This window comes from Micromonospora sp. SD12, assembly GCF_052068495.1.
GTDB classification, from domain to species: Bacteria; Actinomycetota; Actinomycetes; order Mycobacteriales; family Micromonosporaceae; genus Micromonospora; species Micromonospora echinofusca.
The window spans coordinates 57,672-114,742 of record NZ_JBQHDF010000015.1; the positions used below are offsets into that span (position 1 = coordinate 57,672).

54 protein-coding genes, 1 pseudogene and 1 riboswitch (2 of these 56 cut by a window edge) are annotated in these 57,071 nt (G+C 74.1%); of the genes and pseudogenes, 50 read left to right on the forward strand and 5 right to left on the reverse strand.

Annotated elements, in window-relative coordinates; genetic code table 11:
- Positions 1–859, forward strand: the 3' portion of a protein-coding gene (locus tag ACTMS2_RS23160) for a glycosyltransferase family 2 protein (RefSeq protein ID WP_441177271.1). Its footprint begins 62 nt before the window's first position; only the last 859 of its 921 coding nucleotides appear in the window; the start codon falls outside the window, past its left edge; its stop codon occupies positions 857–859.
- 62 nt (positions 860–921) lie between these two features.
- Here the strand turns inward: ACTMS2_RS23160 and ACTMS2_RS23165 are convergent, their stop codons facing one another.
- A complete protein-coding gene (locus ACTMS2_RS23165) occupies positions 922–2,178 on the reverse strand; it encodes a cation:proton antiporter (RefSeq protein WP_441177272.1) in 1,257 nt (418 codons plus the stop codon).
- A gap of 158 nt (positions 2,179–2,336) precedes the next feature.
- Here ACTMS2_RS23165 and aroC point away from each other — a divergent pair, with 158 nt between their 5' ends.
- Positions 2,337–3,515, forward strand: a complete 1,179-nt coding sequence (gene aroC / locus ACTMS2_RS23170; RefSeq protein WP_089000974.1) for a chorismate synthase — start codon at positions 2,337–2,339, stop codon at positions 3,513–3,515.
- A gap of 46 nt (positions 3,516–3,561) precedes the next feature.
- Complete coding sequence (locus ACTMS2_RS23175) at positions 3,562–4,065, forward strand: shikimate kinase (protein ID WP_441177273.1); 504 nt, start codon at positions 3,562–3,564, stop codon at positions 4,063–4,065.
- 9 nt (positions 4,066–4,074) lie between these two features.
- On the opposite strand, the gene ACTMS2_RS23180 is transcribed toward ACTMS2_RS23175, so the two are convergent.
- The gene (locus ACTMS2_RS23180) at positions 4,075–4,803 is read right to left on the reverse strand and encodes an alpha/beta fold hydrolase (protein WP_441177274.1); all 729 of its coding nucleotides are present in this window, start codon (positions 4,801–4,803) and stop codon (positions 4,075–4,077) included.
- 80 nt (positions 4,804–4,883) lie between these two features.
- Here ACTMS2_RS23180 and ACTMS2_RS23185 point away from each other — a divergent pair, with 80 nt between their 5' ends.
- The 5 genes from ACTMS2_RS23185 to nusB all read left to right on the forward strand — a co-directional run bounded on the left by ACTMS2_RS23185 (position 4,884) and on the right by nusB (position 9,168).
- The gene (locus ACTMS2_RS23185; protein ID WP_441177275.1) at positions 4,884–5,849 is read left to right on the forward strand and encodes a helix-turn-helix transcriptional regulator; all 966 of its coding nucleotides are present in this window, start codon (positions 4,884–4,886) and stop codon (positions 5,847–5,849) included.
- 106 nt (positions 5,850–5,955) lie between these two features.
- Positions 5,956–7,032 carry a 3-dehydroquinate synthase gene (gene aroB, locus ACTMS2_RS23190; RefSeq protein WP_441177276.1) on the forward strand — a complete coding sequence of 359 codons (1,077 nt, stop codon included), beginning with the start codon at positions 5,956–5,958 and terminating at the stop codon, positions 7,030–7,032.
- On the forward strand, positions 7,029–7,460 hold the full coding sequence (gene aroQ / locus ACTMS2_RS23195; protein ID WP_441177277.1) for a type II 3-dehydroquinate dehydratase: 432 nt from the start codon (positions 7,029–7,031) through the stop codon (positions 7,458–7,460). Before aroB ends, aroQ begins: the two co-directional genes overlap by 4 nt.
- A 716-nt stretch (positions 7,461–8,176) precedes the next feature.
- Entirely contained in the window at positions 8,177–8,734 is a 558-nt protein-coding gene (gene efp / locus ACTMS2_RS23200; RefSeq protein WP_441177278.1) for an elongation factor P, read from the forward strand.
- 23 nt (positions 8,735–8,757) lie between these two features.
- Positions 8,758–9,168: a transcription antitermination factor NusB gene (nusB, locus tag ACTMS2_RS23205; RefSeq protein WP_172896683.1), complete on the forward strand. Its 411-nt coding sequence runs from the start codon at positions 8,758–8,760 to the stop codon at positions 9,166–9,168.
- 132 nt (positions 9,169–9,300) lie between these two features.
- Here nusB and bldD read toward each other — a convergent pair whose 3' ends face one another.
- A complete protein-coding gene (gene bldD / locus ACTMS2_RS23210; protein WP_013285505.1) occupies positions 9,301–9,789 on the reverse strand; it encodes a transcriptional regulator BldD in 489 nt (162 codons plus the stop codon).
- A gap of 284 nt (positions 9,790–10,073) precedes the next feature.
- Between bldD and pyrR the strand changes: the two genes are divergently transcribed.
- From pyrR to ACTMS2_RS23310, 20 genes are all read left to right on the forward strand, one after another.
- Positions 10,074–10,658 carry a bifunctional pyr operon transcriptional regulator/uracil phosphoribosyltransferase PyrR gene (gene pyrR, locus ACTMS2_RS23215; RefSeq protein ID WP_441177279.1) on the forward strand — a complete coding sequence of 195 codons (585 nt, stop codon included), beginning with the start codon at positions 10,074–10,076 and terminating at the stop codon, positions 10,656–10,658.
- Complete coding sequence (locus ACTMS2_RS23220) at positions 10,655–11,581, forward strand: aspartate carbamoyltransferase catalytic subunit (RefSeq protein ID WP_210834604.1); 927 nt, start codon at positions 10,655–10,657, stop codon at positions 11,579–11,581. The genes pyrR and ACTMS2_RS23220 overlap by 4 nt, the downstream gene beginning before the upstream one ends.
- Positions 11,578–12,855, forward strand: coding sequence for a dihydroorotase (locus ACTMS2_RS23225; RefSeq protein ID WP_441177280.1), 1,278 nt, complete (start codon positions 11,578–11,580; stop codon positions 12,853–12,855). The genes ACTMS2_RS23220 and ACTMS2_RS23225 overlap by 4 nt, the downstream gene beginning before the upstream one ends.
- On the forward strand, positions 12,852–14,015 hold the full coding sequence (carA, locus tag ACTMS2_RS23230) for a glutamine-hydrolyzing carbamoyl-phosphate synthase small subunit (protein ID WP_441177281.1): 1,164 nt from the start codon (positions 12,852–12,854) through the stop codon (positions 14,013–14,015). The genes ACTMS2_RS23225 and carA overlap by 4 nt, the downstream gene beginning before the upstream one ends.
- Positions 14,008–17,391: a carbamoyl-phosphate synthase large subunit gene (gene carB, locus ACTMS2_RS23235; RefSeq protein ID WP_441177282.1), complete on the forward strand. Its 3,384-nt coding sequence runs from the start codon at positions 14,008–14,010 to the stop codon at positions 17,389–17,391. Before carA ends, carB begins: the two co-directional genes overlap by 8 nt.
- 97 nt (positions 17,392–17,488) lie before the next feature.
- Entirely contained in the window at positions 17,489–18,508 is a 1,020-nt protein-coding gene (locus ACTMS2_RS23240) for a quinone-dependent dihydroorotate dehydrogenase (protein WP_441177283.1), read from the forward strand.
- Complete coding sequence (locus tag ACTMS2_RS23245; RefSeq protein WP_441177284.1) at positions 18,505–19,779, forward strand: adenosylmethionine--8-amino-7-oxononanoate transaminase; 1,275 nt, start codon at positions 18,505–18,507, stop codon at positions 19,777–19,779. The genes ACTMS2_RS23240 and ACTMS2_RS23245 overlap by 4 nt, the downstream gene beginning before the upstream one ends.
- Before the next feature lie 109 nt (positions 19,780–19,888).
- Positions 19,889–20,728 (forward strand): orotidine-5'-phosphate decarboxylase, encoded by an 840-nt coding sequence (gene pyrF, locus ACTMS2_RS23250; protein ID WP_441177285.1) that lies wholly within the window; start codon positions 19,889–19,891, stop codon positions 20,726–20,728.
- Between the two features lie 175 nt (positions 20,729–20,903).
- Positions 20,904–21,221, forward strand: a complete 318-nt coding sequence (gene mihF / locus ACTMS2_RS23255) for an integration host factor, actinobacterial type (RefSeq protein ID WP_007458370.1) — start codon at positions 20,904–20,906, stop codon at positions 21,219–21,221.
- A 25-nt stretch (positions 21,222–21,246) separates the two neighbouring features.
- Positions 21,247–21,810, forward strand: coding sequence for a guanylate kinase (locus tag ACTMS2_RS23260; protein WP_441177286.1), 564 nt, complete (start codon positions 21,247–21,249; stop codon positions 21,808–21,810).
- A gap of 16 nt (positions 21,811–21,826) precedes the next feature.
- Complete coding sequence (gene rpoZ, locus ACTMS2_RS23265) at positions 21,827–22,090, forward strand: DNA-directed RNA polymerase subunit omega (RefSeq protein ID WP_007075826.1); 264 nt, start codon at positions 21,827–21,829, stop codon at positions 22,088–22,090.
- Between the two features lie 14 nt (positions 22,091–22,104).
- Positions 22,105–23,313 (forward strand): bifunctional phosphopantothenoylcysteine decarboxylase/phosphopantothenate--cysteine ligase CoaBC, encoded by a 1,209-nt coding sequence (gene coaBC / locus ACTMS2_RS23270; RefSeq protein ID WP_101409240.1) that lies wholly within the window; start codon positions 22,105–22,107, stop codon positions 23,311–23,313.
- Between the two features lie 88 nt (positions 23,314–23,401).
- Positions 23,402–24,595 carry a methionine adenosyltransferase gene (metK, locus tag ACTMS2_RS23275; RefSeq protein WP_089000957.1) on the forward strand — a complete coding sequence of 398 codons (1,194 nt, stop codon included), beginning with the start codon at positions 23,402–23,404 and terminating at the stop codon, positions 24,593–24,595.
- Complete coding sequence (locus ACTMS2_RS23280) at positions 24,592–26,625, forward strand: primosomal protein N' (RefSeq protein WP_441177323.1); 2,034 nt, start codon at positions 24,592–24,594, stop codon at positions 26,623–26,625. Before metK ends, ACTMS2_RS23280 begins: the two co-directional genes overlap by 4 nt.
- A gap of 244 nt (positions 26,626–26,869) precedes the next feature.
- Positions 26,870–27,853 (forward strand): AAA family ATPase, encoded by a 984-nt coding sequence (locus tag ACTMS2_RS23285; RefSeq protein WP_101409241.1) that lies wholly within the window; start codon positions 26,870–26,872, stop codon positions 27,851–27,853.
- A 146-nt stretch (positions 27,854–27,999) separates the two neighbouring features.
- Entirely contained in the window at positions 28,000–29,271 is a 1,272-nt protein-coding gene (locus ACTMS2_RS23290) for a cytochrome P450 (RefSeq protein ID WP_441177287.1), read from the forward strand.
- Positions 29,272–29,313: 42 nt separating this feature from the next.
- A complete protein-coding gene (def, locus tag ACTMS2_RS23295) occupies positions 29,314–29,874 on the forward strand; it encodes a peptide deformylase (RefSeq protein WP_441177288.1) in 561 nt (186 codons plus the stop codon).
- Positions 29,875–29,878: 4 nt separating this feature from the next.
- Positions 29,879–30,805 (forward strand): methionyl-tRNA formyltransferase, encoded by a 927-nt coding sequence (fmt, locus tag ACTMS2_RS23300; RefSeq protein WP_441177289.1) that lies wholly within the window; start codon positions 29,879–29,881, stop codon positions 30,803–30,805.
- A complete protein-coding gene (locus tag ACTMS2_RS23305; protein WP_441177290.1) occupies positions 30,802–32,373 on the forward strand; it encodes an RsmB/NOP family class I SAM-dependent RNA methyltransferase in 1,572 nt (523 codons plus the stop codon). The genes fmt and ACTMS2_RS23305 overlap by 4 nt, the downstream gene beginning before the upstream one ends.
- A gap of 134 nt (positions 32,374–32,507) precedes the next feature.
- Positions 32,508–34,247, forward strand: coding sequence for a M28 family peptidase (locus ACTMS2_RS23310; protein WP_441177291.1), 1,740 nt, complete (start codon positions 32,508–32,510; stop codon positions 34,245–34,247).
- Positions 34,248–34,289: 42 nt separating this feature from the next.
- Here ACTMS2_RS23310 and ACTMS2_RS23315 read toward each other — a convergent pair.
- Positions 34,290–35,179, reverse strand: a pseudogene (locus ACTMS2_RS23315) (septum formation family protein).
- 110 nt (positions 35,180–35,289) lie between these two features.
- Positions 35,290–36,177 (reverse strand): septum formation family protein, encoded by an 888-nt coding sequence (locus tag ACTMS2_RS23320; RefSeq protein WP_441177292.1) that lies wholly within the window; start codon positions 36,175–36,177, stop codon positions 35,290–35,292.
- A 248-nt stretch (positions 36,178–36,425) separates the two neighbouring features.
- Between ACTMS2_RS23320 and rpe the strand changes: the two genes are divergently transcribed.
- From rpe to argJ, 22 genes are all read left to right on the forward strand, one after another.
- Positions 36,426–37,106, forward strand: coding sequence for a ribulose-phosphate 3-epimerase (rpe, locus tag ACTMS2_RS23325; protein WP_089000949.1), 681 nt, complete (start codon positions 36,426–36,428; stop codon positions 37,104–37,106).
- A 1-nt stretch (position 37,107) separates the two neighbouring features.
- Positions 37,108–38,064, forward strand: coding sequence for a GGDEF domain-containing response regulator (locus ACTMS2_RS23330; protein ID WP_101409248.1), 957 nt, complete (start codon positions 37,108–37,110; stop codon positions 38,062–38,064).
- An 81-nt stretch (positions 38,065–38,145) separates the two neighbouring features.
- Positions 38,146–38,320: riboswitch (FMN riboswitch) on the forward strand.
- Positions 38,321–38,479: 159 nt separating this feature from the next.
- Positions 38,480–39,541, forward strand: coding sequence for a bifunctional diaminohydroxyphosphoribosylaminopyrimidine deaminase/5-amino-6-(5-phosphoribosylamino)uracil reductase RibD (gene ribD, locus ACTMS2_RS23335; RefSeq protein ID WP_350820704.1), 1,062 nt, complete (start codon positions 38,480–38,482; stop codon positions 39,539–39,541).
- A gap of 1 nt (position 39,542) precedes the next feature.
- A complete protein-coding gene (locus ACTMS2_RS23340; RefSeq protein WP_441177293.1) occupies positions 39,543–40,211 on the forward strand; it encodes a riboflavin synthase in 669 nt (222 codons plus the stop codon).
- Positions 40,211–40,909 (forward strand): nicotinamide riboside transporter PnuC, encoded by a 699-nt coding sequence (gene pnuC / locus ACTMS2_RS23345; RefSeq protein WP_441177294.1) that lies wholly within the window; start codon positions 40,211–40,213, stop codon positions 40,907–40,909. Before ACTMS2_RS23340 ends, pnuC begins: the two co-directional genes overlap by 1 nt.
- On the forward strand, positions 40,906–42,171 hold the full coding sequence (locus tag ACTMS2_RS23350) for a bifunctional 3,4-dihydroxy-2-butanone-4-phosphate synthase/GTP cyclohydrolase II (RefSeq protein ID WP_441177295.1): 1,266 nt from the start codon (positions 40,906–40,908) through the stop codon (positions 42,169–42,171). The genes pnuC and ACTMS2_RS23350 overlap by 4 nt, the downstream gene beginning before the upstream one ends.
- Positions 42,172–42,173: 2 nt before the next feature.
- The gene (gene ribH / locus ACTMS2_RS23355; protein WP_101409252.1) at positions 42,174–42,671 is read left to right on the forward strand and encodes a 6,7-dimethyl-8-ribityllumazine synthase; all 498 of its coding nucleotides are present in this window, start codon (positions 42,174–42,176) and stop codon (positions 42,669–42,671) included.
- A gap of 105 nt (positions 42,672–42,776) precedes the next feature.
- On the forward strand, positions 42,777–43,040 hold the full coding sequence (locus tag ACTMS2_RS23360; RefSeq protein WP_088947482.1) for a phosphoribosyl-ATP diphosphatase: 264 nt from the start codon (positions 42,777–42,779) through the stop codon (positions 43,038–43,040).
- Positions 43,041–43,085: 45 nt separating this feature from the next.
- Positions 43,086–43,931, forward strand: coding sequence for an ATP phosphoribosyltransferase (gene hisG, locus ACTMS2_RS23365; RefSeq protein ID WP_357978079.1), 846 nt, complete (start codon positions 43,086–43,088; stop codon positions 43,929–43,931).
- Positions 43,928–44,968, forward strand: coding sequence for a DMT family transporter (locus ACTMS2_RS23370; protein WP_441177296.1), 1,041 nt, complete (start codon positions 43,928–43,930; stop codon positions 44,966–44,968). Before hisG ends, ACTMS2_RS23370 begins: the two co-directional genes overlap by 4 nt.
- Positions 44,965–45,438, forward strand: a complete 474-nt coding sequence (locus ACTMS2_RS23375; protein ID WP_363902440.1) for a PH domain-containing protein — start codon at positions 44,965–44,967, stop codon at positions 45,436–45,438. Before ACTMS2_RS23370 ends, ACTMS2_RS23375 begins: the two co-directional genes overlap by 4 nt.
- Positions 45,439–45,772: 334 nt before the next feature.
- Complete coding sequence (gene infC, locus ACTMS2_RS23380) at positions 45,773–46,396, forward strand: translation initiation factor IF-3 (protein WP_089000940.1); 624 nt, start codon at positions 45,773–45,775, stop codon at positions 46,394–46,396.
- Between the two features lie 19 nt (positions 46,397–46,415).
- Complete coding sequence (gene rpmI / locus ACTMS2_RS23385) at positions 46,416–46,610, forward strand: 50S ribosomal protein L35 (RefSeq protein ID WP_007458415.1); 195 nt, start codon at positions 46,416–46,418, stop codon at positions 46,608–46,610.
- Positions 46,611–46,642: 32 nt separating this feature from the next.
- On the forward strand, positions 46,643–47,035 hold the full coding sequence (gene rplT / locus ACTMS2_RS23390) for a 50S ribosomal protein L20 (RefSeq protein ID WP_030335718.1): 393 nt from the start codon (positions 46,643–46,645) through the stop codon (positions 47,033–47,035).
- A 32-nt stretch (positions 47,036–47,067) separates the two neighbouring features.
- A complete protein-coding gene (locus ACTMS2_RS23395) occupies positions 47,068–47,907 on the forward strand; it encodes a TrmH family RNA methyltransferase (protein ID WP_441177297.1) in 840 nt (279 codons plus the stop codon).
- 219 nt (positions 47,908–48,126) lie between these two features.
- On the forward strand, positions 48,127–49,206 hold the full coding sequence (pheS, locus tag ACTMS2_RS23400) for a phenylalanine--tRNA ligase subunit alpha (RefSeq protein WP_441177298.1): 1,080 nt from the start codon (positions 48,127–48,129) through the stop codon (positions 49,204–49,206).
- Positions 49,207–49,245: 39 nt separating this feature from the next.
- Positions 49,246–51,792 (forward strand): phenylalanine--tRNA ligase subunit beta, encoded by a 2,547-nt coding sequence (pheT, locus tag ACTMS2_RS23405; protein ID WP_441177299.1) that lies wholly within the window; start codon positions 49,246–49,248, stop codon positions 51,790–51,792.
- 233 nt (positions 51,793–52,025) lie between these two features.
- Complete coding sequence (locus ACTMS2_RS23410) at positions 52,026–53,231, forward strand: nucleotide sugar dehydrogenase (RefSeq protein ID WP_441177300.1); 1,206 nt, start codon at positions 52,026–52,028, stop codon at positions 53,229–53,231.
- Complete coding sequence (locus ACTMS2_RS23415) at positions 53,228–54,022, forward strand: glycosyltransferase family 2 protein (RefSeq protein ID WP_441177301.1); 795 nt, start codon at positions 53,228–53,230, stop codon at positions 54,020–54,022. Before ACTMS2_RS23410 ends, ACTMS2_RS23415 begins: the two co-directional genes overlap by 4 nt.
- Before the next feature lie 8 nt (positions 54,023–54,030).
- A complete protein-coding gene (locus ACTMS2_RS23420) occupies positions 54,031–55,056 on the forward strand; it encodes an NAD-dependent epimerase/dehydratase family protein (RefSeq protein WP_441177302.1) in 1,026 nt (341 codons plus the stop codon).
- A gap of 156 nt (positions 55,057–55,212) precedes the next feature.
- Positions 55,213–56,214, forward strand: coding sequence for an N-acetyl-gamma-glutamyl-phosphate reductase (argC, locus tag ACTMS2_RS23425; RefSeq protein WP_441177303.1), 1,002 nt, complete (start codon positions 55,213–55,215; stop codon positions 56,212–56,214).
- Positions 56,215–56,380: 166 nt separating this feature from the next.
- Positions 56,381–57,071: the 5' portion of a bifunctional glutamate N-acetyltransferase/amino-acid acetyltransferase ArgJ gene (gene argJ / locus ACTMS2_RS23430; protein ID WP_441177304.1), read on the forward strand. Its footprint extends 482 nt past the window's final position; 691 of the gene's 1,173 nt are visible here — the first part of the coding sequence; it begins with the start codon at positions 56,381–56,383; its stop codon lies off the right edge, out of view.

The following is a 57,071-nucleotide window of genomic DNA, read 5'->3' on the forward strand; positions in this document are numbered from 1 at the left end:
GGCCGCCGTGCGCGCCATCCTCGACCAGGACCACCCCGGCACGATCGAGGTGGTGGTGGTCTACGACCAGTCCGAGCCGGACGCCGCACTGGCCGAGCTGTCCCGCCCGGGACGGCTGGTCCGGGTGATCCGCAACGAGCGCGCCCCGGGCCTGGCCGGCGCCCGCAACAGCGGCGTCCTGGCCGCCACCGGCGAGCTCGTCGCGTTCTGCGACGACGACGACGAGTGGCTGCCCGGCAAGCTGAGCGCCCAGGTCGAGGCGCTCGCCGCCCACCCCGACGCGGAGTTCGTCAGCTGCGGCATCCGGGTCAGCTACGACGGGCACACCGTCGACCGGGCGCTGCCGAAGGACTCGGTCACCCTGGCCGACCTGCTGCGCGACCGGATGACGGAGCTGCACCCGTCGACCTTCCTGATCCGCGCCGCCGCGCTGCGCGACGGGTTCGGGCTGGTCGACGAGGAGATCCCGGGCAGCTACGCGGAGGACTACGAGTTCCTGCTGCGGGCCGCCCGCAGCGCGCCGCTGGTCAACCTGCGCACGCCGTACGTGCTGGTGCGCTGGCACAAGCGGTCCTACTTCGCGCAGCGCTGGGACACCATCTCCGAGGCGTTGCAGTGGCTGCTGGAGCGCTACCCCGAGTTCGGCACACAGCCGGCCGGCGAGGCGCGGGTCACCGGGCAGATCGCCTTCGCCCGCGCCGCGTCCGGCGACCGGCGGGGCGCGATGCGCTGGGCCCGGCACACCATCCGGCGCAACCCGCGCGAGCCGAGGGCGTACCTGGCCCTCGCCGTGGCCGGGCGGATGGTCCGCGCCGACGCGGTGCTGCGCACCCTGCACAAGCGCGGCCGGGGAATCTGAGCCCGCCGTCGCCCGAGGGCACTGGCCGGCGCGGACCGGCCAGGCCCTCGGGCGCGGGAGCCCTAACGGCGGGTCGTGTCGGGGCGGCCGGTCACCCGGCGTTCGCGCCGCCGCCCCCGGCGATCGGCCGAAGCCTGTCGCAGCTTTTCGTACCAGGCCGGAGTCGTGGCCGGATCGAAGATCCGGGCGATCACGATGTCGGTGGAGGAGTGCGCCAGGATCGACAGCACGATGGTCAGCGCCACCAGGTGGAAGATCTCGTCACCGGCCGGGATGCCTGCCTGGAGTACCAGCAGGCCGTAGACCACCGAGGCGAAGCCCTTCGGCCCGAACCACATCGCGGCGAACTGCTCGGTGCGGCTCAGCCGGGAGCCGAGGAACGAGACGGCCAGCGCCACCGGACGGGCCACCACGATGGCGAGCACCGCGAACACCCAGCCGGGCCAGGAGATCTCGCCGAGGAACTCGATCGAGATGAGCGCGCCGAAGACCAGCAGCGCGGCCAACTTGAACACCTCGGCGATCAGCTCGCCGAAGTGCTCGAAGCTCTCCCGCTGCCGCTCGCCGAAGGTGGCCACGGTGATGCCGGCGGCGAACGCCGCGAGGAAGAGGTTGGCGTGGGTGACCTGGCCCAGGGCCAGCACCAGCAGGCCGATCGCCACGCCGTTCAGCGGCTCGTACTGGGTGGAGGCCGAGAAGAAGCGGGTCCTCTCCAGACGCAGCGCCAACCACGGCACCCCGACCCCGATGACCACCCCCAGCAGCAGTTCCAGGCCCAGCTCGTCCAGGTGCAGGTCGTCCGAGCCGGCCGCGACGGCCAGGAACAGGATGACGAAGGGCAGCGCCAGGCCGTCGTTGATCCCGGACTCGACGTTGAGCAGGTGCCGCAGCCGGCCGGGCACCCGGTCGTTGCCGACCAGCGCCGAGGCGAACACCGGGTCCGTGGGCGCGAGGACCGCGCCGAGCAGCAGCGACTCCGGCCAGCCCAACCCGACCACGTAGTGCGCCAGCAGCGCGGTGATCAGCAGCGTCAGCGGCAGGCCCCAGCCCAGCGCCCGACCGGGCAGCCGCCACGCCGAGCGCAGGTCCGCCCAGCCCACCCGCATGCCGTCGGTGAAGAGCACGGTGAACAGGGCCAGTTCGGCCAGCGTCGCCACGATCGGCGAGTCGGCGGTGATGTCCAGCACGCCGGTGGTCTCCGGGCCCAGCACGAAACCGGCGACCAGGAAGAGCACGGCGGTGGACAGGATCGTGCGGTGGGCCAGGCTCGAGAGCAGGACCGCCAGCAGCAGGGCGGCGGCGAACGCGAAGAGCAGCACCGGGGCTCCCAGGAATCGGGGTCGACGAAGTCACTGCCGACCAGACTTCCCGGCGCACCGCGCTGATCGTACGGTTTCCCGCCGACCGTGGCGTCCGCAGGGCGGGACACGGCGGGCACCGCACGGCGGCGGCCACCGGGCGTGACAGACTGACCGCTGTGTTGCGCTGGTTGACTGCAGGGGAATCGCACGGTCCCGCCCTCGTCGCGATGCTGGAGGGCGTACCCGCCGGCGTCGAGGTGACCACCGGGGAGATCGCCGGTGAGCTGGCCCGGCGCCGGCTCGGCTACGGCCGGGGTGCGCGGATGTCGTTCGAGCAGGACGAGGTCGAGGTCATCGGCGGGCTCCGACACGGGGTGACCCTCGGCAGCCCTGTCGCGATCCGCGTCGGCAACTCCGAGTGGCCCAAGTGGCGCACGGTCATGGCGGCCGACCCCGTCGACGCGGAGGAGCTCGCCAGCCAGGCCCGCAACGCGCCACTGACCCGCCCCCGTCCGGGCCACGCCGACCTGGCCGGCATGCAGAAGTACGGCCACACCGACGCCCGGCCGATCCTGGAACGGGCCAGCGCGCGGGAGACCGCCGCCCGCGTCGCCGTCGGCACGGTCGCCAAGGCGCTGCTCCGGCAGGCCCTCGGCGTCGAGATCGTCTCGCACGTGGTGGAGCTGGGTCCGGTCGCCGCGAAGCCCGGCCTCCGCCCGGCGCCCGCCGACGCCGAGCGCATCGACGCCGACCCGCTGCGCTGCCTCGACCCGGAGGCCAGCGCCCGGATGGTCGCCGAGGTCGACGCCGCGAAGAAGGCCGCCGACACCCTGGGCGGCGTGGTCGAGGTGCTGGCGTACGGGGTGCCGCCGGGCCTGGGCAGCCACGTGCAGTGGGACCGCAAGCTCGACGCCCGGCTCGCCACCGCGCTGATGTCCATCCAGGCCATCAAGGGCGTGGAGATCGGCGACGGCTGGCAGCAGGCGCGCTCCCGGGGCTCCGAGGCGCACGACGAGATCATCCCCACCGCCACCGGCGTGCGTCGGGTCACCGACCGGGCCGGCGGGCTGGAGGGTGGCATCACCACCGGCGAGCCGCTGCGGGTGAAGGCCGCCATGAAGCCGATCTCGTCGCTCAACCGGGCCCTGGCCACGGTGGACGTCACCACCGGCGAGCCGGCCACGGCGATCAACCAGCGCTCGGACGTCTGCGCCGTGCCCGCCGCCGCCGTCGTCGCCGAGGCGATGGTGGCGCTGGTGCTGGCCGAGGCCGCCACCGAGAAGTTCGGCGGCGACTCGGTCGCCGAGATCCGCCGCAACCTGGCCGGCTACCTCGACGCGCTGGTGATCCGGTGAGCGCGCGACGGCGGGCGGGGCGCGCGGCCGGCCGGCGGTGCCGCTGATGGCGCCGGTCTGCGTACTGGTCGGGGCGCCCGGCTCCGGCAAGACCACCGTCGGGCTGCTGGTGGCGGAGCTGCTCGGCGTGGAGTTCCGCGACACCGACCTGGACATCGTGCGGCTGGCCGGCAAGCCGATCCCCGAGATCTTCATCGACGAGGGCGAGGAGCACTTCCGTACCCTCGAACGGGCGGCGGTGGCGGCGGGCCTGGCCTCGTGCGAGGGCGTGCTCGCCCTCGGCGGCGGCGCGGTCCTCGCCGAGGAGAACCGCGCCGCCCTGGTCGGGCACCCCGTGGTGTACCTCTCCGTCGAGCTGTCCGACGCGGTGAAGCGGGTCGGGCTCGGCGCGGGCCGCCCACTGCTGGCGATCAACCCGCGGGCGACGCTGAAGTACCTGTTGGACCAGCGCCGCCCGCTCTACGCCGAGGTGGCCACCGCCACGGTCGTCACCGACGGGCGGGAACCGGCGGAGATCGCCGCCGAGATCACCGCGCTGCTCAAGCGCTGAGAGCGGCCGTCAGTCGCGGGCGATCCGGTCGAGCACGTCGGCCAGGCCCTTCGGCTCGCTGAGCATCGGCCAGTGGCCGGTGGGCAGCGCGTACAGCCGGCCGCCGGCCAGCCCGGCGAAGAAGGGGTGGCCCCGCGCGATCATGTCCTCGACCACCGCGAGCGGGAAGGTGCTCGCCACCAGGGCCGTCGGCACCGCGCGCCCACCCGTGCGGCGGACCGGGTCGGTGGCGGCGCGCAGCGGGTGGGCGGTGGCCCGCCGCCGCAGCAGCGCGAGCGCGGCGGGATCCAACCCGGCCAGGTTCTGCGGATCCTCCGCCGGGTCGAACGCGGGCGGCGGCAGCAGGTGCCCGTCGCCGATCTCGGCGCGCAGCCGCTCCTGCTCCTCGGGCGGGTTGCTGTCGAACTGCGACATGCCGTCGGGCATCGGCCCGCTCTCCACGTACACCACCCGGGCGATCCGCTCGCCGACGCGGTCCGCCGCCTGGGTCACCGGTAGCCCGCCGCCGGAGTGGCCCACCAGCACGACGTCGTGCAGCTCCTCCACCTCGATCAGCCGGACGATGTCGGTCGTGTGTGTCTCCAGGCCGACCTCCGGGCCGGCGAGGTGGGCGCGCTCGGCCACCCCGGTCAGCGTCACCGGGTGGACCTCGTGTCCCTGCCCGCGCAGCGCCGTGGTCACGTCGCGCCACGCCCAACCGCCCAGCCAGAACCCCGGCACCAGTACGAACGTCGCCATCGCGACCTCCCTCTCTCGTCGTCCGCGACCACCGTACGATCGAATCCGGACGCTTTCCGCCCGCTTTGAAGGAGTGGTCCGTGTCGCATCCCGCCGCCCGGGTGCTCGGCATGCTCGAACTGCTCCAGAGCCACCACCGGCTCACCGGGGCGGAGCTGGCCCGCCGGCTGGGGGTGGACGGGCGCACGGTGCGCCGTTACGCCGCGACCCTGGCCGAGCTGGGCATCCCGGTCGCCGCCGAGCGGGGCCGCCACGGCGGCTACCGGCTGAGTCCCGGCTACAAACTGCCGCCGCTGATGCTCACCGACGACGAGGCCGTCGCCGTGCTGCTCGGCCTGGTCGCCGCCGAGCGGCTCGGGCTGGGCACCGAGGAGCCGGCGACCGCGACCGCGCTGGCCAAGATCCGCAGGGTGCTCCCGCCCACGCTGGGTGACCGCCTCGCGGCGGTGCAGGAGCACCTCGGCTTCACCCTGCGGCGATCGGCGCCGCAGGCCCGGCCGGCGACCGGGACGCTGCTCACCCTCGGCGCCGCCGCCCGGCACCGGCGCCGGGTACGGCTGGAGCACCGTTCCTCCTCCGGCGCGGTCACCCGCCGGGATCTCGACCCGTACGGGCTGGTCTTCCACTCCGGCCGCTGGTACGTCACGGGCCACGACCACCTGCGCGGAGAGGTGCGCACGTTCCGGCTGGACCGGATCGGGGAGGTGCTGCCGGGGGAGCAGACCTTCGCCGTCCCCGACGGCTTCGACCCGGTCGCCCAGGTGACCCGATCGCTGGCCCGCGTCCCGTACGCCCACGACGTCGAGGTGCTGCTGGAGGCCGACCTGGCCGCTGCCCGACGCCGCCTACCGCCCAGCGTGGCCGAACTGAGCGTGACCGACGGCGGCGTGCTGCTGCGCGCCCGCGCGGAGAGCCTGGCCGGGATGGCCCAGCTGCTCGCGGGGCTGGGCTGGCCGTTCACCGTCGTACGCCCCGAGGCCCTGCGCGCCGAGGTCGCCGCGCACGCCCGGAGGCTGGCCGCTTGGGCGGCCCGTACACCCGGGTGATCCCGCCCGAGGGGCGGCCCGCGCGGCCCTGCCCGGCACGCGATCGGGTGGCCACGAAGTGGACAGTTCCCGCCGGCGATCGGGCGGCTGGACTAGGCTGCCGGCGATGGACGAGGTGACCCGGATCCCGGTCGGCGGCGAGCGCCCGTACGACGTGCTGGTGGGACGCGACCTGCTCGAGGCGCTGCCCGGGCTGCTGCCGGACGCGACGCGGGTGGCGGTGCTGCACGCGCACCCGCTGAAGGAACTGGCCGACGCGATCGGCGGGCGGCTGCACGCGGCCGGCGTCACGCCGCTGCTGATCGAGGTGCCGGACGCCGAGGCGGGCAAGCGCATCGACGTCGCGGCGACCTGCTGGGACCGGCTGGGAGAGGCCGGGTTCACCCGTACCGACGCAGTGGTGGGCGTCGGCGGCGGCGCGGTGACCGACCTGGCCGGCTTCGTCGCGGCCTGCTGGCTGCGGGGGGTGCGCTGGGTGCCGGTGGCGACGTCGCTGCTGGGCATGGTCGACGCGGCGGTGGGCGGCAAGACCGGGATCAACACCGCCGCCGGCAAGAACCTGGTGGGAGCGTTCCACCCGCCGGTCGGCGTGCTCGCCGACCTGGCGACGCTGGACAGCCTCCCACCGGCCGACCTGACCGCGGGCCTGGCCGAGGTGGTCAAGTGCGGCTTCATCGCCGACCCGGTGATCCTCGACCTGGTGGAGCGGGACCGGACGGCGGCCACCGACCCGGCGGGCCCGGTGACCCGTGAGCTGATCGAACGGGCGATCCGGGTGAAGTCCGACGTGGTCTCGGGCGACCTGCGCGAGTCGGGCGTACGGGAGGTGCTCAACTACGGCCACACCCTGGCCCACGCCATCGAGAAGGCGGAGGGCTACCGCTGGCGGCACGGCCACGCGGTGTCGGTCGGCCTCGTCTACGCCGGTGAGCTGGCCCGGCTGGCCGGCCGGCTGGACGCTCCCACCGCCGAGCGGCACCGGCGGGTCGTGGCGGCGCTCGGCCTGCCCACCGGCTATCCGGCGGGGGCCTGGCCGGAACTGCTGGCCACGATGCGGGTGGACAAGAAGACCCGGGGCAGCCAGCTGCGCTTCGTGGTGCTGGAGGGGCTGGCCCGGCCCGCGATCCTGGAGGGGCCGGACGACGAGCTGCTGGAGGCGGCCTACCGGCAGGTGGCCGCGTGAAGGTCTACGTGCTGAACGGCCCCAACCTCGGCCGGCTCGGCAGTCGGCAGCCGGACGTCTACGGGGCGACCAGCTACGCGGATCTGGTGACGCTCTGCGAGTCGACCGGGCGGGAACTCGGCCTGGACGTGGCGGTCCGGCAGACCGACGCCGAGCACGAGCTGCTGGGCTGGCTGCACGCCGCCGCCGACGAGGGCGCCGCCGTGGTGCTCAACCCCGCCGCCTGGTCGCACTACTCGTATGCGGTCCGGGACGCCTGCGCCATGCTGCGCGGGCCGCTGGTCGAGGTGCACATCTCCAACATCCACTCCCGCGAGGAGTTCCGGCACCACTCGGTGGTGTCGGCCGTGGCCACCGGGGTGATCTGCGGACTCGGGGTCGACGGCTACCGCCTGGCCCTGCACCACCTGGCCGCCCGCAACGCTTGACGCCCGCCCCCGCCGCCCCGGCCACCCCGTGCGGAGGTGAGTGCTGGGCACGAGCCGCGGGTCTTGCGGGAGCGGCGATTCGCGAACTGCGGCGACTGTGCAACGGCGACCCGGGGCACCGGCCCGCATCGGCGACCCAGGGCGGCGACCCCCATGAGGCGGCGGTCGTCGGACGGCGGCGGTAGGCGCCGCCGCCTTCGCCTCGGCCCGTCTGCCGCCGGGGCGACTGTGCGGCGCGGCTGCCAGTAACACTGAGTCACACCACTCTGCGCTACCCGCTGTAATCGTCCGGACGCCTCACCCGTCCCGCGCTTCAGACGCTTTGCTCTGCATACGGATTCGCACCATCGGATTGACCTGCGGTTTTCCCGTCGTCAGGGAAATCGTCGCCAGCTCGGAATGTCACCGACCGTCAGTGGTGCGTCGGTGGCTGCAGAGCAAAGGGGCGGGGTGGTCATCCGTCACGGGTGCATCCGGCTGCGGAGGGTGACGTTCCGGTGCGCTGTCGCTGCGGGAACCGCGTTGCCGGCCGCACCGGGGAGCGCCGGGACCAGCGCCGGGACGCCTCGCGGGAGGATGGCGGCGTGCGGCGTCCGGTGGGGGTGCCGCGTCCGGCGGGGGAGCGCGGGCGGGGCGCGGGCAGCGCCGGGCAGCGGCGTTCGGCGCAACTAGTAGACTTGCCAGGTCTGTCCGCCAATTGATGATCAAGGCAGGAAATGGCCACCACCAACGACCTGAAGAACGGCCTGGTACTCAACCTCGACGGAGAGCTTTGGGCCGTCGTCGAGTTCCAGCACGTCAAGCCCGGTAAGGGTGGTGCGTTCGTGCGTACCACGCTGAAGAACGTGCTGTCCGGCAAGGTGGTCGACAAGACCTTCAACGCGGGCACCAAGGTCGAGACCGCGACCGTGGACAAGCGCACCATGCAGTACCTCTACGCCGACGGCGAGGACTACGTCTTCATGGATCTGGAGACGTTCGACCAGATCAACGTGCCGGGTGCCACCGTCGGCGACGCGGCGAACTACCTGCTGCCCGAGGCTGAGGCGACCGTGGCCACCCACGAGGGTGTCCCGCTCTACATCGAGCTGCCCACCAGCGTCGTGCTGGAGGTCACCTACACCGAGCCGGGCCTCCAGGGCGACCGGTCGACCGGCGGCAACAAGCCGGCCACCGTCGAGACCGGCGCGACCGTGCAGGTGCCGCTCTTCGTCACCACCGGCGAGAAGATCAAGGTCGACACCCGCGACGGCCGTTACCTCGGCCGCGCCTGATGGCCGAGGGTCCCAAGCAGCAGATGCCGGCGCGCCGCAAGGCGCGCAAGCGGGCGCTGGACGTGCTCTTCGAGGCCGACCTGCGGGACCGCCCGCCGGTCGAGGTGCTCGCCGGCTACATCGAGCGGATCGAGAAGCCCCGACCCGAGCACCTGGGATACGCGGTGAGCCTGGTCGAGGGCGTCGCCGCCCACCTCGACCGGATCGACGAGGTGATCGCGAGCTACGCCGAGGGGTGGACGCTGGACAGGATGCCGGCGGTCGACCGCAACCTCGCCCGGATCGCGGTCTACGAGTTGCTCTACGTCGACGAGATCGACGACGCGGTGGCCATCAGTGAGGCCGTCGAGCTGGCCCGGCAGATGTCGACCGACGACTCGCCGCGCTTCCTCAACGGCATCCTCGGCCGTATCGCCGAGTACGCCACGCGCTGACGCGGCGCACGTCACACGCCGATGTGCGTCACACCCTGTGGGTGACGGCGGCGCGGGTGCGGGTGGGGAACGCGACACGTACGACAGAAAGGGCCCGTGCCGGACGGCACGGGCCCTTTCGCGTGGTCGCGGTCAGCTGGCGAAGAACGCCCGCGGATCGGCCACCAGCACACCGTGCTCGGTGAGCCGCTCGATCAGGCCGGACGGCGAGGCGTCGTAGACGATCGCGAGCGCGCGCAGGTCGTCGGCGCGGATGGAGAGCACGCGGCCGTTGTAGTCGCCGCGCTGCTGCTGGATGGCCCGCGCGTACCGGGCGACGTAGGCCAGGTCCTCGGAGGCCTCGTCGTAGAGCCGCTCCAGGTCGAGGACGATCTTGCTGGTGGGCTCGTGGCGAACCCCGCTGCCGTCGGGCAGCAGCTCCGAGACGGGGACGCGGTAGAAGTCGGCCAGCTCCGCCAGGCGCGACACCGTGACGGCGCGGTCGCCGCGCTCGTAGGAGCCGACCACCACCGCCTTCCACCGCCCGTTCGACTTCTCCTCCACACCCTGCAGGGAGAGGCCCTGCTGCTGGCGGATGGAGCGCAGGCGGGCGCCCAGAGACTTGGCGTATTCAGAGGGCATTAAACACTCCCAGTGCTGCTCGGGGTTCTCCCAGCGATCGCTACGGAGCGTGACGGTACGGGGATTGGCACAACTGGTCAAGTGGTCGTGACCTTACCGTTGGGATCACCGGGGGAGTTGTCCCCATTTCGCCGGGCTGACCAGGGGGTCAGTGGCCGGCGGCGCTCAGTGCGGTGACCACTGGTAACGTGGCGGGAAGCCCCGGTCCGGGCCGCTCGCGTCCCGGTACCGGCATCCGACGTCCTTTAACGACCCGTCCCGTGAGGCGGGGAAGGAGGTCCGCCGTGGCCTACCCACCGGCTGCCCAGTCGCCGCCGCCGCGACAACCCTCGGTGAAGGTGATCCTCGCCAGCGCCGACGTGCAGCGCGTGGTCGACCGCATCGCCCACCAGATCCTGGAGAAGACCCAGGGCGCCGAGAACACGGTGCTGCTGGGCATCCCCACCCGGGGCGCCCCGCTCGCGAAGCGGCTCGCCGCCCGGATCAGCACCTTCGAGGACGTCACCGTCCCGGTCGGCGTGCTCGACATCACCCTCTACCGCGACGACCTGCGCCGGCACGCCACCCGCGCGGTCGGGCCGACCCAGGTGCCGCCCGGCGGCATCGACGGCAAACGGGTCGTCCTCGTCGACGACGTGCTCTTCTCCGGCCGCACGGTGCGGGCCGCGCTCGACGCGCTCAACGACGTCGGGCGTCCGGCGTCCGTCCAGCTCGCGGTCCTGGTCGACCGCGGCCACCGCGAGCTGCCCATCCGCGCCGACTACGTCGGCAAGAACATCCCGACGTCCCTCGCGGAGAGCGTGAAGGTCACCCTCGCGGAGACCGACGGCACCGACGAGGTCAAGTTGTACGGGGGGACCCTCCAGTGATCCGGCACCTGCTCTCCGGCGCCGACCTGGACGCCGCCACCGCCACCGAGATCCTGGACACGGCCGCCGAGATGGCCACCGTCGCCGGCCGGGAGGTCAAGAAGCTCCCCGCGCTGCGCGGACGCACCGTGGTCAACCTCTTCTACGAGGACTCCACCCGGACCCGGATCTCGTTCGAGGCGGCGGCGAAGCGGCTCAGCGCCGACGTGATCAACTTTTCGGCCAAGGGGTCCAGCGTGACCAAGGGCGAGAGCCTGAAGGACACCGCGCTGACGCTTCAGGCGATGGGGGCCGACGCGGTGGTCGTCCGGCACCCCGCCTCGGGCGCCCCGCACCGGCTGGCCGACTGGGTCGACGGCTCGGTGGTCAACGCCGGCGACGGCACCCACGAGCACCCTACCCAGGCGCTGCTCGACGCGTACACGATGCGCTCCCGGCTGGGGCGGCTGGCCGGCCTGTCGGTCGCGGTGGTCGGGGACGTCCTGCACAGCCGGGTGGCCCGCTCCAACGTCCTACTGCTGTCCACGCTCGGCGCGAAGGTGACCCTGGTCGGGCCGCCGACGCTGATCCCCGTGCACATCGCGCAGGCCCTCGCGCCCGGCACCGACGTCTCCTACGACCTCGACGCGGTGCTGCCGCAGTCGGACGTGGTGATGATGCTCCGGGTGCAGCGCGAGCGGATGAACGACTCCTACTTCCCGTCCGCCCGCGAGTACGCCCGCCGCTACGGCCTGGACGGCCCGCGGATGCGCCGGCTGCCCGAGCACGCGATCGTCATGCACCCCGGCCCGATGAACCGGGGGATGGAGATCACGCCCGAGGTGGCCGACTCGCCCCGCTCCACCATCGTCGAACAGGTCGCCAACGGGGTCTCCGTGCGGATGGCCGTCCTCTACCTGCTGCTCGGGGGGAACAACCGGTGAGCTCGTACCTGATCTCCAACGTCAGCGTCGTCGGCGCCGCGCCGACCGACGTGCTGATCCGCGACGGCGTCGTCGCGGCCGTCGGCCCCGGGCTGACCGCCCCGGAGGCGACCGTCGTCGACGGCACCGGGCTGGTCGCCCTGCCCGGCCTGGTCGACCTGCACACCCACCTGCGCGAGCCCGGCCGGGAGGACGCCGAGACCGTCGAGTCGGGCTCCCGGGCGGCGGCGCTCGGCGGCTACACCGCGGTCTGCGCGATGGCCAACACCTCGCCGGTGGCCGACACCGCCGGCGTGGTCGAGCAGGTCTGGCGGCTGGGCCGGGAGGCCGGGCTGGTGGACGTGCAGCCGATCGGCGCGGTCACCGTCGGCCTGGCCGGCGAGCACCTGGCCGAGCTGGGCGCGATGGCCGACTCGGCGGCCCGGGTGCGGATCTTCTCCGACGACGGGCACTGCGTGGCCGACCCGAGGCTGATGCGCCGGGCGCTGGAGTACGTGAAGGCGTTCGACGGGATCATCGCCCAGCACGCCGAGGAGCCCCGGCTCACCGAGGGCGCGCAGATGCACGAGGGCGAGGTCTCGACCCGCCTCGGCCTGACCGGCTGGCCGGCGGTCGCCGAGGAGGCGATCATCGCCCGGGACGTGCTGCTCGCCGAGCACGTCGGCAGCCGCCTGCACGTGTGCCACGTCTCCACCGCCGGCAGCGTCGAGGTGCTGCGCCAGGCCAAGGCGCGGGGCATCCGGGTCACCGCGGAGGTCACCCCGCACCACCTGCTGCTGACCGACGAGCGTGCCGGGACCTACGACCCGGTCTACAAGGTCAACCCGCCGCTGCGCACCGCGACCGACATCGCCGCGCTGCGGGCGGCCCTGGTCGACGGCGTGATCGACGTCGTCGCCACCGACCACGCCCCGCACGCCGTGGAGGACAAGGAGTGCGAGTGGGCGTACGCCCGGCCGGGCATGCTCGGCCTGGAGACGGCGCTGTCGATCGCCCTCGACGTGCTCGGCCCGCAGTGGGACCTGATCGCCGAGCGGATGTCGCGCGCCCCGGCCCGCATCGCCGGGCTGGCGGAGCACGGCCTCGACCCGGCGCCCGGCGTGCCGGCGAACCTCACCCTGGTCGACCCGGCCGCCCGCCGCACCATCGAGCCGGCGGAGCTGGTTAGCCGTAGTCGCAACACCCCGTACGCCCGCATGACGCTGCCGGGTCGCATCGTGGCGACCTTCCTGCGCGGCGAGCCGACGGTCCTGGACGGAAAGGCTGTTCTATGACGAAGCGGAGGCCCGCGATCCTCGTGCTGGAGGACGGGCGCACGTTCCACGGTGAGGCGTACGGCAGCGTCGGGGAGACCTTCGGCGAGGCGGTCTTCAACACCGGCATGACCGGCTACCAGGAGACGCTGACCGACCCGTCCTACCACCGTCAGGTGGTGGTGCAGACCGCCCCGCACATCGGCAACACCGGCGTCAACGACGAGGACGACGAGTCGGGCCGGATCTGGGTCGCCGGCTACGTGGTCCGCGACCCGGCCCGCGTCGGCTCGAACTGGCGGGCCACCGGCGGGCTGGAGGAGCGGCTGTCCGCCGAGGGCGTCGTCGGCGTCAGCGGCGTGGACACCCGGGCGCTGACCCGGCACCTGCGTGAGCGCGGCGCGATGCGGGTCGGCATCTCCAGCGTCGAGACCGACCCCCGGGCGTTGCTGGCCCGGGTGCGGCAGGCCCCCGAGATGGTCGGCGCGGACCTGTCCGCCGAGGTCACCACGGCGCAGCCGTACGTGGTGGCGGCCGAGGGCGAGCACCGCTTCACGGTCGCCGCGCTGGACCTGGGCATCAAGCGCAACGTCCCGCGCCGGCTCGCCGCCCGCGGGGTCACCACCCACGTGCTCCCGGCCGGCTCCACCATCGACGACCTGCTCGCCACCGGCGCGGACGCGGTCTTCCTCTCGCCCGGGCCGGGCGACCCGGCCACCGCCGACGGGCCGGTGGCCCTGGCGCGGGAGGTGCTGCGCCGCGAGGTGCCGCTGTTCGGCATCTGCTTCGGCAGCCAGATCCTCGGCCGGGCGCTGGGCTTCGGCACCTACAAGCTCGGCTACGGCCACCGGGGGATCAACCAGCCGGTGCTCGACCGGGTCACCGGCAAGGTCGAGGTGACCAGCCACAACCACGGCTTCGCGGTCGAGGTCCCCGGCGCGCGCCACGGCGCGGTCGTACCCGATGCGGTGATCGAGACCGAGTTCGGCGGCGTCCAGGTCAGTCACGTCTGCCTCAATGACAACGTGGTCGAGGGGCTGCGGGCGAAGGACGTGCCCGCCTTCACCGTCCAGTACCACCCGGAGGCGGCGGCCGGTCCGCACGACGCGGACTACCTCTTCGACCGCTTCGCCGAGCTCATCGAGGGCCGGACCCACAGCGAGGGGCGCACACATGCCTAAGCGGACCGATCTGAAGCACATCCTGGTCATCGGCTCCGGGCCGATCGTGATCGGGCAGGCCTGCGAGTTCGACTACTCCGGCACCCAGGCCTGCCGGGTGCTGCGCAGCGAGGGGATCCGGGTCAGCCTGGTCAACTCGAACCCGGCGACGATCATGACGGACCCCGAGTTCGCCGACGCCACGTACGTCGAGCCGATCACCCCGGAGTTCGTCGAGCTGGTGATCGCCAAGGAGCGCCCCGACGCGATCCTGCCCACCCTCGGCGGGCAGACCGCGCTGAACACCGCCGTCGCCCTGCACGAGGCGGGCGTGCTGGAGAAGTACGGCGTGGAGCTGATCGGCGCCAACATCGAGGCGATCAACCGCGGCGAGGACCGGCAGCTGTTCAAGGACATCGTCGCCAAGGCCGGCGTACGCCTGGGCATCGACGACCCGGCGGGCCTGGTGCCCCGTTCCCGGGTCTGCCACTCGATGGCGGAGGTCGAGTCGACGGTCGCCGAGCTGGGCCTGCCGGTGGTGATCCGGCCGTCGTTCACCATGGGCGGCCTCGGCTCCGGCATGGCGCACACCCCGGAGGACCTGGCCCGCATCGCCGGCGACGGGCTGGCCGCCAGCCCCGTGCACGAGGTGCTCATCGAGGAGAGCGTGCTCGGCTGGAAGGAGTACGAGCTCGAACTCATGCGCGACCGGCACGACAACGTCGTGGTGGTCTGCTCGATCGAGAACGTCGACCCGATGGGCGTGCACACCGGCGACAGCGTCACCGTCGCCCCGGCCATGACGCTGACCGACCGCGAGTACCAGCGGCTGCGCGACCTGGGCATCGCGGTGCTGCGCGAGGTCGGGGTGGACACCGGCGGCTGCAACATCCAGTTCGCCGTCAACCCGGCCGACGGCCGGATCGTGGTGATCGAGATGAACCCCCGGGTGTCGCGGTCGTCGGCGCTGGCCTCGAAGGCCACCGGCTTCCCGATCGCGAAGATCGCCGCGAAGCTGGCCATCGGCTACACCCTCGACGAGATCCCCAACGACATCACCCTGAAGACCCCGGCGGCGTTCGAGCCGACCCTGGACTACGTGGTGGTGAAGATCCCCCGGTTCGCGTTCGAGAAGTTCCCGGGTGCCGACCCGGAGCTGACCACCACGATGAAGTCCGTCGGCGAGGCGATGAGCCTGGGCCGCAACTTCAGCGAGGCGCTGAACAAGGCGATGCGCTCGCTGGAGACGAAGGCGGGCGGGTTCTGGACGCTGCCCGACCCGGCCGGCGCGACGAAGGAGAACACCCTCGACGCGCTGCGGATGCCGCACGACGGACGGCTCTACACCGTCGAGCGGGCGCTGCGTCTCGGCGCCTCGATCGCCGAGGTGACCGCCGCGTCGGGCGGGATCGACCCCTGGTTCCTGGACCAGATCGCCGCCCTCGTCGAGCTGCGCGCCGAGATCGTGGACGCCCCGGTGCTCGACGCCGAGCTGCTGCGCCGGGCCAAGCGGGCCGGGGTGTCGGACCGGCAGCTGGCCGCGCTGCGCCCGGAGCTGGCCGCCGAGGACGGCGTACGGACGCTGCGGCACCGCCTCGACGTCCGCCCGGTCTACAAGACGGTGGACACCTGCGCCGCCGAGTTCGAGGCGACCACGCCCTACCACTACTCGACGTACGACCAGGAGACGGAGGTCGTCCCGTCGGCCCGGCCGAAGGTGATCATCCTGGGCTCGGGGCCGAACCGGATCGGCCAGGGCATCGAGTTCGACTACTCCTGCGTGCACGCGGTACAGGCGCTGCGCAGCGCGCCGCTCGGTGGGGCGGGCGGGGCCGGCTACGAGACGGTGATGGTCAACTGCAACCCGGAGACCGTCTCCACCGACTACGACACCGCCGACCGGCTCTACTTCGAGCCGCTCACCTTCGAGGACGTGCTGGAGGTCTGGCACGCCGAGGACTCCTCCGGCCGGGCGGCCGGCGGGCCGGGCGTGGTCGGGGTGATCGTGCAGCTCGGCGGGCAGACGCCGCTGGGCCTGGCGCAGCGGCTGAAGGACGCGGGCGTGCCGGTCGTCGGCACCTCCCCGGAGTCGATCCACCTGGCCGAGGAGCGGGGCGCGTTCGGCGCGGTGCTGGCCCGGGCCGGGCTACGCGCCCCGGCGCACGGCATGGCGACCTCGTACGACGAGGCGAAGGCCATCGCCGACGAGATCGGCTACCCGGTGCTGGTGCGTCCGTCGTACGTGCTGGGCGGGCGGGGCATGGAGATCGTCTACGACGACGCCACGCTGCGCGACTACATCGGGCGGGCCACCGAGATCTCCCCGGACCACCCGGTGCTGGTCGACCGCTTCCTCGACGACGCCATCGAGATCGACGTGGACGCGCTCTGCGACGCCGACGGCGAGGTCTACCTCGGCGGGGTGATGGAGCACATCGAGGAGGCCGGCATCCACTCCGGCGACTCGTCCTGCTCGCTGCCGCCGATCACCCTGGCGGGCTCGCACGTGGCCCAGGTGCGCCGCTACACGGAGGCCATCGCCCGGGGCGTCGGGGTGCGCGGCCTGCTCAACGTGCAGTACGCGCTGAAGGACGACATGCTCTACGTGCTGGAGGCGAACCCGCGCGCGTCCCGCACGGTGCCCTTCGTCTCCAAGGCCACGGCGGTGCCGCTGGCGAAGGCGGCCGCCCGCATCGCGCTGGGCGCCACCATCGCCGAGCTGCGCGCCGAGGGGCTGCTCCCGGCGAGCGGGGACGGCGGTTCGCTGCCGGCCGGCGCCCCGATCGCGGTCAAGGAGGCGGTGCTGCCGTTCAAGCGCTTCCGTACGCCCACCGGCAAGGGCGTGGACTCGCTGCTCGGCCCGGAGATGAAGTCCACCGGCGAGGTGATGGGCATCGACACCGCCTTCGGGCACGCCTTCGCCAAGTCGCAGTCGGCCGCGTACGGCTCGCTGCCGACCACCGGGAAGATCTTCGTCTCGGTCGCCAACCGCGACAAGCGCGGCATGATCTTCCCGATCATGCGCCTGGCCGACCTCGGCTTCGAGATCGTGGCGACCACCGGCACGGCGGAGGTGCTGCGCCGGCACGGCATCGCCTGCGAGCAGATCCGCAAGCACTACGAGTCCGGCGGGGGCGAGGACGCGGTGTCGCTGATCCTGGGCGGCGACGTGGCGCTGGTGATCAACACCCCGCAGGGCTCGGGGGCGAGCGCCCGCTCCGACGGCTACGAGATCCGCAGCGCCGCCGTCACGGCGGACATCCCGTGCATCACCACGGTGCCGGGCGCGGCGGCGGCGGTGATGGGCATCGAGGCGCGGATGCGGGGCGACATGCAGGTGCGCCCGCTCCAGGAACTGCACGCCGCGCTGCACGCCGCCCTGCGGGCCGCGCAGTGACCGGCCGCCCCCGCCCGTACGCGTCGATCATGAAGTCGCTGTCGGCCCGCACGACGCGTCGCGGCGGCGGCTTCATGATCGACGGGGGTGGCCGGTCGTGATGTTCGAGCGCGCCGTGCGGCCGGGGCTGTTCCGGATCGGGGGCGGCGACGCCGAGGCCGCGCACGAGTGGACGCTGCGCCGGCTGGCGGGGTTGTCCCGCTGGCCGGCGGCGCTGGCCGTGCTGCGGGCCCGCTACGCCGTCCGGGCGCCGCGCACCGTCTTCGGCGTCGAGTTCCCCAATCCGGTCGGGCTCGCCGCCGGGATGGACAAGGACGGCGCGGCCCTGCCGGCCTGGCCGGCGCTGGGCTTCGGCTTCGTCGAGGTCGGTACGGTCACCGCGCACCCGCAGCCGGGCAACCCCCGGCCCCGGCTGTTCCGGCTGCGCGACAGCGAGGCCGTGGTGAACCGGATGGGCTTCAACAACGCCGGCGCGCAGGCCCTGGCGGCGCGGCTGGCGGCGCTGCCCCGCCCGCTCGGGGTGCCGCTGGGCATCTCGCTGGGCAAGTCCAAGGTGACCCCGCTGGACGAGGCGGTGCAGGACTACCTCGCCTCGTACCGGGCGCTGCGCGCGCACGGCGACTACTTCGCGGTCAACGTCTCCTCGCCGAACACCCCGGGCCTGCGCTCGTTGCAGGACCGGGCGCACCTGGACGCCATCCTGGCGGCGCTGGTGGGGGAGAAGCCGGTGCTGGTGAAGATCGCCCCGGACCTCACCGAGCCGGCGATCGCCGAGCTGCTGGAGGTCTGCCTGGCCCGGGGCGCCGCCGGGGTGATCGCCACCAACACCACGCTGGCCCGCGACGGTCTCGCCCCGGCGGACCGGGCGCGCGGCGCGGAGACCGGCGGGCTGTCCGGTCGCCCGCTCGCCGACCGTGCCCGCCAGGTGGTCGCCTTCGTGCACCGCGAGGCCGGCGGCCGGCTGCCGGTGATCGGCGTCGGGGGCATCGTGGACCCGGACGCGGCGGCCCGGATGTTCGACGCCGGCGCCGCCCTGGTGCAGCTCTACACGGGCTTCATCTACCGCGGCCCGGCCCTGGTCCGCGCCGCCGCCCGCGCCGCGGGGTCGAACGGGTGACACCCGAGGAGATCCTGGCCGCCGACCGGGCACACGTCTGGCACCCGTACGCGGCCCTGCCGCCGGCCAGCGCGCCCTACGTGGTCGAGGGCGCCCGGGGCGTACGGCTGCGGCTGGCCGACGGCCGGGAGCTGGTCGACGGGATGTCGTCGTGGTGGGCGGCGATCCACGGCTACCGGCACCCGGTGCTCGACGCGGCGGTGACCGACCAGCTCGCCCGGATGAGCCACGTGATGTTCGGCGGGCTCACCCACGCCCCCGCGGTCCGCCTGGCGACCACCCTGGTCGAGCTGGCCCCGGAGGGGCTGGAGCACGTCTTCCTGGCCGACTCCGGCTCGGTCGCCGTCGAGGTGGCGGTCAAGATGTGCCTGCAGTACCAGCGCGCCACCGGCCGGCCGCAGCGCCGCCGGCTGGGCACCTGGCGGGGCGGCTACCACGGCGACACGTTCCACCCGATGAGCGTCTGCGACCCCGAGGGCGGCATGCACCACCTCTGGGGCGACGTGCTGCCCCGGCAGGTCTTCGCCCCCGTGCCGCCCGGCGGTTTCGACACCCCGCCCGACGCGGCCTACGAGGCCGCCCTCGTCGAGGCGGTCGAGCGGCACGCGCACGAGCTGGCCGCCGTGATCGTGGAGCCGGTGGTCCAGGGCGCCGGCGGCATGCGCTTCCACCACCCGCACTACCTGCGGGTGCTGCGCGAGGTGACCCGGGCGCACGGGGTGCTGCTGATCTTCGACGAGATCGCCACCGGCTTCGGCCGGACGGGCACCATGTTCGCCGCCGAGCACGCCGGGGTCGTGCCCGACGTGATGTGCGTCGGCAAGGCGCTCACCGGCGGCTACCTCACGCTGGCCGCCGCGCTCTGCACGGCGGAGGTCGCCCGGGGCATCTCCGCCGACGGCGTGCTGGCGCACGGCCCGACGTTCATGGGCAACCCGCTGGCGTGTGCGGTCGCCAACGCCTCCCTCGGCCTGCTGCGGGCCGGGGACTGGGCGGGGCGGGTGGCGAAGGTGGGGGCGGGCCTGCGGGCCGGCCTGGAGCCGTTGCGCGGCGCGCCGGGGGTGGTCGACGTGCGGGTGCTCGGCGCGATCGGCGTCGTCCAGCTCGACCACGAGGTGGACCTGCCCGCCGCCACCGCCGCCGCGGTCGCCCAGGGGGTCTGGCTGCGGCCGTTCCGCGACCTGGTCTACACCATGCCGCCGTACGTCACCGACGACGCCGACCTGGCCCGGATCGCCGCCGGGGTCGCCGCCGCGGTGCGCGCCGGCTGAGCCGCCGGTCACGGTCCGGCGGCCGTACGCGGGCGGCGCGCGCCGCCCGCGACAGGAGCGTGCCCCGGCGGCGGACGCCCCGGGGCGCCGAGGAGAGGGAGAGAACCGGATGGAGAGCTTCGGCGCCCGCCTGCACCGGGCCGTCACCGAGCGGGGACCGCTCTGCGTCGGCATCGACCCGCACCCGGGGCTGCTGGCCCGCTGGGGGCTCGACGACGACGTACGGGGCCTTGACCGGTTCGCCCGGACGGTCACGGAAGCCCTCGGTGACCGGGTCGCGGTGGTCAAGCCCCAGTCGGCCTTTTTCGAGCGGTTCGGCTCGAAGGGCATGGAGATTCTTGAGTCAACTATCCGACAGTTGCGCGAGGCCGGCTCGCTCGTTCTGCTTGACGTCAAGCGCGGTGACATCGGCTCGACGGTCGCCGCGTACGCCTCCGCGTACCTCGATCCATCCAGCCCGGTCCATGTGGACGCGGTGACCGCGAGCCCGTACCTCGGTGTCGGCGCGCTCGCGCCGATGTTCGAACTGGCCGCCGAGCACGGCGGCGGGGTCTTCGTGCTGGCGCTCACCTCCAACCCCGAGGGCGCCGCCGTGCAGCGCGCCCGCACCGCCGACGGGCGCACCGTCGCGCAGACCGTCATCGACGAGATTTCCCAGCTCAACGCGGGTGCGCAGCCGCTCGGCAGCTTCGGGTTGGTGGTCGGCGCGACCATCGGTGACACCGGTCACGACCTCTCCGCGGTGAACGGTCCACTGCTCGCCCCGGGCCTCGGGGCGCAGGGCGGGACCGCGGCGGATCTGCGCGTCGTCTTCGGCTCCGCCCTGCCCGCGGTGCTGCCCTCGTACTCGCGCGAGGTGTTGGGCGCGGGCCCGGATCCGGACGCGCTGCGCGCCGCCGCCGACCGGGCGCTGACCGACTGTCGGGCCGCCCTCGCCACTGGTGACTGACTGACGGCTCGGTCACCTTTGTAAAGATCATCGCGCGTCCACGTTGCCGAATGCGCCGACGAACGCTAGTTTTCCCCGCGCTGGGAACCACGGACCCCTTGGTTCACAGCGACACCACGTTTCACAGATGCGGCGGTGCGTCCCGCCCGTCGCGATAGGGACCTGAGGAGAACTGGTGCCGCTCCCGTCACTGACCCCCGAACAGCGTGCTGCCGCGCTGGAGAAGGCCGCGGAGATCCGCAAGGCCCGTGCTGAGCTGAAGGAGCAGCTCAAGCAGGGCAAGACCACCCTCGGAGCCGTCCTCGAGCGTGCCGAGTCCGACGACGTCGTCGGCAAGCTCAAGGTCTCCGCCGTGCTGCAGGCGATGCCGGGTATCGGCAAGATCCGGGCCACCCAGATCATGGAGAAGCTCAAGATCGCCGACAGCCGTCGCCTGCGTGGCCTCGGCGAGCAGCAGCGCAAGGCACTGCTTGGGGAGTTCGCCGCCAACTGAGGCTGGCTGCGTGTAGAAACAAGCAGTGAGCACGGATGACGAGGCGCGCCCGGCGGCTCGGCTCACTGTCCTGACGGGGCCTTCGGGCTCCGGCACGGAGAGTGTCGTCGAGCGCGTCCGGGCGCGTTCTCCATCCGTCTGGGTCCCGGTGCCGGCCACCACGCGCCCGCGCCGGGAGCGCGAGCTGGACGGCGTCGACCGGCTCTTCCTGACCCCCGCCGAGTTCGACCGGATGGTCGCCGCCGGGGAGCTGCTGGAGTGGAGCCGGGCCGGGCCCCACCGGCGCGGTACCCCCCTCGCGCCGCTGCGGTCGCGGCTCGCCGCCGGGCAACCGGTGCTGATCGGCCTCGACCTCCCCGGCGCGCTGCTGGTCCGGGCGACACTGCCCGACGCCCGGCTGGTGCTGCTGCACCCGCCGGGGAACATCCCCGCGCAGGCCGCGCCGGCCGCCTTCGAACACACCCTCGCGCACGACCTCACCGGGCGGGTCGTCGACGAGCTGGTAGGCTTGTCCGGTTCTTCTTTCCTGGCTCCGGCGCCACCGCCCGTACGCGGTGGACCGCCAGCACCGCCGCGCGCGGTGCGATAGACGCAGAGGTTAATTCGTGGGATCCATCGCAAACCCCGAAGGCATCACCAACCCGCCGATCGACGAGCTTCTCGAGAAGACGACCTCGAAGTACGCGCTGGTGATCTTCGCCGCCAAGCGTGCGCGCCAGGTCAACGCCTACTACAGCCAGCTCGGCGAGGGCCTGCTGGAATACGTCGGGCCCCTGGTCGAGACCACGCCGCAGGAGAAGCCCCTCTCCATCGCCATGCGTGAGATCAACGCGGGCCTGCTCACCGCCGAGCCGACCGACCAGCCGTAACCCGCCGCGCGTCGATGTCCCCCCGGATCGTCCTCGGGGTCGGCGGTGGCATCGCGGCCTACAAGGCATGTGAGCTGCTGCGACTCTTCACCGAGTCGGGCCACCAGGTCCGGGTCGTGCCGACCGCTTCGGCGTTGCGCTTCGTCGGCGCCCCGACCTGGGCGGCGCTCTCCGGTCAGCCCGTCGCCGACGACGTCTGGTCGGACGTGCACGAGGTGCCGCACGTCCGGCTCGGTCAGCAGGCCGACCTGGTGGTGGTCGCGCCGGCCACCGCCGACCTGCTGGCCAAGGCCGCCCACGGCCTCGCCGACGACCTGCTCACCAACACGCTGCTGACCGCCCGCTGCCCGGTCGTGCTGGCCCCGGCCATGCACACCGAGATGTGGGAGCACCCGGCCACCGTCGCCAACGTCGCGACCCTGCGCGCCCGGGGCGTACGCGTCGTCGAGCCCGCCGTCGGCCGGCTCACCGGGGCCGACACCGGCAAGGGCCGGCTGCCCGACCCGGCGGAGATCTTCGCGGTCGCCCGCCGGGCCCTCGCCAGGGGCGTCGGGGCCCCCGCCGACCTGGCCGGACGGCACGTGGTGGTGACCGCCGGCGGCACCCGCGAGCCCCTCGACCCGGTCCGCTTCCTGGGCAACCGCTCCTCGGGCAAGCAGGGCTACGCGTTCGCCCGCTGCGCGGTGGCCCGGGGCGCCCGGGTCACCCTCATCTCGGCCAACGTCTCGCTGCCCGATCCCGCCGGCGTCGACCTGGTCCGGGTCGGCACCACCGGCGAGCTGCGCGACGCGACGCTGGCGGCGGCGGCCGAGGCCGACGCGGTGGTGATGGCGGCGGCTCCGGCCGATTTCCGTCCCGCGACCTACGCGACTGGCAAAATCAAGAAGTCGGACGACGGCAGCGCACCCACCATCGAGCTCGTCACCAACCCGGACATCGCGGCCGAGCTGGGCCGACGCCGGCGCCCGGAACAGGTGCTGGTGGTGTTCGCCGCGGAGACCGGCGACGCCGAGGCCAACGGCCGGGCCAAGCTCGCCCGCAAGCGGGCGGACCTCGTCGTGATCAACGAGGTCGGGTCCGACAAGGTCTTCGGCGCCGAGACCAACGCGGCGACGGTCATCGGCGCGGACGGTTCGGTCAGCCGGATGCCCGAGCGGTCCAAGGAGGACCTCGCCGACGGTGTCTGGGACCTCGTGGTCGCCCGGTTGCCCGGCCGTTCCTGACGGCTGGAACCGGACGTGACCGAAGGGGCCAGGCTCTGCCGCGGATGACTACACTGCCGCGGAACGACTTCCACAATTTAGGAGTGCCGTGACACGCCGCCTCTTCACTTCCGAATCGGTCACGGAAGGCCACCCGGACAAGATCGCTGACCAGATCAGCGACGGCATCCTCGATGCCCTGCTCGCCGAGGATCCGCGTAGCCGCGTCGCCGTGGAGACCCTGATCACCACCGGCCAGGTGCACATCGCGGGCGAGGTGACCACCAAGGCGTACGCCGACATCCCGACCATCGTCCGGCGGACCATCCTCGACATCGGCTACGACTCGTCGAAGAAGGGCTTCGACGGCGCCTCGTGCGGCGTCAGCGTCTCCATCGGCGCCCAGTCGGAGGACATCGCGCAGGGCGTCGACAACGCCTTCGAGCTGCGTACCGGTGCGTCCGAGAGCGCGCTGGACGCGCAGGGCGCCGGCGACCAGGGCATGATGTTCGGCTTCGCCTGCTCCGAGACGCCGGAGCTGATGCCGCTGCCGATCGCCCTCGCGCACCGGCTGGCCCGGCGGCTGTCCCAGGTCCGCAAGGACGGCACGATCCCGTACCTGCGCCCCGACGGCAAGACCCAGGTCACGATCGAGTACGAGGGCCTGCGCCCCGTCCGGCTCAACACGGTGGTCGTCTCCAGCCAGCACGCCGCCGACATCTCGCTGGACTCGCTGCTCACCCCCGACGTGCGCGAGCACGTCATCGGCCCCGAGCTGGAGGGCCTCGGGCTCGACACCGAGGGCTACCGGCTGCTGGTCAACCCGACCGGCCGGTTCGAGATCGGCGGGCCGATGGGCGACGCCGGCCTGACCGGTCGCAAGATCATCGTTGACACCTACGGCGGCTACGCCCGGCACGGCGGCGGCGCGTTCTCCGGCAAGGACCCGTCGAAGGTGGACCGCTCGGCGGCGTACGCGACGCGCTGGGTCGCCAAGAACGTGGTCGCCGCCGGTCTGGCCGAGCGGTGCGAGGTGCAGGTCGCGTACGCGATCGGCAAGGCCCACCCGGTCAGCCTCTTCGTCGAGACGTTCGGCACCGAGACCGTGCCGGTCGCCTCGATCGAGAAGGCCGTCTCCGAGGTCTTCGACCTGCGCCCGGCCGCCATCATCCGGGACCTCAACCTGCTCCGCCCGATCTACCAGCAGACCGCCGCCTACGGCCACTTCGGCCGGGAGCTGCCGGAGCTGACCTGGGAGAGCACCGACCGGGCCGCCGACCTCAAGTCGGCCGCGGGAGCCTGACCGGCACCAGGCGCAGCGACCGGCGACCCGCGGACGGGTCGCCGGTCGCTCGTGTCTGCGTCGACGTCCCCCTGGCCCACCTGGACCGCCCCTTCGACTACCTCGTGCCGGCCGAGCTGGACGCCGACGCCGTCCCCGGCGTGCGCGTGAAGGTCCGCTTCGCCGGTCAGCTCGTCGACGGCTGGCTGCTGGAGCGGGCCGACGACTCGGGGCACACCGGCCGGCTGGCGTACCTGGAGAAGGTCGTCTCGCCCGAGCCGGTCCTCGCGCCGGAGGTCGCCCGGCTGGCCCGGACGGTCGCGGACCGCTACGCCGGCAGCCTCGCCGACGTGCTCCGCCTCGCCGTCCCGCCCCGGCACGCCCGGGTGGAGAAGGACGTGCGCGCCCGCGCCGCCGCCGACGGCCCCGCCGCGAAGGACGGAGCGGGCGAAGGCTCCGCCGGGCCGGACGGGCCCGTGCCCGACGCGCCGGACGGGTCCGGTGCCGACGGCTGGCGGGACTATCCCGCCGGGCCGGCCCTGCTCCGGGCGCTCGCCGACGGGCGGGCCCCCCGGGCGGTCTGGTCGGCGCTGCCCGGGGAGGACTGGCCCGCCCGGTACGCCGAGGCCGTCGCCGCCACCGTGGCCGGCGGCCGGGGCGCGGTGCTGGTCGTCGCCGACAACCGCGACCTGGACCGCCTCGACGCCGCCCTGCACGACGCCCTGGGCCCCGGGCGGCACGTCAGCCTCTCCGCCGCGCTCGGTCCCGCCCGGCGCTACCGGGCCTTCCTGGCCGCCCGGCGCGGTGACGTGGCGGTGGTCGTCGGCACCAGGGCCGCGATGTTCGCCCCGGTCGCCCGCCTCGGGCTGGTGGCGATCTGGGACGACGGCGACGACCTGCACGCCGAGCCCCGGGCCCCGTACCCGCACGCCCGGGAGGTGCTGCTCACCCGCGCCCAGCTCGCCGACGCCGCCGCCATCGTGGGCGGGTACACCCGAACCGCCGAGGCGCAGCTGCTGGTGGAGACCGGCTGGGCCCGCGAGGTGGTGGCCGACCGGGCGACCGTACGGGCCCGGATGCCGGCGATCGCACCCACCGGCGACGACCCGCAACTGGCCCGGGACCCAGGGGCGGCCACCGCCCGGCTGCCCAGCCTGGCCTGGACCACCGCCCGGGAGGCGCTGCGGGCCGACCTGCCGGTGCTGGTCCAGGTGCCCCGCCGCGGCTACCTGCCCTCGGTGGCCTGCGCCGACTGCCGCACCCCGGCGCGGTGCCCGCACTGCGCCGGGCCGCTCGCGCTGCCGTCGGCCGAGGGCACCCCCGCCTGCCGCTGGTGCGGGCGGGTCGCCGCCGCGTACGCCTGCCCGGAGTGCGGCGGGCGGCGGCTGCGCGCCTCCGTCACCGGCGCCCGGCGCACGGCCGAGGAACTGGGCCGGGCCTTCCCCGGCGTGCCGGTGCGCACCTCCGGGCGGGAGGAGGTGCTGGCCACGGTCCCGGGCGGCGCCGGCCTGGTCATCGCCACCCCCGGCGCCGAACCGGTCGCGGAGGGCGGCTTCGGGGCGGTGCTGCTGCTCGACTCGTGGGCCCTGCTCACCAGGGCCGACCTGCGGGCGGGGGAGGAGGCGCTGCGCCGCTGGCTGGCGGCCGCCGCGCTGGCCCGCCCCGCCGCCGGCGGCGGCCGGGTCGTGGTGGTCGCCGACGGGGCGCTGGCCCCCGTGCAGGCGCTGCTGCGCTGGGACGCCGGCTGGTTCGCCGCCCGGGAGCTGGCCGAGCGGCGGGAGCTGGGCTTCCCGCCGGCGGTGCGGATGGCGAGCGTGACCGGCGCGCCGGCCGCGGTGGCCGACCTGCTGGCCGAGGCCCGGCTGCCGGCGGAGGCGGAGCTGCTCGGGCCGGTGCCGGCCGACGGGGAACGGGAACGGATGCTGGTGCGGGTGCCCCGGGCCCGGGCCGCCGCGCTGGCCGACGCGCTGCACTCGGCGGCCGGGGTGCGGGCCGCCCGCAAGGCCGTCGACCCGGTCCGTCTCCAGGTCGATCCGCTGGCCCTCTTCTGACCGGTGGACGCGGTGCCCGACCGCCCGACCTGGCCCGTCGTCGCACGCTGTGTCCGGCGGGGCGTCGCGGCGCGGGTGATAGCATCGCCCGTCATGCCCGGGCGTACGACGGCTCCAGGTCGCGGCGCGGCGCCGCAGGTGCCGGGCCGGGGCCGTCGCGGGCCCGCGCGACGAAGGCGGGAGCGCGTCGGTCCGGCGCGATGTCGATGATGCCAAACAGCCGGTGATCAGGGGTGGACCAGTCGTGACCGTTCGTCAGTCGATCGTCTTCAATGGTGACCTCGGCAGCGGCAAGAGCACCGTCTCCGTGGAGATCGCCGAGCGGCTCGGCCTGCGCCGGGTCAGCGTCGGCGACCTCTACCGGCAGATGGCGCAGGAGCGGCAGATGACCGCCCTCCAGCTCAACCTGCACGCGGAGCTGGACCAGGCCGTCGACGGCTACGTCGACCAGCTCCAGCGCGACATCGCGGCCTCGGGCGAGCGGCTGGTCATGGACTCCCGGCTGGCCTGGCACTTCTTCACGGACGCGCTCAAGGTGCACATGATCACCGAGCCGGGCGAGGCGGCCCGCCGGGTGCTCGCCCGGCCCTCCGGCCCGGCCGAGAGCTACGCCTCGATGGAGGAGGCCAAGGCCAAGCTGCGCGAGCGCAGCGAGAGCGAGCGGGGCCGGTTCATCGTCCGCTACGGCGTGGACAAGGCCCGGCTGCGCAACTACGACCTGGTCTGCGACACCACCCGCGCCTCGGCCGCCGAGGTCATCGAGCACATCATCGACGCGTACGAGGGCCGGCTGGGCGCGCACGTGCTGCGCGACGCGCCGCCGCTGCTGCTGCTCGACCCGGCCCGCGTCTACCCGACCGAGGACGTCGCCCACCTGCGCGACCTGTGGGACTCGGAGTTCGTCGGCGAGGTGGCCGCCGCCGGCGACGAGGCGCTGGAGCCGCTGCGGATCGGCTACACCGGCGAGTACTTCTTCGTCGTCGACGGGCACCGCCGCCTCAGCGCCGCCCTGCAGAGCGGCTTCCACCTGGTGCCGGCACTGCTCGTCGCCGAGGTGGACGAGCCGGTGGTCGGCGGGATGAGCGCGGTGGACTACTTCGCCGCCCAGGCGCGCCCCGGCCTGATCCACGACTGGGAGGCCGCCCACTCCATCGAGCTGCCGCTGCCCGAGCACGCCCTGCTCGGCGGCGACGCGGTCCTGGCCGGGGAGCCGGGCACCGGCGTCTGAGCCCCCGCGCCGCCTCGCGCCGCCCACGCCGCCCCGGGGTGGGGAAGTGGGTGCCGGCGTCCGTGCCCCGTCCGCGCCGCGTGGGGCAGCCGGATCCCGCCGTCGGGGGCATGATGGGTCTCTCGGCTACGGACGGGAGGCCGACCATGGACGCCGCCGACACCGTCGCGCTGCTCATGTCGCCGCAGGGCCGGATCGACCCCTACCCGGCGTACGAGCGGCTGCGCGCCTTCGGGCCGGTGGTCCAGGCCGGCCCGGCGATGTACGCGGTGACCGGTTACGCCGAGGCCGACGAGTTGCTCCGCGATCCCCGGCTCGGGGTGCTCGACGACGCGCTGCGCGACCGGTTCCTGCCGGGCTGGCGGGACAGCCCCGCCATCGCGTCGATCTCCCGGTCGATGCTGCGCACCAACCCGCCCGACCACAGCCGGATGCGCCGGCTCGCGGCGGGCGCCTTCACCCCGCGCCGGATCGCCGCGATGCGCGACGTCGTGGCGGCCCAGGCCGACGAGCTGATCGACGCAATGCTGCGGCGGGGCGCCGGCGGCCAGCCCGTCGACTTCCTGGCCGAGTTCGCCTACCCGCTGCCGGTCGGGGTGATCTGTGCGCTGCTCGGCGTACCGGCGGCGGACCGGCCGCTGTTCCGGCGCTGGGCGGCCGACCTGACCGGGGTGCTGGAGCCGGTGATCACGCCGGAGGAGCTGGCCGTGGCCGACCGGGGTGCGGTCGAGCTGCGCGACTACTTCGCCGAGCTGGTCGCGGCCCGTCGGCGCGCCCCTGCCGACGACCTGACCACCGCGCTGGTGCGGGTGCACGACACCGACGGCGAGCGGCTCTCCGGCGACGAGCTGCTGGCCAACCTGGTGGTGCTGCTGGTCGCCGGCTTCGAGACGACCACCAACCTGCTCGGCAACGGCCTGGCGGTGCTGCTGGCGCACCCGCGCGCGGCCGACGCGTTGCGCGGGCATTCGCAGCTCGCCCCGGCGTACGTCGAGGAGCTGCTCCGCTACGACCCGCCGGTGCAGCTCACCACCCGGCTGGCCGGCGCGCCGGTCACCGTCGGCGGCGTCGAGGTGCCCACCGACGGCTGGGTGCTGCTGCTGCTCGCCGCCGCCAACCGGGACCCCCGGCGCTACCCCGAGCCGGAGCGCTTCGACCCGTGGCGGGCCCAGAGCCACCCGCTGTCCTTCGGCGCCGGCCCGCACTACTGCCTCGGCGCCGGCCTCGCTCGGCTGGAGGCGCAGGTCGCCTTCCCGCAGCTGCTGCGCCGGCTGCCCGGGCTGGCCCTCGCCGCCCCGCCGCGGCACCGGTCCAGGCTGGTCCTGCGCGGCTACGAGAGCCTGCCGGTGACCATCGACACCCCACCGACCGCGCCGCGTCGCGGTACGCCGGCCGGGGCGGCCGGCGGCACTCCGTAGACTGGTACGGCAGCAGTCCGCCCGCCGAAGGAGCAATGCCGAGTGACCGTCCAGCCCATCCGTCTGTTCGGAGATCCGGTGCTGCGCACGCCGGCCGACCCGGTGGTCGACTTCGACGTCGAGCTGCGCAAGCTCATCGCCGACCTGACCGACACGATGCGTGAGCAGAACGGTGCCGGCCTCGCCGCGCCGCAGCTCGGTGTGGGCCTGCGGGTGTTCACCTTCGACGTCGACGACGTGGTCGGCCACCTGGTCAACCCGGTGCTGGAGTTTCCCGACGCCGAGGAGCAGGACGGCCCCGAGGGCTGCCTGTCCATCCCCGGGCTCTACTTCGACACCAAGCGCCGGCAGAACGTCATCGCCAAGGGCTTCAACGGCTACGGCGACCCGATGCAGATCGTCGGCACCGGCCTGATGGCGCGCTGCGTGCAGCACGAGACCGACCACCTCGACGGGGTGCTCTTCGTGGACCGGCTGGACCCGGCCGGGCGCAAGGAGGCGATGAAGGCGATCCGCCAGGCGGAGTGGTACGACCCGGGCACCCCGCCGACGGTCAAGCTCAACCCGCACGCCTCCGGCAGCCCCTTCGGCCTGGGTCGGTGAGCCCGTGCGCGTGATCTTCGCCGGCACGCCGGCCGTCGCCGTCCCCGCCCTGGCCGCCGTGGCGGCCTCCCGGCACGAACTCGTCGCCGTGGTCACCCGGCCGGACGCCCCCGCGGGGCGCGGTCGCGGGCTGGCCCGCTCCCCGGTGGGGGCGTGGGCCGACGAGCACGGGATCGAGGTGCTGACCCCCGCCCGGCCGCGTGAGCCGGAGTTCCAGGACCGGCTGCGCGAGCTGGCTCCCGACTGCGTCCCCGTGGTCGCCTACGGCGCGCTGGTGCCGCCGGCGGCCCTGGAGATCCCCCGCCACGGGTGGATCAACCTGCACTTCTCGCTGCTGCCCGCCTGGCGCGGTGCCGCGCCCGTGCAGCACGCCGTGCTGCACGGCGACGAGCTGACCGGGGCGAGCGTGTTCCAACTGGAGGAGGGGCTGGACACCGGCCCGGTCTACGGCACGCTGACCGACGAGATCCGTCCCACCGACACCTCCGGCGACCTGCTGGAGCGGCTGGCGCACTCCGGCGCCGGCCTGCTGGTGGCCGTCCTCGACGCGATCGACGACGGCACCGCCCGGGCCGAGCCGCAACCCGCCGACGGGGTGTCGCTGGCGCCGAAGCTGACCGTGGAGGACGCCCGGGTGCGCTGGTCCGACCCCGCCTTCGCGGTCGACCGGCGGGTGCGGGCCTGCACCCCGGCGCCCGGCCCGTGGACGACGTTCCGGGGCGAGCGCGTGAAGCTCGGCCCGGTCACCCCGGTGCCCGACGGCCCGGAGCTGAAGCCGGGCGAGCTGCTGGTGGAGAAGTCGCGGGTGCTGGCCGGTACGGCCACGACCCCGGTGCGGCTCGGCGAGGTCCGGGCGGCGGGTAAGCGGGCGATGCCGGCGACCGACTGGGCGCGGGGCGTCCGGGTCGCCGCGGGGGAGGAGCTCGCGTGACCGGCCCATCGGAACGGCCCTCGGGTGACCGCTTCGCCGCCGAGCGACGCGACGAGCGCTTCGACGGTGGACGACGCGACGAGCGGTCCGGCGGGCGCGACCAGCGTCCCTCGGGCGGCCAGCGTGGCGAGCGGCCGGCGCGGGGCGGCCAGTGGGGCGCCCGGTCCGGCGGTGACCGCCGCGACGGCGGCCGGCGCCCCATGGCCCGGCCGACGGTGGACCTGCCACGCCAGGTGGCGTACGAGGCGGTCGCGGCGGTGCACCGCGACGACGCGTACGCCAACCTGGTGCTCCCGTCACTGCTGCGCGACGCGGGACTGGTCGGTCGCGACGCCGCCTTCGCCACCGAGCTGACCTACGGCACGCTGCGCCACCTCGGCACCCTCGACGCGATCCTCGGCGACGCCGCCGGCCGCGACGTGCAGCGCATCGACCCGCCGGTACGCGACGCACTGCGGCTGGGTGCCTACCAGCTCCTGCACACGCGGGTGCCGGCGCACGCCGCGGTCTCCTCGACCGTCGACCTGGTCAAGTCGGTGGGTGCCGGCGCGACGGGCTTCGCCAACGCGGTGCTGCGCGAGGTCGCCGGCCGGGACGCCGACGCCTGGGTGGCCAAGCTGGCCCCGTCGGCCGAGAGCGACCCGATCGGGCACCTCGCCCTGACGTACAGCCATCCGCAGTGGATCGTGCGGGCCTTCGCCGAGGCGCTCGGCGGCGACCTCGGCGAGACGACCCGGCTGCTGATCGAGAACAACGAGCGTCCGCCCGTGCACCTGTGCGCGCGGCCCGGGCTGGCCGACCCGGCGGAGTTGGCCGACGAGGTCGGCGGCGCACCGGGGGCCTTCTCGCCCTACGCCGTCTACCTCTCCGGCGGGGCGCCCGGAGACGTGCCGGCGCTCGCGCAGGGCCGCGCCCACGTGCAGGACGAGGGCTCCCAACTGGTGGCCGACGCCCTCGCGGTGGCTCCGCTCGACGGCCCGGACGGGCGCTGGCTGGACCTGTGCGCCGGCCCGGGCGGCAAGTCCGGCCTGCTCGGCGCCCTCGCCGCCCAGCGCGACGCGCGGCTGACCGCGGTCGAGGTCTCCGAGCACCGGGCCCGGCTGGTCGAGCAGGCCACCCGGGGCCTGCCGGTGACCGTGCTGCACACCGACGGCCGCACCGTCGGCGCGGACCCGAAGCTGCCGGAGGGGCACTTCGACCGGGTGCTCGTCGACGCGCCCTGCACGGGGCTGGGGTCGCTGCGCCGCCGGCCGGAGTCCCGGTGGCGGCGCCAGCCCTCGGACCTGCCGCCGCTGACCCGGTTGCAGCGCGAGCTGCTGGCCGCGGCGCTGCGCGCGGCCCGCCCGGGCGGGCTGGTCGCCTACGTGACGTGCTCCCCGCACACCGTGGAGACGCACGTGACGGTGACCGAGGCGGCCCGCCGCTCCGGGGTGCCGGTCGACTTCGTCGACGCCCGGCCGCTGCTGCCGGCGGGGATGCCCGGTCTCGGCGACGGGCCGACGGTGCAGCTGTGGCCGCACCGGCACGGCACCGACGCGATGTTCCTGGCGATGCTGCGCCGCACCTGAGCGGGCGGCGCGGGGCCGGCCCTTCGTAGGTGACGCCCGGGCGGGCGGGTGGACTCGGATCCGCCCGCCCGGGCCTATCGCCCATTCGCACTCCTCGATGGCATGATCAGGCCACCACTTATCGAGGAGTGTCCATGAAGCGAAGAATCCTGACCGCTGGGCTCGCGCTCGCCGTCCTCACCGGCGGCGTGGCGTCGGCCGTCGCGCCGGCGTCGGCGGCACCGGCCGCCGGCGTGCTCGCGCCCGCCGCGCAGGCCCTGGCCGCGCCGGACATCGCGGTGGCCAACGTTCAGGCCCACCTCACGCAGTTCCAGACCATCGCCACCCAGAACGGCGGCAACCGGCGCGCCGGCAGCGCCGGCTACACGGCCTCCGTGGCGTACGTCAAGACGAAGCTCCAGGCCGCCGGCTACACGGTGACGGAGCAGGTCTGCACCGACTGCACCTACCGGTCGAACAACCTGATCGCCGAGTGGCCGGGCGGGCCCGCCGACCAGGTCGTCATGTTCGGATCGCACCTCGACGGCGTCTCCGCCGGCCCGGGCATCAACGACAACGCCACCGGCTCGTCGGCGCTGCTGGAGAACGCGCTGGTGCTGGCCCGGCAGAACCCGACGATGACCAAGCGGGTCCGGTTCGCCTGGTGGACCGACGAGGAGCAGGGCCTCAACGGTTCGGACTTCTACGTCCGCTCACTGAGCGCCACCCAGCGGGGCTACATCAAGGGCTACTACAACTTCGACATGATCGGCTCCATCAACGGCGGCTACTTCATCAACCGGATCACCTCCGCCACGGCCGCCCCGCTGAAGGCGTACTGGGACTCGCTGAACATCCAGCCGGAGGAGAACGTCGAGGGCCAGGGCCGTTCCGACGACTACCCGTTCGCGCAGGCCGGCATCCAGACCTCCGGGTACGCCGCGGGCGCCAGCGCCCGCAAGACCTCCGCGCAGGCCGCCAAGTGGGGCGGCACCTCCGGCTCGGCGTACGACCCGTGCTACCACCGCTCCTGCGACACCACCTCGAACGTCAGCGCCACGGTGCTCAACCGCAGCGCCGACGGGATCGCGTACGCCATCTGGCAGACCGCCGTGGGCTCGGCGACCAACGACTTCTCCGTCGCGGTGAGCCCGACGTCGGGCTCGGTGCAGCGCGGCGCGTCGACCACGGCGACTGTCTCCACGGCCACCACCGCCGGCACGGCCCAGACGGTCGGCCTGTCGGCGACCGGCCTTCCGGCGGGCGTCACCGCGTCGTTCAGCCCGTCCTCGGTCACCTCCGGCGGCTCCGCCACCATGACGCTCAGCGCGTCGGCCTCGGCCGCGGTGGGCACCTACACCGTCACGGTCACCGGCGCGGGCTCCGGCGGCGTCTCGCGTTCGGCCAGCTACACCCTGACCGTCGGTGGCGGCGGCGGGTGCGCCGGTGGGCAGCTCATCGGCAACGGCGGGTTCGAGAGCGGGTCGTCGCCGTGGACGGCGTCGTCGGGCGTCATCACCAACGACGCCGACCAGCCGGCGCGGACCGGCTCGTACAAGGCGTGGCTGGTGGGCTACGGCTCGACGCGCACCGACACGTTGTCGCAGTCGGTGACGATCCCGGCGGGCTGTGCGAGCTACACGCTGTCGTTCTGGCTGCACGTCGACACGGCGGAGACGACGACGAGCACCGCGTACGACCGGTTGGTGGTGCAGGTGGGCACGGCCACCCTGGCGACGTACTCGAACCTGAACGCGGCGGCGGGTTACACGCAGCGGTCGTTCAACGTGGCGGGGTACGCGGGGCAGACGGTGACGCTGAAGTTCACCGGCACCGAGGACGCCTCGTTGCAGACCAGCTTCGTCATCGACGACGTGACGCTCCAGGCGAGCTGAACACCACAGGGTCGGGGCGGTCGGCGACGCTGACCGCCCCGCTCAGGTGACCGGCAGGCCCTTCGTACCGGCGCCCTTGACCGACCTGGTGAGGCTGCGGTCGCTGACCCACAGGAAGCACTGCACGCCCCGGTTGCCGTTGCGCCACTCCCGCTCGAAGGGGTGGTAGTAGATCGAGCCGGCCCGGTACTGGAGGTCGCCGTTGTCCGGCACCCTGGCGTACTTCGCGATCAGCGTCCGGCACGCCCGGTGCACCTTGCGGGTGTCGCGGTTGAAGGCGTCGTAGCTGGTGTCGGGGGCCTGCCAGACGCCGACGAACTCGGCGCGGTGCCTGCTGGTGCAGGCCACCGGCACCATCTCGCGCACCTCGTCGCCGCGCGTCTTCGGGTTGAAGCAGCGGTGGGCGAGGGGGGCGGCGCCGGTCAGCGCGCCCTTCAGGCTGCCCGTCCGGTCCTTCGCGCCGGCCTCGTCGAGGCTGGTCTGTTCGCTCAGGTCGCAGCGGAACCAGCGGGCGCCGCCACCCCACGCCTGCGGCGACGGCAGCACCACGTTGAGCCCGAGCCGCCCGGAGCGCCAGTCGCCGCCGAGCACCGCCCTGACCTTCGTGTCGCACTCGGCGCGGGCGGCCCGCATGCCGGCCGAGCCGGCCGGCGGGGGCGTGTCGCGCTCGGCTCCCGCGCCGGTCAGCGTGCCGACGTGCACGGTCTCCGTGCGGTGCGACAGCGCGCAGTCGACGGGGTGGTAGGCGGAGAGGTAGCCGACGTCCTGCACGCCGGAGTGGCAGACCCCGCGGCGGGGACGAACGCCTGCGGCGCGGCCGGCGCCGGCCAGTCGTCGGTCAGGTCACGGTCGGTGCCGGCCGGGGTGGCACAACCCGTGAACGCCAGCGCCGCCACCGCGCCGACCGTGGCCGCCGTCCACCACCGTCGCATCCCGACCTCCCACCGTCCGTGGGCCGCACCCGGCGGCGGCCGTCGCGGCGGTTCCGCCGGCGCACGGGCGGCCGGACACGCCACGGTGCGGCAGCATACGGCACCCTCGCTCAGCTCGCGGGCAACCCTTGCGGGCCCGCGCCGCGCATGGAGCGGGTCAGCTTCCGGTCGTCGCTCCACAGGAAGCACCGCACCCCGCGGTCGCCCTCCTGCCACTCCCGCTGCGAGGGCGGATAGAAGATCGAACCGGCCCGGTACGGCAGGTCGCTGTTGTTGGGCACCTCGGCGAAGGCGGCGATGAGCGCCATGCAGCGGGTGTGCGTCCGCTGGTGGGACCGGCCGAACTCGGCCCAGCTCATGTCCCGCTCCACGTAGACGCCGACGAACTCGGCGCGGTGCGGCTCGGTGCACAGCACCGGAGCCATGTAGTTCAGGTTGTCGCCGATCAGCTTGGGGTCGAAGCAGCGGTGCAGCAGCGGGGAGTCGCCGATCATCGCGCCCCGCAGGCTGCCCGTACGGTTCACCGGCCGGGTGTTGTCGATGCTGCCGGTCTCGCTCAGGTCGCACCGGAACCAGCGGGCGCCCCCGCGCCAGGCCGAGGTGGCGGGCAGCGCGACGGTCAGGGTGATGCGGGCGGCGTGCCAGTCGCCGCCGAGCACCTCGCGGGCGCGTTGGTCGCACTCGGCGCGGGCGGGACGCAGGGCGGCGGATCCCGGCGCGGGCCGGTCGCCGTCGGCGGCCGGACCGGTGAACCTGCCGACGTGCACGGTCTCGGCCAGGTGGCTGCGGGAGCAGTCCACCGCCTCGTAGGTGCGCGCCTGCACGACGGCGGTGATCCGGGGCAGGCAGGCGTCCGTGGCCGGCACGAACAGCTGCGGCGCCCGCAGCGCCGGCCAGTCGTCGGTGAGGTCGCCGTCGGAGCCGCCCGGTCGTACGCACCCGGACAGCAGGACCGTCAGGGTGCCGGCCAGCGCCAGCGTCGCGAGCCACCGTCGCATCGTCCGCCCTTTCCGGGAGCTGACGCGTCGACCGCCGCCGGGGCACCGCGCGGGCGTGCGGCTCACGTCACCGTCCCTGATGGAGTCTTGCCGCGTTTCCGTCGTTCGGCCAGTCACGGATGGCCCTTCGTCCGGTTTCGCCGCGCCGGGAGGGCCAATTCTGCACCACTGGTCACCGCCGGGTCACCGGGTGTCCCGGGTGGTGGCGCGCTGCGGGCGGCCGTCGGCCGCGTTCGTACACTGGCCCGGTGACCGTACCGCCGCCGATCGTCGCGCCCAGCATCCTCGCCGCCGATTTCGCCCGCCTCGCCGAGGAGGTCCGCGCCGTCGAGAACGCCGCGGACTGGCTGCACGTGGATGTCATGGACAACCACTTCGTGCCCAACCTGACCATCGGGCTGCCCGTGGTGCAGAGCCTGCGGGCCGCCACCGAGCTGCCCTTCGACGTGCACCTGATGATCGAGGATCCGCGCCGGTGGGCACCCGGGTACGCCGACGCCGGGGCGTACAACGTGACGTTCCACGCCGAGGCGTGCGACGACCCGGTGGCCCTGGCCAAGGACCTGCGCTCGGCCGGCGCCAAGGCCGGGCTGGCGATCGACCGGGACACCCCGATCGAGCCCTACCTGGAGCTGCTGCCGAGCTTCGACACGCTGCTGATCATGACGATCAAGGCCGGCTTCGGCGGGCAGCGGTTCATCCCGCAACTGCTCGACAAGGTGCGTACGGCCCGCAGGCACGTCGACGCCGGCCACCTCGAACTGCGCATCGAGGTCGACGGCGGCATCGCCGCCGACACCATCGCCCAGGCGTCCGAGGCGGGGGCCGACGCCTTCGTCGCCGGCACCGCTGTCTACGGCGCCGACGACCCCGCAGAGGCCGTGCGGAAGCTGCGGGCACTCGCGGAACGCGCCGCCTCCGGGGCCTGACGTGGAACCCGCCGACGACCGCCAGGACGTGATCCTCGTCGTCGACGACGACGAGGACATCGCGCGCTTCGTCGAGTTCAACCTCCGCCTGCACGGCTTCGAGGTGATCCACGCAAGCGACGGGCAGGAGGCGCTCGAGGTCATCGAGCGCCAGCGCCCCGACCTGGCGGTGGTCGACCTGATGATGCCGCGCATCGACGGGTTGGAGCTGACCCGGCGACTGCGGGCCGACCCGATGACCTCGGCCCTGCCGGTGATCATGCTGACCGCCAAGGGCATGACGGTGGACAAGGTGCACGGGCTCAGCGCCGGCGCCGACGACTACCTGGTCAAGCCCTTCGACACCGCCGAGCTGGTCGCCCGGGTCAGCTCCACGCTGCGCCGCAACAAGGAGTTCCGCGAGGTCTCGCCGCTGACCGGGCTGCCCGGAAACAGCCGGATCCGCCGGGAGATCTCCGACCGGGTCCGCAGCGGGGTCGACTACGCCGTCGGCTACATCGACATCGACCGGTTCAAGAGCGTGAACGACCGCTACGGCTTCGTCCGGGGCGACGACTTCATCTCCGCCCTGGCCCGCAGCCTGCACCGGGCGGTGGTCTCGGTGGGGCTGCCACCGGCCTTCCTCGGGCACGTCGGCGGGGACGACTTCGTCATCGTCTGCGCGCCGGAGCAGGTCCGGCCGCTCACCTCCCGGGTCTCCGCCGACTTCGAGAAGGCCGCCGACTCGCTCTACGACCCCGTGGACGCCGCGCGCGGCTACGTGGAGCTGAAGGACCGCCGGGGCAACATCCGGCGGGCCGCCCTGGTCACCCTCTCGATCGGCGTGTGCCTCTCCGACTCCGGCAAGCGCTTCACCAACCCGCTGGAGGCGATCGCCGTCGCCTCCGAGATGAAGACCGTGGCCAAGAGCCAGCCCGGCTCGTACGTGGCGGTGGACCGGCGGCGCGGCGTTACCTGATTCGTGCGCTGTTGCTGTGAAGTGCACCGCCCGGGTGGCGCGACCCCCCGTGCGGCGTGTAACACTTCCCGTGTACCCACCACGCGCTGGCGGGACTCGGTGTAATTCCGAACCGGCGGTGATCCACGGCGTGACCGTGGTAAGCCCGCGACCCGGTCGGCCTCGTGCCGCCCGGTGGACCTGGTGAGAATCCGGGGCCGACGGTTGGGAGCGGGCAACCCCCGCCCCCAGACAGTCCGGATGGGAGACAGCGCGCGGGACGGACGGGCCTGCCCGGCCGCTGAGTTCAGCGTGCCGTGCGCGCCCCCCGGGGCGGCTCCGCCGTACCCGGATCTCCGCCGCCGCACGCTCGCGGCCCCATGCCGTTGCCTCCCGTCACCGCCCGCGCGTCGACCGGCGAGTGAGAGGGCAGGGCATGGCCGGCGTCTCCGTCGACGAGGCGATGCGTCGCGCGGTGGAACTCGCCGCGCGCGGTCTCGGCACGACCAGCCCCAACCCGGTGGTCGGCTGCGTGCTGCTCGACGCCGACGGGCAGGTGGTCGGCGAGGGGTTCCACGCCTACGCCGGCGGGCCGCACGCCGAGATCGTCGCGCTAGCCCAGGCCGGGGAGCGGGCCCGCGGCGGCACCGCCGTGGTCACCCTGGAACCCTGCGACCACACCGGCCGCACCGGCCCCTGCAGCACCGCGCTCGTGCGGGCCGGCGTGGCCCGCGTCGTCATCGCCGTGCCCGACCCCAACCCGCTGGCCACCGGGGGCGCCGCCACGCTGCGCGCCGCCGGGGTCCAGGTCGACACGGGGGTACGCGCCTGCGAGGCGGAGGCCGGCAACATCGCCTGGCTCACCTCGATGCGCCGCGGCTGGCCGTACGTCATCTGGAAGTTCGCCGCGACGCTGGACGGCCGGTCGGCGGCGGCCGACGGCACCAGCATGTGGATCACCTCCGAGGCCGCCCGGATGGACGTGCACGCGCTGCGCGGCACCGTCGACGCGGTCCTCGCCGGGGTGGGCACGGTCCTCGCCGACGACCCCCGGCTCACCGCCCGCAACCTGCGCGACGGCACGCTCGCCATCCGGCAGCCGCTGCGGGTCGTGGTGGACACCGACGGGCGTACGCCGGCCGACGCCCGGGTCCGCGACGGCGCGGCCCGCACCTGGATCGCCACCGCCGCGGAGGTCGGCGCCGGGCCCGACGGCCGCGTCGACCTGCCGGCGCTGCTCGCCGCGCTGCACGGGCGCGGGGTGCGCGCCGCGCTGCTGGAGGGCGGCCCGAAGCTGGCCGGCGCCTTCCTGGCCGCCGGCCTCGTCGACAAGATCGTCGGCTACGTGGCGCCCCGGCTGCTCGGCGCCGGCCCGACCGCCCTCGTCGACGCCGGCGTGACCACCATCGCCGAGGCCATCGACCTGGAGTACGTCGACGTCACGCAGGTCGGACCCGACCTGCGGATCACCGCGCTGCCCCGGAAGAGGGAGGGCTGACATGTTCACCGGCATCGTCGAGGAGTTGGGTGAGGTCGTCCGCGTCACCGAGACGGCGGGGGACTCGGCGCTGGTCGCCGTCCGCGGCCCGCTGGTCACCTCGGACGCCCGGCACGGCGACTCGATCGCGGTCAACGGCGTCTGCCTGACCGTGGTCGACGTCGAGAACGGGACCTTCACCGCGGACGTGATGGGGGAGACCCTGCGCCGCAGCTCGCTGGGCGCGCTGCGCGCCGGCGACCCGGTCAACCTGGAGCGGGCCGCCGCGCTGGGCAGCCGCCTCGGCGGGCACCTCGTGCAGGGGCACGTCGACGGCGTCGGCGAGGTCGTCGCCCGCGAGCCGGCCGCGCAGTGGGAGACCGTCCGGTTCCGGCTGCCCGCCGCCCTGTCCCGGTACGTGGTGGAGAAGGGCTCGATCACGGTCGACGGCGTCTCGCTGACCGTCGCCGGGGTCGGGGAGGACTGGTTCGCGGTCGGGCTGATCCCCACCACGCTGAAGCTGACCACCCTCGGCGCCCGCCGCGTCGGCGACCCGGTCAACCTCGAGGTGGACGTGCTCGCCAAGTACGTCGAGCGGCTACTGGGCGCCCGGCTGGCCGGGCCCGCCGTCCCCGACGCCGACCCGCCCGGCGGGCTGCCGGTCGCCGGGCTGCCGGGCGGAGCGGCCTGATGGGCCCGCTCGGCTGGCTGCTCGACGCACAGGTCGACATCGCCGGCTCGCCGGTGCTGGTGCGCGAGATCGTCGGCAACGGCTTCGGGCTGGCGTCGGCGGTGTTCGGCCTGCGCCGGCTGGTCTGGGCCTGGCCCGTCGGCATGATCGGCAACGCGCTGCTGTTCACCGTCTTCCTGGGCGGCGTCTTCGCCACCCCGCAGGCGCACGACCTCTACGGGCAGGCCGGCCGGCAGGTCTTCTTCTTCTCGGTCAGCGTCTACGGCTGGTGGCGCTGGTCGCGCCACCGCCGCCGGGGCGGTGACGGCGACCGGACCGCGGTGGCGCCCCGCTGGGCCACCCGCCGGGAACGGCTGGGCCTGCTGCTCGCGGCCGTGATCGGCACCGCCGCGGCGTACCCGGTGCTCGCCGCCCTCGGCTCCTGGGGGCCGCTGCCGGACGCCTGGATCCTCACCGGCAGCCTGCTCGCCACGTACGGCATGGCGCGCGGCTGGGTGGACTTCTGGCTCATCTGGATCGCCGTCGACGCGGTCGGCGTGCCGCTGCTGCTGCGCGGCGGCTTCTACCCCTCGGCCGCCATGTACCTCGTCTACGGCGCCTTCTGCGCCTGGGGCCTGGTGGCCTGGTGGCGCACCTCGCGGGTCGCCCGCCCGGCGCCCGCCCCGATCCCGTCGACCTACTCGGAGGCCGTGGCATGACCACCTTTGGCAGTATCGAGCAGGCGGTGGCGGACGTCGCCGCCGGCCGGCCCGTCGTCGTGGTCGACGACGCCGACCGGGAGAACGAGGGCGACCTGATCTTCGCCGCCGAGCTGGCGACGACGGAGCTGCTCGCGTTCATGGTGCGCCACACGTCGGGCTACATCTGCGCGCCGCTGACCGAGAGCGAGTGCGACCGGCTGGACCTGCCGCCGCAGCACCACACCAACCAGGACCGGCGCGGCACCGCCTACACGGTGACCGTCGACGCCCGCGAGGGCGTCAGCACCGGCATCTCCGCCGCCGACCGGGCGCACACCATCCGGCTGCTCGCCGACCCCGGCACCGGCCCGGCCGACCTGGCCCGCCCCGGGCACGTGGTGCCGCTGCGGGCCCGCGAGGGCGGCGTGCTGCGCCGGCCCGGGCACACCGAGGCCGCCGTCGACCTGACCCGGCTGGCCGGGCTGCGCCCCGCCGGCGTGCTCTGCGAGCTGGTCAACGACGACGGCACCATGATGCGGGTGCCGGACCTGGAGAAGTTCTGCGCCGAGCACTCGCTGACCCTGATCACGATCGCCGACCTCGTCGCGTACCGGCGGCGCACTGAGAAGCAGGTCGAGCTGGTCGCCGACGCCCGGATGCCCACCCGCCACGGCGTGTTCCGGGCCCTGGGCTACCGCAGCGAGCACGACTCGGCCGAGCACGTCGCCCTGGTCGCGGGCGAGATCGGCGACGGGCGCGACGTGCTGGTGCGGGTGCACTCCGAGTGCCTCACCGGCGACGTGTTCGGCTCGGTGCGCTGCGACTGCGGCCCGCAGCTCGACGCCGCCCTGGACCGGGTCGCCCGGGAGGGGCGGGGCGTGGTGCTCTACGTACGCGGCCACGAGGGGCGCGGCATCGGCCTGCTGCACAAGCTCCAGGCGTACCAGCTCCAGGACCAGGGCCGCGACACGGTCGACGCCAACCTCGACCTGGGCCTGCCGGCCGACGCCCGCGACTACGGCACCGGCGCGCAGATCCTCTACGACATCGGGGTGCGCTCGATGCGGCTGCTCACCAACAACCCGGCCAAGCGCGCCGGGCTGGAGGGCTACGGGCTGACCGTCACCGGCCGCGAGGGGCTGCCGGTGCGCCCGCACCCGGAGAACGTGCGCTACCTGCGCACCAAGCGGGACCGGATGGGGCACCTGCTGGACGAGTTGGACGAGGTGACCGAGGCCCCCATGGGCCGCCCCGTCCTCGGCGACGAGATCGGAGCGTAGGCGTGGCGGGTTTCGGTGAACCGGGAGTGACGGCGGTCGACGCCGCCGGGATGACCGTCGGCGTGGTCGCGGCCCGCTGGCACGGCGAGCTGACCGACCACATGCTCGACCGGGCGGTCGCCGCCGCCGAGGCGTGCGGGGCCCGGGCGGTCACGGCGCGGGTGGCCGGCTCGGTCGAGCTGCCGGTGGTGGCCCAGGCCCTCGCGCGGCGCTGCGACGTGGTGGTCGCCCTCGGCGTGGTGGTCCGGGGCGCCACGGCCCACTTCGACTACGTCTGCCGGTCCGTGACGGACGGGCTGACCCGGGTGGCGCTGGACGAGGGCAAGCCGGTCGCGCACGGCGTGCTGACCGTCGACACCCTCGCGCAGGCCCGGGACCGCGCCGGGCTGCCCGGCTCGGCGGAGGACAAGGGCTGGGCGGCCACCGTCGCCGCCCTGGACGCCGCGCTGACGATCCGCGACCTCGCCGGCAACGGCCACCGGGTCGGCTTCGGCGGCTGATCCCGCGCCCGACCGGGGACGCACCACCGTGCGGCGTTCCCGGTCGGTGAACGGGGCGCCTACCCGGCGCACCGGGGTCGTCGGGGCGGCTGGAAGAATCGCGGCGTGAAGACGTTCGAGGAGTTGTTCGCCGAGCTGCAGGCCAAGGCCGCTGCGGGCACCCCCGGCTCGGGCACGGTCGCCGCGCTCGAGAAGGGCGTGCACTTCATCGGCAAGAAGGTCGTCGAGGAGGCGGCCGAGTCGTGGATGGCCGCCGAGCACGAGGGACCGGAGCGTACGGCGGAGGAGATCTCCCAGCTGCTCTACCAGGTCCAGGTGCTGATGCTGGCCAGCGGTCTCGACCTGAAGGACGTCTACCGACATCTGTGAGTGCGCCCCGTCGTTGATCAGTTTCGATCGAAGGAGCACTCCGTCATGCTGCGTGTCGCCATCCCCAACAAGGGCACCCTGGCCGAGCCAGCCGCCCAGATGCTGCGCGAGGCGGGCTACCGCCAGCGCACCGACCCGAAGGACCTCGTCTGCCGCGACGAGGCCAACGACGTCGAGTTCTTCTACCTGCGCCCGAAGGACATCGCCACCTACGTCGGCTCCGGCGACCTGGACCTGGGCATCACCGGCCGGGACCTGCTGATCGACTCCGGCGCCCCCGCCGAGGAGGTCGTCGACCTCGCCTTCGGCCGGGCCACCTTCCGCTTCGCCGCCCGCCCCGACGACATCGCCTCGGTGCGGGAGCTGGGCGGGCACCGCATCGCCACCGCGTACCCGGGGCTGGTCGAGCGGCACCTCGCGGAGCTGGGGCTCGAGGCCGAGGTGATCCGCCTCGACGGCGCGGTGGAGAACGCCGTACGCCTCGGCGTCGCCGACGTGGTCGCCGACGTGGTGGAGACGGGCGCCACGCTGCGCCAGGCCGGCCTGGCGGTCTTCGGCGAGCCGCTGCTGCGCTCGTCGGCGGTGCTGGTGCGCCGCGCCGCCGCCGAGACCCACCCGCAGTCCGCGCAGCTGCTGCGCCGGCTGCACGGGGTGCTGGTCGCCCGCCGCTACGTGATGCTCGCCTACGACGTGCCCGCGGGCCTGCTCGACCGGGCCAGCTCGCTGACCCCGGGCATCGAGTCGCCGACCGTCTCGCCGCTGCACCGCGAGGGCTGGGTGGCGGTGCAGGCGATGGTGCTCCGCGACGACGTGCACCGGATCATGGACGAGCTGTACGAGCTCGGCGCCCGCGCGATCCTGGTCACCAACATCCACGCCTGCCGGCTGTGAGCCGCCCGCCCACGGCGGCGGGCGCCGCGGCGCCGTCGGCGGTGTCGCGCGCCCTGCCGCCGTGGGCGGCGCTGACCCTGGTCACCCTCGCCGGCGTCGCCTCGGCGGCCCAGGGCGCGGCCAACGCCGAGCTGGGCGAGCGGGCCGGCAACGCGACCCTCGGCGCGGTGGTCAACAACCTCGGCGGGGCCCTGCTGGTGGGCCTCGGGGTGCTGGCGCTGCCGTCGGCCCGCACCGGCCTCGCCGCGTTGCGCCGGGCCCGGCTGCCCTGGTGGACTTACCTGGGCGGGCTCGGCGGGGCGGCGATCGTGCTGGCCGGGGCGTACATCGTGCCGGTGCTCGGGGTGGCGGTCTTCACCATCGCCCAGGTCGCCGGCGGCAGCCTCGGCGGGCTGGCCGTCGACCGGGCCGGGCTGGCGCCCGTGGGACGGCTGGCGCTCACCCGGCCACGGGTGGCCGGGGCGCTGCTCGGCGTGGCGGCCGTGACGCTGGCCCAGCTCGGCCAGCCCGTCGGCGACCTCGCCCTCGGCCTGGTCCTGCTCGCCGTGGCCGGCGGGCTGGGCGTCGCGCTCCAGTCCGCGCTGAACGCGCGCGTCTCCGCCGCCAGCTCGGCCGCCGCCGGGATGGTGGTCAACTTCGCCACGGCCACGCCCGTCGTGCTGCTGGTCGCGGCGCTTGCCGGGGCCCTCACCGGGCCGCGCCCGACCTGGCCGGGCGACTGGTACCTCTACACCGGCGGCCTGCTCGGCGTCGTCATCGTGGCGGCCCTGCTGGTCGGGGTCCCGGCGGTCGGCGTGCTGCGGACCGGGCTCGCCCTGGTCGCCGGCCAGCTGGGCGGCGCCCTGCTGCTGGACGCGCTGCTGCCGGGCGGTCCCGGCCTGCGGCTGCCGGTGCTCGCCGGGGCGCTGCTCACCCTCACGGCGGCCCTGGTCGCCGGCCGGGGGCGCGGTCGGCGGGGTCCCGGGAAGGCCGTCCCGCCTGTGGAACGTGTGGCGGCGCGGGAGCGGCCCGGTTCGGGTGGCAGACTGGTGGGGTGAGCGAAACCGAGTCCGTCCACCTCCGCCCGCACCGCGTCCGGCTGGTCTGCTGGATCTCCGCAGCCGTGCTGTTCGTGGTGTTCAGCCTGTTGGCGACCACGCTGAGCGGCGCGACCGGCAACGGCTACGGCAGCTTCCAGCGCGGCGACCAGATCGCGATGGTCGGGCTCGGCATCCTGGGCGCGCTCGCCCTCCTGATCTTCACCCGCCCCCGGGTCGACGCGACCGCGCGGGGCGTGCGCGTGCGCAATCTCGTCGGCTCGTACGAGCTGCCGTGGGAGGTCGTCCGGGGCGTCCGCTTCGACCGGGGCGCGCCCTGGGCCAGCCTGGAGCTGCACGACGACGACCTGCTGCCGATGGTCGCCCTCCAGGCCGCCGACAAGGAGCGGGCCGTGGAAGGGGTCCGCGCCCTGCGCCGGCTGCACCAGGCGCACCAGGCCCGGCTCGCCGAGGGCGCCACCGGCCGCTGACCGGGTGCCCGGGTGGGTGCTCGTCCGGGCGAGGGTGTAGTGTGGGTGAGTCGACCAGGCTGTCCCCGCGTGCGCGCAGTCGCGCCACGCACACAGCCTTGAAAGAGGAGCGCCTGCTCCCACCCGAGTCGCCACCACGGTGGCCGGGTCCGGTCACCGGTTCCGGGCACGTCCCGGCACCGGATGCGCGATCATGTGATCGTGCCGACCGGTCGAGCGGGCCCTGGCATGCGCCGGGGCCTTCTGCTTTCCAGGTCGGCTCCCACCCGGGAGCCGCGGGGTCGGCCACGCAGAGATCTTGACTCGAGGAGGCCCCATCAGCGTCGAACCACGCGTGAACGAGCAGATCCGGGCACGTGAGGTCCGACTGGTCGGCCCCGAGGGTGAGCAGGTGGGCATCGTCCCGCTGGAGCGCGCCCTTCAGCTGGCCGCGGACGTAGACCTGGACCTGGTCGAGGTTGCGCCGATGGCGCGCCCGCCGGTGTGCAAGCTCATGGACTTCGGCAAGTTCAAGTACGAGAGCGCACTCAAGGCGCGCGAAGCGCGGCGTAACCAGCAGCAGACCGTCATCAAGGAGATGAAGCTCCGGCCGAAGATCGACCCGCACGACTACGAGACCAAGAAGGGTCACGTGGTGCGGTTCCTGAAGGCCGGCGACAAGGTCAAGGTGACGATCATGTTCCGCGGTCGCGAGCAGAGCCGCCCGGAGCTGGGTTACCGGCTCCTGCGCCGGCTCGAGTCGGAGATCTCGGAGCTGGGGTACGTCGAGGCCGCTCCCAAGCAGGACGGTCGAAACATGATCATGGTGCTCGCGCCGCACCGCGCCACCAAGGCCGCAGCGGTCGCCGCCACGGCCACCCGAGGCGGGCCGAGGGAGCGGGACGCCGAGGGCGCCCCGGCCGGCGAGCCCGCAGCGGCCGGTGACACCGGCACAGTCGCCGACAACAGCGGCGAGTAACAGGGGAGAGACGTTCCACATGCCGAAGATGAAGAGCCACACGGGGATGGGCAAGCGGGTCAAGGTGACCGGCAAGGGCAAGATCGTTGCCCAGCAGGCCGGCCTCCGGCACAACCTGGAGAAGAAGCCCTCCACCCAGACCCGTCGGCTGACCGGCACCGTGGTGCTGGCCAAGGCCGACGTCAAGCGCATCAAGAAGCTGCTCGGCCGCTGACGCGCGCCACCTTTACGTAACTAGGAGTTGAGATGGCACGCGTCAAGCGGGCTGTGAACGCCCAGAAGAAGCGCCGTACCCTGCTGGAGACCGCGAGCGGCTACCGCGGTCAGCGCTCCCGCCTCTACCGCAAGGCCAAGGAGCAGGTGCTGCACTCGATGCAGTACGCCTACCGGGACCGTCGCGACCGCAAGGGCGACTTCCGGCAGCTGTGGATCCAGCGGATCAACGCGGGCGCCCGCGCCAACGGGATGACCTACAACCGCCTGATCCAGGGCCTGCGCCTGGCCGGCATCGAGGTCGACCGCAAGATCCTGGCCGACCTGGCCGTCAACGACGCCGCCGCCTTCGCGGCGATCGTCGAGCTGGCCCGGGCCGCGGTCGCGGCCGAGGGCACCGGCGGCGCGGCGGCCCAGGCCGCCTGATCCCCGCGCACCAGCAGATCGAGGCGTCTCCCATGCAGTCACCATCGCGCGGGAGACGCCTCGACGCTGTCTCCGGCCCCTTCACCCCGCGTACGCCCCGGGTGGTCGCCGCCCGGCGGTTGCAGCGCCGCCGGGACCGCGAGGCCGCCGGCCGCTTCCTGGCCGAGGGGCCGCAGGCGGTCCGAGAGGCCCTGGCCCGCCCGGGGGTGGTCACCGAACTCTTCGGTACGCCCGCCGCCCTGGACCGCCACGCCGACCTGGCCGCCGTCGCGGCCCGCGCCGACGTGCCCGTGTCCGAGGCGACCGACGAGGCGCTCGCCGCGCTGGCCGAGACCGTGGCCCCGCAGGGCCTCGTCGCCGTCTGCCGCCACCTCGACGTGCCCCTGGAGCGGGCCCTGGCCGACGGGCCCCGCCTGGTGGCGGTGCTCGCCGGGATCCGCGACCCGGGCAACGCGGGCACGGTGCTGCGCACCGCCGACGCCGCGGGTGCCGGCGCGGTCGTCTTCGCCGGCGAGGCCGTCGACCCGTACAACGGCAAGTGCGTGCGGGCCTCGGCCGGCAGCCTTTTCCACGTCGACGTGGTCCGCGCCCCCGACCCGGTGGAGGTCGTCGCGGCGCTGCGCGCCGCCGGGCTCACCGTCCTCGCCACCACCGGCTACGGCGAGGACGACCTCGACGACCTGGCCGACGACGGGCGGCTGGCCGCCCCCACCGCGTGGCTCTTCGGCTCCGAGGCGCACGGGCTGCCCGAGGCGCTCACCGCCGCCGCCGACGCCCGGGTCCGGGTGCCCCTGCACGGGCGCGCCGAGAGCCTGAACCTGGCTGCGGCCGCCGCGGTCTGCCTGTACGCTTCAGCGAGAGCGCAGCGGTGACCGGTCGCCGGTCCCGCGAGCCGTCCAGCAGAGGAGAGCGTCCGCCCATGAACGCGCCACGGCGTTCGTTTAGCCAGCCCGCCGGTGTCGGCGGGCGGCGGGCCTGACCTGCTCCCCGCACAACTCCCACCGGCGGGCTGCGGCACAGCCGCGCGTCCGTAGACTCGCTTCGCCGCCTGAGTGAGGGCTGGCGCCGCCGTGAGGGAGTGCCCGTACGTCATGAGCTACCGCAACGATCCGTACGATCCGAAGCAGGTCGCCCTGCTCGACCCGGCCGCCCTGGCCGAGGCCGTCGCCGCCGCCGAGAAGGCGTTCGCCGAGGCCGCCGACCCCGACGCGCTGACCGCGCTGCGCCCGGCGCACCTCGGCGACCGGTCGCCGATCTCGCTGGCCCGCCGCGAGATCGGCGCGCTGCCGCCGGCCGCGAAGTCCGACGCCGGCAAGCGGGTCAACGAGGCCCGCCGCGCCGTCGAGGCCGCGTACGCCGCCCGCCAGGAGGTGCTGGACCGGGAGCAGGCGCAGCGGGTGCTGGTGGAGGAGCGCGTCGACGTGACGCTGCCGAACGACCGGCGGCCCCGCGGCGCCCGGCACCCGATCAGCACGCTGATGGAGCAGGTCAGCGACCTGTTCGTCGGCATGGGCTACGAGGTGGCCGAGGGGCCCGAGGTCGAGTTGGAGTGGACGAACTTCGACGCCCTCAACATCCCCGCCGACCACCCGGCGCGCGGCCTGATGGACACCTTCCACGTCGCGCCGCCGGAGGGCACGGAGGGCTCCGGCCTGGTGCTGCGTACGCACACCTCGCCGGTGCAGGCGCGCACCATGCTGACCCGCAAGCCGCCGATCTACGTGATCGTGCCGGGCCGGGTCTACCGCACCGACGAGTTGGACGCCACCCACGCGCCGGTCTTCCACCAGGTGGAGGGCCTCGTGGTCGACCGGGGCATCACCATGGCGCACCTGCGCGGCACCCTGGACCACTTCGCCCGGGCGATGTTCGGCGCGGGCGCGAGGACCCGTTTCCGGCCGCACTACTTCCCGTTCACCGAGCCGTCCGCCGAGTTCGACGTCTGGTTCCCCGAGCACCGCGACGGCCCGCGCTGGGTCGAGTGGGGCGGCTGCGGCATGGTCAACCCGCGGGTGCTGCGCGCCTGCGGCATCGACCCCGAGGCCTACTCCGGATTCGCGTTCGGCATGGGCATCGACCGGACGGTGATGTTCCGGCACGGGGTCAGCGACATGCGGGACATGGCCGAGGGCGACGTGCGGTTCACCCGCGCGTTCGGGGTCGGGGCGTAGGCGATGCGGGTACGAGTCACGGAGACGGTGGTCTGAGTCATGCGAGTTTCTGTCAGTTGGCTGCGGGAGTACGTCGACCTCCCCGCCGACCTGCCCACGGCCGACCTGGAGCAGGCCCTGGTCGACCTCGGCGTCGAGGTCGAGTCCGTGGTGGACCTGCGGGAGACCGTCACCGGTGCGCTGGTCGTCGGTGAGGTCCGCGAGATCGAGGAGCTGACCGGCTTCAAGAAGCCGATCCGGTTCTGCCGGGTCGACGTCGGCGACGCCAACGGCACCGGCGAGCCGCAGGAGATCGTCTGCGGGGCGCGTAACTTCGCCCCCGGCGACCGGGTCGTGGTGATCCTGCCCGGTGGCGTGCTGCCCGGCGGCTTCGCCATCGGCGCGCGCAAGACGTACGGGCGCAACTCCAACGGCATGATCTGCTCCGCGCGGGAGCTGGGCCTGGGCGACGACCACGACGGCATCATCGTGCTGCCCGGGGACGTACCGGCCAAGCCGGGCGACGACGCGCGGCCCGTCGTCGGGCTCGACGACGTCGTGGTCGAGGTGGAGATCACCCCCGACCGGGGGTACGCGATGAGCGTGCGCGGCCTGGCCCGGGAGCTGTCGCACGCCCTCGGCGTGCCGTTCCGCGACCCGGGCCTGGCGCCCGCGCCCGGCGGCACCGACACGCCGGCGTACCCGGTCGAGGTGCGCGACACCGTCGGCTGCGACCGGTTCGCCGCCCGCCTCGTGCGCGGCGTCGACCCGGCGGCGCCCACCCCCGGCTGGATGCAGCGGCGGCTCACCGCCGCCGGCATCCGCTGCATCTCGCTGCCGGTCGACATCACCAACTACGTGATGCTCGAGCTGGGCCAGCCGATGCACGCCTTCGACGCCGACCGGATCGCCGGGCCGCTGGTGGTCCGGCGCGCCGGGGCGGGGGAGAAGCTGACGACCCTGGACGGGGTCACCCGCGCCCTCGCGCCCGAGGACATGGTGATCTGCGACGACACCGGCCCGATCTCGCTGGCCGCCGTGATGGGTGGCGAGACGAGCGAGGTCGTCGCCGGGACGACGAACGTGCTCTTCGAGGCCGCCCACTGGGACCCGGTGATGGTCGGGCGCACCGCCCGCCGGCACAAGCTGTTCAGCGAGGCGGCGAAGCGCTGGGAGCGGGGCGTCGACCCGGCCCTGCCGCTGGTCGCCATCGCGCGGGCGGTCGGGCTGCTCACCGAGCACGCCGGTGGCGCGGCCGGGGACGAGATCCTCGACGTCGACCACGTCCGGCCGCGTACCCCCGTCGTGCTGCCGGTCGACCTGCCGAGCCGGCGGGTCGGCGTGAACTACCCGCCGGCGCGGGTGGTCGCCCTGCTGGAGCAGGTCGGCTGCACCGTCGCGCGGGGCGCCGACCGGCTGGCCGAGGACCCGGGCGAGGTCGGCGTGACCGCCGGTGCCGACGACGCGCTCAGCGTCACCCCGCCGACCTGGCGGCCCGACCTGACCGACCCGGCCGACCTGGTCGAGGAGGTGGTCCGCCTCGACGGGTACGACCGGGTGCCGTCGGTGCTGCCGACCGCGCCGCCCGGTCGCGGCCTGACCTGGCAGCAGCGGCGCCGCCGGGCCGTGGCCCGGTCGCTGGCCGAGCGGGGGTACGTCGAGGTGCTCGCGCACCCGTTCGTCGCCCCCGGGCTGGCCGACCAGCTCGGCCTGCCGGCCGACGACCCGCGTCGGCGCGCGGTGCGGCTGGCCAACCCGCTGTCGGAGGAGGAGCCGCTGCTGCGCACCACGCTGCTGGGCCCGCTGCTCGGCATCGTCAAGCGCAACCTCGGCCGGGGCCAGCGCGACCTCGCGCTCTACGAGATCGGCGCGGTGTTCCACCCGCGTACCGGCGCCGGCAGCCCGCCGGCGATGGGCGTGGACCGGCGCCCCACCGACGAGGAGTTCGCCGCCGCCGACGCGGTGGTGCCCGAGCAGCCCCGGCACGTCGCCGTCGTCCTGACCGGCGACGTGGAGCCGGCGGGCTGGTGGGGCGCGGGCCGCCCGGCCGGCTGGGCGGACGCCGTACAGGCCGGCCGGGACGTGCTGGCCGCCGCCGAGGTCCCCGCCGAGCGGATCGAGGTCCGGGCCGCCGAGCACGCCCCCTGGCACCCCGGCCGGTGCGCCGAGCTGCTGGTCGACGGCACCGTGGTCGGGCACGCCGGCGAGCTGCATCCGGCGGTCCTGGCGGCGCTGGAGCTGCCCCGGCGCACCAGCGCCATGGAGCTCGACCTGGACGCGCTGCCGGCCGCCCCGGTGGCGTCCGCGCCGGTCGTGTCGGGCTTCCCCCCGGCGCTGATCGACGTGGCGCTGGTCGTCGACTCCTCGGTGCCGGCGGCGCAGGTGCAGCAGGCCCTCGTCGAGGGCGCCGGCGGCCTGCTGGAGGGCGTGCGCCTGTTCGACGTGTACGCCTCGGAGCAGCTCGGGGCGGACCGCAGGTCGCTGGCGTACAAGCTCACCTTCCGGGCGCCGGACCGGACGTTGACCGTGGAGGAGGCGGTGGCCGCACGGGACGCGGCGGTCGCCCGCGCCGCGGAGCGCTTCGGCGCCACCCTGCGCGGCGCCTGAGTGACGACGAATGCCCCTTCCGCCGGCGCGGGAGGGGCATTCGTCACGCACCCGGAGATCCTGCTCCTCGAGGAGCGAGCGACTCGACACAAGATCACCTCCGACGTATCGGCTGAAAGGTCAGGGGCCTCGGAATTTTTGGCTACCCGCCAGTCACATCCGAGCGGTTAACCTGCTTTGATTCCAGGTGTAGCCGGAGTCACACCCCCCGCCGCCCCCACGGGAGTCGAGTCATGTCCGAGGATCCGCCGATCACCACCATCGATGTCTGCGTCGTGGGCGGCTGCGGGCGGGTGGGGCTGCCGCTGGGCATCGCCTTCGCCTCGCGCGGCCTCTCCGTCGTGCTGTACGACATCAACGCCGACGCGGTCGACACCGTCAACGCGGCCAGGCTGCCCTTCGCTGAGCCCGGCGCGGCCGAGGCGCTCGCGGAGGCGGTGGCCACCGGCCGGCTGCGCGCCAGCACCGACCCGGCCAGCGTCGGCGCCTCCGAGCACCTCGTCGTGGTGGTCGGCACCCCGGTCGACGAGCACCTCAACCCGGACCTGGGCGCCGTGCCCCGGGCCCTGGAGCGCTGCGCCGAGCACCTGCGCGACGGGCAGCTCGTCGTGCTGCGCAGCACCGTCTACCCCGGGGTCACCGCGCTGACCGAGAAGTTGCTCGCCGGCAAGGGCATCCGCGCCGACGTGGCGTTCTGTCCGGAGCGCATCGCCGAGGGGCGGGCGATGACGGAGCTGTTCACGCTGCCGCAGATCGTCGCCGCCCGTACGCCGGGGGCGCTCGCCCGCGCCGAGAAGTTGTTCCGGCACCTCACCACCCAGATCGTGCCGCTCGAGCCCGAGGAGGCCGAGCTGGCGAAGCTGTTCACCAACACGTGGCGCTACATCAAGTTCGCCACCGCCAACCAGTTCTGGATGATGGCCAACGACTTCGGTCTGGACTTCGCCCGGATCCGGCACGCCGTGGCGCACGACTACCCGCGCGCGGCGGACCTGCCGATGCCCGGGTTCGCGGCCGGGCCGTGCCTGTTCAAGGACACCATGCAGCTGGCCGCGTTCAACCGGAACAACTTCGTGCTCGGCCACTCCGCCATGTTGATCAACGAGGGGCTGCCGCTCTACCTGGTGTCCCGCCTGGAGGACCGCTTCGACCTGTCCGAGCTGACCGTGGGCATCCTCGGGATGGCCTTCAAGGGCGGAAGCGACGATCCCCGGGAGAGCCTGGCGTACAAGCTGCGCAAGATCCTGGCGCTGAAGACCCGCGAGACGCTCTGCACGGACCCCCACGTGGCCGACGAGCGGTTCGTCGACCTGGACGAGGTGCTGCGCCGGGCCGACGTGCTGGTGATCGCCGCCCCGCACGAGCAGTACGCACGCCTGGAGACCGACAAGCCGGTCATCGACATGTGGGGCCTGACCGGGCAGGGGGTGCGGGTGTGAAGCCCCGGGTCTCGGTGATCGTGCCGGTCTACAACGAGGGCGAGGCGATCCTGCGCTGCCTGGAGCGGATGCTGCGCGAGATGCTGCTGCCCGCCGAGGTGCTGGTCGTGCACGACATGCCCGAGGACACCACCGTGCCGTACGTCGAGCAGGTCGCGCGCACGGACCCGCGGGTGCGGGCGGTGCTCAACACCTACGGCCGTGGTCCGGCCAACGCGATCCGGTTCGGCATCGACACGGCGCTCGCCCCGGTCGTGGTCGTGACCATGGCCGACGGCTGTGACGATCCCCGCCAGATCGACGAGCTGGCCCGGCTGGTCGACCGGGGGGTGGTGGTCGCCGCCGCGTCCCGCTACATGCCCGGGGGCCAGCAGGTCGGCGGGCCCCGGCTGAAGCGGATGATGTCGCGCTGGGCGGGGCGCAGCCTCTACACCCTCGCCCGCGTCGGCACCCGCGACGCCACGAACAGCTTCAAGGCGTACGACACCGCGTTCGTGCGGGAGGTGGGGATCGAGTCGCGTACCGGCTTCGAGATCGGGCTGGAGCTGACCGCGAAGGCGACCCGGCTGCGGCTGCCCGTGGCCGAGATCCCGACCATCTGGCTGGACCGGCCGCTGGGGGAGTCCCACTTCGACCTGGGTCGCTTCCTTCTCGGCTACCTGCGCTGGTATTTCTTCGCATACGGTCGACGGCTGGCACGGGAGAAACTGTCCGGGCGCACCACCCCGACCGGGGTCGTGCCGGCCCAGCGCGACCCGCAGGACAGCACCGAGTTCGAACAGACCGCATAGGAGCGCACGTGGCGAAGGTCCTGGTAACTGGTTCGGCCGGCTTCATCGGCGGCTACCTCGTCTCCGAGTTGTTGGACCGGGGCCACGAGGTCGTCGGTGTGGACGACTTCTCCAAGTACGGCCCGGTCACCCACAGCTACGACCAGCACCCCCGGTTCCGGTTCGTCGAGGGTGACGCCCGGGACGCGGACCTGCTCACCGAGCTGCTGGACGGCTGCGACCACCTGGTCGCCGGGGCGGCGATGATCGGCGGCATCTCCTACTTCCACGCGTACGCCTACGACCTGCTCGCCACGAACGAGCGGATCATGGCCTCCACCTGCGACGCGGCGATCCGCGCCCACCGCGACGGCCGCCTGGCGAAGGTCACCTACCTCTCCTCGTCGATGGTCTTTGAGTCCACCGAGCACTGGCCCAGCCGGGAGGGCGACGAGCGCCGCATCCCGCCGCCGCTGTCGTCGTACGGTTTCCAGAAGCTGGCCGTGGAGTACTACGCCCGGGCGGCCTGGGAGCAGTATCAGTTGCCGTACACGATCGTGCGGCCGTTCAACTGTGTCGGCGTGGGGGAGGGGCGGGCGCTGGGGCAGGCCGAGGTGCTCTCCGGCAACGTCAAGCTGGCCATGTCGCATGTCGTGCCCGATCTGGTGCAGAAGATCGTGAAGGGGCAGGACCCGCTGCACGTTCTCGGCGAGGGCAACCAGGTCCGGCACTACACCTACGGCGGCGACCTGGCCCGGGGCATCGCCACGGCGATCGAGCACCCGGCGGCGCGCAACGAGGACTTCAACCTCTCCACGGCCGAGTCGACCACGGTCCTGGAGCTGGCCGAGCTGATCTGGCGCAAGATCAAGGGCGAGCACGTGCCGTTCCGGTACGTCTCCGACGAGCCGTACCAGTACGACGTGCAGAAGCGGGTGCCGGACGTGACCAAGTCCCGTGAGGTGCTGGGCTTCACGGCGAGCACCTCGTTGGACGAGATGCTCGACGAGGTCATCCCGTGGGTGACCCGTGCGGTCGAGGAGGGCCGCCTCTGAGTGGTCCCCCGCCGGTTCGAGGCCCGTGGCGCACTGCGGCGCGGGCCTCCGCCATGACGGGGGTCACGTCTCTCATCGCCATACGGTCAACTGCATGAACTTGCAGAGGGCGGTCCGTCATTGCTAGGCTTCCTGCATAGTCATGCGGAGGTGGGAATGAGTATCCGGGTTGCGATTGCCGGGGCGAGCGGCTACGCCGGGGGCGAGCTGATCCGCCTGGTCGCCGGGCACCCGGAGTTCGAGCTGGTCGCCGCCACCGCGCACAGCCAGGCCGGGCACCGGCTCGACGTCGTACATCCGCAGCTCGCCGGCCTGGACATGATCCTCGGCGAGACGGACGCGGCGACGCTGGCCGACGCGGACCTGGTCTTCCTGGCCCTGCCGCACGGGCAGTCGGCGGCCCTGGCGGCCCAGCTCCCGCCCGAGGTGCGCGTCGTCGACCTGGGCGCCGACCACCGGCTCGCCGACCCCTACGCCTGGGCCAACTACTACGGCGGCACCCACGCCGGCCCGTGGACCTACGGCCTGCCCGAGCTGCCCGGCCAGCGGGAGCTGATCGCCGGTTCCACCCGGGTCGCCAACACGGGCTGCTACGCCGCCGCGATCATCCTGGCCCTCGCCCCGCTGGTGGCCGCCGGTGCCGCCGCCCCGGCCGACGTGGTGGTCGTCGCCGCCTCGGGCACCTCGGGTGCGGGCAAGGCGGCCAAGCCGCACCTGCTCGGCAGCGAGGTGATGGGCGACCTGTCTCCCTACCGCGTGGGCACCCACCAGCACGTACCGGAGATCAAGCAGGCCACCGGCGCGACCGGCCTGTCGCTGACGCCGGTGCTCGCGCCGATGCCCCGGGGCATCCTCGCCACGGTGACGGCCGTGCCGGCCCGGGGGGTCGACCCGCGGGCGGTGCTCGCCGAGGCGTACGCGGACGCGCCCTTCGTGCACGTCCTGCCGGAGGGGGCCTGGCCGCACACCGCCGCCACCCTCGGCTCCAACTCCTGCCACCTCCAGGCCACCGTCGACGTCGACTCCCGGCGGATGATCGTGCTGAGCGCGCTGGACAACCTCGGCAAGGGCGCCGCCGGCCAGGCGGTGCAGAACGCCAACCTCATGTGCGGCCTGCCGGAGACCACAGGCCTGTCCGTCTGGGGCGTCGCACCGTGAGCGCGTGGATCACGACGCGGCGCAGCCCGGCGTATGCGAACGAGGGAGCGGTACCTGTGGGCGCGAGGAACGCGACGCGGCGGATCTGGGCGGTCGTGAACGAGGGAGCAGTAGCGGTGAGTGCGGCGCGGCGCGGCCGGGCGGTCGCGGACGAAGGGGGAGCGCGGTGAGCGTCACGACTCCGCGGGGGTTCCGCGCGGCCGGGGTGGCCGCCGGGCTCAAGACCAGCGGCGCGAGCGACGTCGCGCTGGTTGTCAACGACGGCCCGGACGCCGGCGTCGCCGGCGTGTTCACCGCCAACCGGGTCAAGGCCGCGCCGGTGCTCTGGACGCAGCAGGTGGTGCGCGGCGGGGTCGCCCGGGCCGTGGTGCTCAACTCCGGCGGCGCCAACGCGTGCACGGGTCCGGCCGGCTTCCAGGACACCCACGCCACCGCCGAGCACACCGCCGCCGCGCTCACCTCGGCCAGCGCGCGGATGATGCTCGGCGCCGCCGACGTGGCGGTCTGCTCGACCGGCCTGATCGGCGAGCGGCTGCCCATGCAGAAGCTGCTCCCCGGCGTACGCTCGGCGATCCGCCGGCTGTCGCGCGACGGCGGCGCGGCGGCCGCCGAGGCCATCATGACCACGGACACCCGGCCCAAGACCGCGGTGGCGCGGGGCAGCGGCTGGACCGTCGGCGGCATGGCCAAGGGGGCGGGCATGCTCGCGCCGGCGATGGCCACCATGCTCTGCGTGCTGACCACCGACGCGGTGGCCGGGCCGGAGGCCCTCGACGCCGCCCTGCGCGAGGCGTGCCGGGTCACCTTCGACCGGATCGACTCCGACGGCTGCATGTCGACCAACGACACGGTGCTGC

Excerpts from the sequence above, each read along its gene's own strand:
- aroB (WP_441177276.1), top strand. The coding sequence starts at position 5,956 with ATGGACGAGGTGACCCGGATCCCGGTCGGCGGCGAGCGCCCGTACGAC.
- pnuC (WP_441177294.1), top strand. The coding sequence starts at position 40,211 with ATGGGCCCGCTCGGCTGGCTGCTCGACGCACAGGTCGACATCGCCGGC.
- carA (WP_441177281.1), top strand. The coding sequence starts at position 12,852 with ATGACGAAGCGGAGGCCCGCGATCCTCGTGCTGGAGGACGGGCGCACG.
- ACTMS2_RS23180 (WP_441177274.1), bottom strand. The coding sequence starts at position 4,803 with ATGGCGACGTTCGTACTGGTGCCGGGGTTCTGGCTGGGCGGTTGGGCG.
- bldD (WP_013285505.1), bottom strand. The coding sequence starts at position 9,789 with ATGCCCTCTGAATACGCCAAGTCTCTGGGCGCCCGCCTGCGCTCCATC.
- ACTMS2_RS23340 (WP_441177293.1), top strand. The coding sequence starts at position 39,543 with ATGTTCACCGGCATCGTCGAGGAGTTGGGTGAGGTCGTCCGCGTCACC.
- efp (WP_441177278.1), top strand. The coding sequence starts at position 8,177 with ATGGCCACCACCAACGACCTGAAGAACGGCCTGGTACTCAACCTCGAC.
- argC (WP_441177303.1), top strand. The coding sequence starts at position 55,213 with ATGAGTATCCGGGTTGCGATTGCCGGGGCGAGCGGCTACGCCGGGGGC.
- ribD (WP_350820704.1), top strand. The coding sequence starts at position 38,480 with ATGGCCGGCGTCTCCGTCGACGAGGCGATGCGTCGCGCGGTGGAACTC.
- carB (WP_441177282.1), top strand. The coding sequence starts at position 14,008 with ATGCCTAAGCGGACCGATCTGAAGCACATCCTGGTCATCGGCTCCGGG.
- hisG (WP_357978079.1), top strand. The coding sequence starts at position 43,086 with ATGCTGCGTGTCGCCATCCCCAACAAGGGCACCCTGGCCGAGCCAGCC.
- ACTMS2_RS23290 (WP_441177287.1), top strand. The coding sequence starts at position 28,000 with ATGGACGCCGCCGACACCGTCGCGCTGCTCATGTCGCCGCAGGGCCGG.
- ACTMS2_RS23310 (WP_441177291.1), top strand. The coding sequence starts at position 32,508 with ATGAAGCGAAGAATCCTGACCGCTGGGCTCGCGCTCGCCGTCCTCACC.
- rpmI (WP_007458415.1), top strand. The coding sequence starts at position 46,416 with ATGCCGAAGATGAAGAGCCACACGGGGATGGGCAAGCGGGTCAAGGTG.
- pheS (WP_441177298.1), top strand. The coding sequence starts at position 48,127 with ATGAGCTACCGCAACGATCCGTACGATCCGAAGCAGGTCGCCCTGCTC.
- ACTMS2_RS23175 (WP_441177273.1), top strand. The coding sequence starts at position 3,562 with ATGGCGCCGGTCTGCGTACTGGTCGGGGCGCCCGGCTCCGGCAAGACC.
- rplT (WP_030335718.1), top strand. The coding sequence starts at position 46,643 with ATGGCACGCGTCAAGCGGGCTGTGAACGCCCAGAAGAAGCGCCGTACC.
- ACTMS2_RS23350 (WP_441177295.1), top strand. The coding sequence starts at position 40,906 with ATGACCACCTTTGGCAGTATCGAGCAGGCGGTGGCGGACGTCGCCGCC.
- pyrF (WP_441177285.1), top strand. The coding sequence starts at position 19,889 with ATGGAGAGCTTCGGCGCCCGCCTGCACCGGGCCGTCACCGAGCGGGGA.
- ACTMS2_RS23410 (WP_441177300.1), top strand. The coding sequence starts at position 52,026 with ATGTCCGAGGATCCGCCGATCACCACCATCGATGTCTGCGTCGTGGGC.
- ACTMS2_RS23395 (WP_441177297.1), top strand. The coding sequence starts at position 47,068 with ATGCAGTCACCATCGCGCGGGAGACGCCTCGACGCTGTCTCCGGCCCC.
- ACTMS2_RS23320 (WP_441177292.1), bottom strand. The coding sequence starts at position 36,177 with ATGCGACGGTGGCTCGCGACGCTGGCGCTGGCCGGCACCCTGACGGTC.
- coaBC (WP_101409240.1), top strand. The coding sequence starts at position 22,105 with ATGTCCCCCCGGATCGTCCTCGGGGTCGGCGGTGGCATCGCGGCCTAC.
- pheT (WP_441177299.1), top strand. The coding sequence starts at position 49,246 with ATGCGAGTTTCTGTCAGTTGGCTGCGGGAGTACGTCGACCTCCCCGCC.
- nusB (WP_172896683.1), top strand. The coding sequence starts at position 8,758 with ATGCCGGCGCGCCGCAAGGCGCGCAAGCGGGCGCTGGACGTGCTCTTC.